Annotated in this window: 60 protein-coding genes (1 of these 60 cut by a window edge); 22 read left to right on the forward strand and 38 right to left on the reverse strand. The window is 55.0% G+C overall.

The annotated features are described in order from the left end of the window. The 3 genes from HRU87_RS06815 to pknB all read left to right on the forward strand — a co-directional run. Positions 1-1,445, forward strand: the 3' portion of a protein-coding gene (locus HRU87_RS06815) for a penicillin-binding transpeptidase domain-containing protein (protein WP_173494149.1). The gene continues 7 nt to the left of window position 1, outside the view; only the last 1,445 of its 1,452 coding nucleotides appear in the window; its start codon lies beyond the left edge, outside the window; it ends in the stop codon at positions 1,443-1,445. After that, a complete protein-coding gene (locus tag HRU87_RS06820) occupies positions 1,442-2,884 on the forward strand; it encodes a serine/threonine-protein kinase (protein WP_173494150.1) in 1,443 nt (480 codons plus the stop codon). The genes HRU87_RS06815 and HRU87_RS06820 overlap by 4 nt, the downstream gene beginning before the upstream one ends. A 74-nt stretch (positions 2,885-2,958) precedes the next feature. Then, entirely contained in the window at positions 2,959-4,746 is a 1,788-nt protein-coding gene (pknB, locus tag HRU87_RS06825) for a Stk1 family PASTA domain-containing Ser/Thr kinase (protein ID WP_173494151.1), read from the forward strand. On the opposite strand, the gene HRU87_RS06830 is transcribed toward pknB, so the two are convergent. Next, positions 4,743-5,378 (reverse strand): anthranilate synthase component II, encoded by a 636-nt coding sequence (locus HRU87_RS06830; protein WP_173494152.1) that lies wholly within the window; start codon positions 5,376-5,378, stop codon positions 4,743-4,745. The genes pknB and HRU87_RS06830 overlap by 4 nt on opposite strands. A gap of 59 nt (positions 5,379-5,437) precedes the next feature. On the opposite strand from HRU87_RS06830, the gene HRU87_RS06835 reads away from it, so the two are divergent. Next, positions 5,438-5,713 carry a cell division protein CrgA gene (locus HRU87_RS06835; protein WP_173494153.1) on the forward strand — a complete coding sequence of 92 codons (276 nt, stop codon included), beginning with the start codon at positions 5,438-5,440 and terminating at the stop codon, positions 5,711-5,713. Here HRU87_RS06835 and HRU87_RS06840 read toward each other — a convergent pair whose 3' ends face one another. Next, the gene (locus HRU87_RS06840) at positions 5,714-6,361 is read right to left on the reverse strand and encodes a rhomboid family intramembrane serine protease (RefSeq protein WP_173494154.1); all 648 of its coding nucleotides are present in this window, start codon (positions 6,359-6,361) and stop codon (positions 5,714-5,716) included. Continuing rightward, on the reverse strand, positions 6,362-6,892 hold the full coding sequence (locus tag HRU87_RS06845; RefSeq protein WP_173494155.1) for a peptidylprolyl isomerase: 531 nt from the start codon (positions 6,890-6,892) through the stop codon (positions 6,362-6,364). Between the two features lie 64 nt (positions 6,893-6,956). Between HRU87_RS06845 and HRU87_RS06850 the strand changes: the two genes are divergently transcribed. The 5 genes from HRU87_RS06850 to HRU87_RS07220 all read left to right on the forward strand — a co-directional run bounded on the left by HRU87_RS06850 (position 6,957) and on the right by HRU87_RS07220 (position 10,457). Further along, positions 6,957-7,772 carry an SDR family oxidoreductase gene (locus HRU87_RS06850; RefSeq protein WP_173494156.1) on the forward strand — a complete coding sequence of 272 codons (816 nt, stop codon included), beginning with the start codon at positions 6,957-6,959 and terminating at the stop codon, positions 7,770-7,772. Continuing rightward, positions 7,754-8,131, forward strand: a complete 378-nt coding sequence (locus tag HRU87_RS06855) for a DoxX family protein (protein ID WP_213086391.1) — start codon at positions 7,754-7,756, stop codon at positions 8,129-8,131. Before HRU87_RS06850 ends, HRU87_RS06855 begins: the two co-directional genes overlap by 19 nt. Before the next feature lie 268 nt (positions 8,132-8,399). Further along, a complete protein-coding gene (locus HRU87_RS07210) occupies positions 8,400-8,852 on the forward strand; it encodes a PTS sugar transporter subunit IIA (protein WP_173494157.1) in 453 nt (150 codons plus the stop codon). After that, a complete protein-coding gene (locus tag HRU87_RS07215; RefSeq protein WP_213086392.1) occupies positions 8,852-9,277 on the forward strand; it encodes a PTS fructose transporter subunit IIB in 426 nt (141 codons plus the stop codon). The genes HRU87_RS07210 and HRU87_RS07215 overlap by 1 nt, the downstream gene beginning before the upstream one ends. Before the next feature lie 58 nt (positions 9,278-9,335). Next, positions 9,336-10,457 (forward strand): PTS fructose transporter subunit IIC, encoded by a 1,122-nt coding sequence (locus HRU87_RS07220; protein WP_343035103.1) that lies wholly within the window; start codon positions 9,336-9,338, stop codon positions 10,455-10,457. Between the two features lie 47 nt (positions 10,458-10,504). Here HRU87_RS07220 and HRU87_RS06870 read toward each other — a convergent pair whose 3' ends face one another. Continuing rightward, entirely contained in the window at positions 10,505-10,765 is a 261-nt protein-coding gene (locus HRU87_RS06870) for a Txe/YoeB family addiction module toxin (protein ID WP_173494158.1), read from the reverse strand. Continuing rightward, entirely contained in the window at positions 10,762-11,031 is a 270-nt protein-coding gene (locus HRU87_RS06875) for a type II toxin-antitoxin system Phd/YefM family antitoxin (protein ID WP_173494159.1), read from the reverse strand. Before HRU87_RS06875 ends, HRU87_RS06870 begins: the two co-directional genes overlap by 4 nt. A gap of 102 nt (positions 11,032-11,133) precedes the next feature. Here HRU87_RS06875 and HRU87_RS06880 point away from each other — a divergent pair, with 102 nt between their 5' ends. Next, entirely contained in the window at positions 11,134-12,360 is a 1,227-nt protein-coding gene (locus HRU87_RS06880) for a glycosyltransferase (RefSeq protein WP_173494160.1), read from the forward strand. Here HRU87_RS06880 and HRU87_RS06885 read toward each other — a convergent pair. Together HRU87_RS06885 and HRU87_RS06890 are read right to left on the reverse strand one after the other, a co-directional pair. Beyond that, positions 12,352-13,629, reverse strand: a complete 1,278-nt coding sequence (locus tag HRU87_RS06885) for an O-antigen ligase family protein (RefSeq protein ID WP_173494161.1) — start codon at positions 13,627-13,629, stop codon at positions 12,352-12,354. The two genes, HRU87_RS06880 and HRU87_RS06885, sit on opposite strands and share 9 nt — an antisense overlap. Positions 13,630-13,756: 127 nt before the next feature. Beyond that, complete coding sequence (locus tag HRU87_RS06890) at positions 13,757-15,877, reverse strand: MMPL family transporter (protein WP_173494162.1); 2,121 nt, start codon at positions 15,875-15,877, stop codon at positions 13,757-13,759. 58 nt (positions 15,878-15,935) lie between these two features. Here HRU87_RS06890 and HRU87_RS06895 point away from each other — a divergent pair, with 58 nt between their 5' ends. Then, positions 15,936-17,060, forward strand: coding sequence for a DUF2834 domain-containing protein (locus tag HRU87_RS06895; protein ID WP_173494163.1), 1,125 nt, complete (start codon positions 15,936-15,938; stop codon positions 17,058-17,060). Here HRU87_RS06895 and HRU87_RS06900 read toward each other — a convergent pair. The 4 genes from HRU87_RS06900 to HRU87_RS06915 form a co-directional block, all read right to left on the reverse strand. Next, positions 16,999-18,405 carry an ATP-dependent DNA helicase gene (locus tag HRU87_RS06900; protein ID WP_173494164.1) on the reverse strand — a complete coding sequence of 469 codons (1,407 nt, stop codon included), beginning with the start codon at positions 18,403-18,405 and terminating at the stop codon, positions 16,999-17,001. The two genes, HRU87_RS06895 and HRU87_RS06900, sit on opposite strands and share 62 nt — an antisense overlap. Continuing rightward, positions 18,402-20,366 (reverse strand): bifunctional copper resistance protein CopD/cytochrome c oxidase assembly protein, encoded by a 1,965-nt coding sequence (locus tag HRU87_RS06905; protein WP_173494165.1) that lies wholly within the window; start codon positions 20,364-20,366, stop codon positions 18,402-18,404. Before HRU87_RS06905 ends, HRU87_RS06900 begins: the two co-directional genes overlap by 4 nt. Beyond that, positions 20,363-20,827, reverse strand: a complete 465-nt coding sequence (locus HRU87_RS06910) for a methyltransferase family protein (RefSeq protein ID WP_173494166.1) — start codon at positions 20,825-20,827, stop codon at positions 20,363-20,365. The genes HRU87_RS06905 and HRU87_RS06910 overlap by 4 nt, the downstream gene beginning before the upstream one ends. Positions 20,828-20,899: 72 nt before the next feature. Beyond that, positions 20,900-21,172 (reverse strand): HU family DNA-binding protein, encoded by a 273-nt coding sequence (locus tag HRU87_RS06915; protein ID WP_173494167.1) that lies wholly within the window; start codon positions 21,170-21,172, stop codon positions 20,900-20,902. Positions 21,173-21,387: 215 nt separating this feature from the next. Between HRU87_RS06915 and HRU87_RS06920 the strand changes: the two genes are divergently transcribed. Together HRU87_RS06920 and HRU87_RS06925 are read left to right on the forward strand one after the other, a co-directional pair. After that, the gene (locus HRU87_RS06920; RefSeq protein WP_173494168.1) at positions 21,388-22,398 is read left to right on the forward strand and encodes a TerC family protein; all 1,011 of its coding nucleotides are present in this window, start codon (positions 21,388-21,390) and stop codon (positions 22,396-22,398) included. Then, on the forward strand, positions 22,395-22,679 hold the full coding sequence (locus HRU87_RS06925; protein ID WP_173494169.1) for a helix-turn-helix transcriptional regulator: 285 nt from the start codon (positions 22,395-22,397) through the stop codon (positions 22,677-22,679). The genes HRU87_RS06920 and HRU87_RS06925 overlap by 4 nt, the downstream gene beginning before the upstream one ends. Before the next feature lie 104 nt (positions 22,680-22,783). Here HRU87_RS06925 and rpsN read toward each other — a convergent pair whose 3' ends face one another. The 10 genes from rpsN to HRU87_RS06975 all read right to left on the reverse strand — a co-directional run bounded on the left by rpsN (position 22,784) and on the right by HRU87_RS06975 (position 30,054). Next, positions 22,784-23,089: a 30S ribosomal protein S14 gene (gene rpsN / locus HRU87_RS06930; RefSeq protein WP_173494170.1), complete on the reverse strand. Its 306-nt coding sequence runs from the start codon at positions 23,087-23,089 to the stop codon at positions 22,784-22,786. A 2-nt stretch (positions 23,090-23,091) separates the two neighbouring features. Further along, positions 23,092-23,259, reverse strand: a complete 168-nt coding sequence (gene rpmG / locus HRU87_RS06935; RefSeq protein ID WP_173494171.1) for a 50S ribosomal protein L33 — start codon at positions 23,257-23,259, stop codon at positions 23,092-23,094. Positions 23,260-23,269: 10 nt separating this feature from the next. Next, positions 23,270-23,506, reverse strand: a complete 237-nt coding sequence (rpmB, locus tag HRU87_RS06940) for a 50S ribosomal protein L28 (RefSeq protein ID WP_173494172.1) — start codon at positions 23,504-23,506, stop codon at positions 23,270-23,272. A gap of 122 nt (positions 23,507-23,628) precedes the next feature. Continuing rightward, positions 23,629-24,021: a Fur family transcriptional regulator gene (locus tag HRU87_RS06945; protein WP_173494173.1), complete on the reverse strand. Its 393-nt coding sequence runs from the start codon at positions 24,019-24,021 to the stop codon at positions 23,629-23,631. Continuing rightward, positions 24,018-24,860, reverse strand: a complete 843-nt coding sequence (locus tag HRU87_RS06950; protein ID WP_173494292.1) for a metal ABC transporter permease — start codon at positions 24,858-24,860, stop codon at positions 24,018-24,020. The genes HRU87_RS06945 and HRU87_RS06950 overlap by 4 nt, the downstream gene beginning before the upstream one ends. Then, positions 24,860-25,651 carry a metal ABC transporter ATP-binding protein gene (locus tag HRU87_RS06955; RefSeq protein WP_246247266.1) on the reverse strand — a complete coding sequence of 264 codons (792 nt, stop codon included), beginning with the start codon at positions 25,649-25,651 and terminating at the stop codon, positions 24,860-24,862. The genes HRU87_RS06950 and HRU87_RS06955 overlap by 1 nt, the downstream gene beginning before the upstream one ends. After that, positions 25,651-26,619: a metal ABC transporter solute-binding protein, Zn/Mn family gene (locus HRU87_RS06960; protein WP_173494174.1), complete on the reverse strand. Its 969-nt coding sequence runs from the start codon at positions 26,617-26,619 to the stop codon at positions 25,651-25,653. The genes HRU87_RS06955 and HRU87_RS06960 overlap by 1 nt, the downstream gene beginning before the upstream one ends. Positions 26,620-26,661: 42 nt before the next feature. Continuing rightward, positions 26,662-27,975 carry a dihydrolipoamide acetyltransferase family protein gene (locus tag HRU87_RS06965; RefSeq protein WP_173494294.1) on the reverse strand — a complete coding sequence of 438 codons (1,314 nt, stop codon included), beginning with the start codon at positions 27,973-27,975 and terminating at the stop codon, positions 26,662-26,664. Between the two features lie 8 nt (positions 27,976-27,983). After that, on the reverse strand, positions 27,984-28,967 hold the full coding sequence (locus HRU87_RS06970) for an alpha-ketoacid dehydrogenase subunit beta (RefSeq protein WP_173494175.1): 984 nt from the start codon (positions 28,965-28,967) through the stop codon (positions 27,984-27,986). Continuing rightward, the gene (locus HRU87_RS06975) at positions 28,960-30,054 is read right to left on the reverse strand and encodes a thiamine pyrophosphate-dependent dehydrogenase E1 component subunit alpha (protein ID WP_173494295.1); all 1,095 of its coding nucleotides are present in this window, start codon (positions 30,052-30,054) and stop codon (positions 28,960-28,962) included. The genes HRU87_RS06970 and HRU87_RS06975 overlap by 8 nt, the downstream gene beginning before the upstream one ends. 62 nt (positions 30,055-30,116) lie before the next feature. Here HRU87_RS06975 and HRU87_RS06980 point away from each other — a divergent pair, with 62 nt between their 5' ends. Beyond that, a complete protein-coding gene (locus HRU87_RS06980; RefSeq protein WP_173494176.1) occupies positions 30,117-30,542 on the forward strand; it encodes a phage holin family protein in 426 nt (141 codons plus the stop codon). 66 nt (positions 30,543-30,608) lie between these two features. Next, entirely contained in the window at positions 30,609-31,994 is a 1,386-nt protein-coding gene (purB, locus tag HRU87_RS06985) for an adenylosuccinate lyase (RefSeq protein WP_173494177.1), read from the forward strand. Here the strand turns inward: purB and HRU87_RS06990 are convergent, their stop codons facing one another. From HRU87_RS06990 to HRU87_RS07025, 8 genes are all read right to left on the reverse strand, one after another. Further along, complete coding sequence (locus tag HRU87_RS06990; protein WP_173494178.1) at positions 31,995-32,207, reverse strand: hypothetical protein; 213 nt, start codon at positions 32,205-32,207, stop codon at positions 31,995-31,997. Positions 32,208-32,216: 9 nt separating this feature from the next. Next, entirely contained in the window at positions 32,217-32,726 is a 510-nt protein-coding gene (locus tag HRU87_RS06995; protein ID WP_173494179.1) for a hypothetical protein, read from the reverse strand. A gap of 4 nt (positions 32,727-32,730) precedes the next feature. Beyond that, positions 32,731-34,074, reverse strand: coding sequence for a replicative DNA helicase (gene dnaB / locus HRU87_RS07000; RefSeq protein ID WP_173494180.1), 1,344 nt, complete (start codon positions 34,072-34,074; stop codon positions 32,731-32,733). A 310-nt stretch (positions 34,075-34,384) separates the two neighbouring features. Beyond that, complete coding sequence (rplI, locus tag HRU87_RS07005; RefSeq protein WP_173494181.1) at positions 34,385-34,837, reverse strand: 50S ribosomal protein L9; 453 nt, start codon at positions 34,835-34,837, stop codon at positions 34,385-34,387. Positions 34,838-34,848: 11 nt separating this feature from the next. Next, complete coding sequence (rpsR, locus tag HRU87_RS07010) at positions 34,849-35,106, reverse strand: 30S ribosomal protein S18 (protein ID WP_173494182.1); 258 nt, start codon at positions 35,104-35,106, stop codon at positions 34,849-34,851. Positions 35,107-35,127: 21 nt separating this feature from the next. After that, positions 35,128-35,610, reverse strand: a complete 483-nt coding sequence (gene ssb / locus HRU87_RS07015) for a single-stranded DNA-binding protein (protein WP_173494183.1) — start codon at positions 35,608-35,610, stop codon at positions 35,128-35,130. Then, positions 35,610-36,005, reverse strand: a complete 396-nt coding sequence (gene rpsF / locus HRU87_RS07020; RefSeq protein ID WP_173494184.1) for a 30S ribosomal protein S6 — start codon at positions 36,003-36,005, stop codon at positions 35,610-35,612. Before rpsF ends, ssb begins: the two co-directional genes overlap by 1 nt. A gap of 93 nt (positions 36,006-36,098) precedes the next feature. Further along, positions 36,099-37,517, reverse strand: coding sequence for a CCA tRNA nucleotidyltransferase (locus tag HRU87_RS07025; protein WP_173494185.1), 1,419 nt, complete (start codon positions 37,515-37,517; stop codon positions 36,099-36,101). A 40-nt stretch (positions 37,518-37,557) separates the two neighbouring features. Here HRU87_RS07025 and HRU87_RS07030 point away from each other — a divergent pair, with 40 nt between their 5' ends. From HRU87_RS07030 to HRU87_RS07060, 7 genes are all read left to right on the forward strand, one after another. Further along, positions 37,558-38,004: an NUDIX hydrolase gene (locus HRU87_RS07030; protein WP_173494186.1), complete on the forward strand. Its 447-nt coding sequence runs from the start codon at positions 37,558-37,560 to the stop codon at positions 38,002-38,004. Beyond that, positions 38,001-38,474: a DUF6049 family protein gene (locus tag HRU87_RS07035; protein WP_173494187.1), complete on the forward strand. Its 474-nt coding sequence runs from the start codon at positions 38,001-38,003 to the stop codon at positions 38,472-38,474. The genes HRU87_RS07030 and HRU87_RS07035 overlap by 4 nt, the downstream gene beginning before the upstream one ends. Then, positions 38,467-40,107 (forward strand): murein biosynthesis integral membrane protein MurJ, encoded by a 1,641-nt coding sequence (murJ, locus tag HRU87_RS07040; RefSeq protein ID WP_173494188.1) that lies wholly within the window; start codon positions 38,467-38,469, stop codon positions 40,105-40,107. The genes HRU87_RS07035 and murJ overlap by 8 nt, the downstream gene beginning before the upstream one ends. A gap of 67 nt (positions 40,108-40,174) precedes the next feature. Then, positions 40,175-41,095: a thioredoxin-disulfide reductase gene (gene trxB / locus HRU87_RS07045; protein WP_173494189.1), complete on the forward strand. Its 921-nt coding sequence runs from the start codon at positions 40,175-40,177 to the stop codon at positions 41,093-41,095. A gap of 10 nt (positions 41,096-41,105) precedes the next feature. Then, the gene (gene trxA, locus HRU87_RS07050; RefSeq protein ID WP_173494190.1) at positions 41,106-41,429 is read left to right on the forward strand and encodes a thioredoxin; all 324 of its coding nucleotides are present in this window, start codon (positions 41,106-41,108) and stop codon (positions 41,427-41,429) included. Positions 41,430-41,496: 67 nt separating this feature from the next. Beyond that, positions 41,497-42,756, forward strand: coding sequence for an aminotransferase-like domain-containing protein (locus tag HRU87_RS07055; protein ID WP_173494191.1), 1,260 nt, complete (start codon positions 41,497-41,499; stop codon positions 42,754-42,756). A gap of 2 nt (positions 42,757-42,758) precedes the next feature. Next, entirely contained in the window at positions 42,759-43,700 is a 942-nt protein-coding gene (locus tag HRU87_RS07060; RefSeq protein WP_246247271.1) for a D-alanine--D-alanine ligase family protein, read from the forward strand. Here HRU87_RS07060 and HRU87_RS07065 read toward each other — a convergent pair. Genes HRU87_RS07065 through rpmH form a run of 9 tightly spaced genes read right to left on the reverse strand, consistent with a single transcriptional unit; the run spans position 43,697 to position 48,509 of the window. Then, positions 43,697-44,617 (reverse strand): ParB/RepB/Spo0J family partition protein, encoded by a 921-nt coding sequence (locus HRU87_RS07065; protein WP_173494192.1) that lies wholly within the window; start codon positions 44,615-44,617, stop codon positions 43,697-43,699. The two genes, HRU87_RS07060 and HRU87_RS07065, sit on opposite strands and share 4 nt — an antisense overlap. Further along, on the reverse strand, positions 44,614-45,459 hold the full coding sequence (locus HRU87_RS07070) for a ParA family protein (RefSeq protein ID WP_173494297.1): 846 nt from the start codon (positions 45,457-45,459) through the stop codon (positions 44,614-44,616). Before HRU87_RS07070 ends, HRU87_RS07065 begins: the two co-directional genes overlap by 4 nt. Before the next feature lie 38 nt (positions 45,460-45,497). Continuing rightward, entirely contained in the window at positions 45,498-45,665 is a 168-nt protein-coding gene (locus tag HRU87_RS07075; protein ID WP_173494193.1) for a hypothetical protein, read from the reverse strand. A 10-nt stretch (positions 45,666-45,675) separates the two neighbouring features. Then, positions 45,676-46,314, reverse strand: coding sequence for a 16S rRNA (guanine(527)-N(7))-methyltransferase RsmG (rsmG, locus tag HRU87_RS07080; protein ID WP_246247276.1), 639 nt, complete (start codon positions 46,312-46,314; stop codon positions 45,676-45,678). Between the two features lie 31 nt (positions 46,315-46,345). Next, entirely contained in the window at positions 46,346-46,813 is a 468-nt protein-coding gene (locus HRU87_RS07085; protein ID WP_173494194.1) for a Jag family protein, read from the reverse strand. Next, positions 46,814-47,731 (reverse strand): membrane protein insertase YidC, encoded by a 918-nt coding sequence (gene yidC, locus HRU87_RS07090; RefSeq protein WP_173494195.1) that lies wholly within the window; start codon positions 47,729-47,731, stop codon positions 46,814-46,816. 2 nt (positions 47,732-47,733) lie between these two features. Beyond that, complete coding sequence (gene yidD, locus HRU87_RS07095) at positions 47,734-48,084, reverse strand: membrane protein insertion efficiency factor YidD (RefSeq protein ID WP_173494196.1); 351 nt, start codon at positions 48,082-48,084, stop codon at positions 47,734-47,736. Next, positions 48,039-48,362, reverse strand: coding sequence for a ribonuclease P protein component (gene rnpA, locus HRU87_RS07240; RefSeq protein WP_173494299.1), 324 nt, complete (start codon positions 48,360-48,362; stop codon positions 48,039-48,041). Before rnpA ends, yidD begins: the two co-directional genes overlap by 46 nt. 9 nt (positions 48,363-48,371) lie before the next feature. Then, positions 48,372-48,509 (reverse strand): 50S ribosomal protein L34, encoded by a 138-nt coding sequence (gene rpmH / locus HRU87_RS07105; protein ID WP_173494197.1) that lies wholly within the window; start codon positions 48,507-48,509, stop codon positions 48,372-48,374. Between the last annotated feature and the right edge of the window lie 206 nt (positions 48,510-48,715).

Genomic DNA, 48,715 nt, shown 5'->3' on the forward strand with positions numbered 1-48,715 from the left:
GGCAGGTCAGAAGGGTTGGACTCGCGCTAACCGTGATGTTTCTCGCGCTGTTTGCCATGGCGAGCTCGATTCAGGTCCTGAGAAGCGCGGATCTCTACAAAGACTCCAGGAATGTTAGAGCGTCATACGAGACGTACAAGACTCAGCGCGGCTCCATTCTGGTCGGCGGCACCTCTGTGGTGGAGAGCGTTCCGGTCAACGACGCCTACCGCTTCAACCGCGAGTACGAGTCTGTGCTCTACAGCCCGGTCATTGGCTACTTCAGCCTGTTTTCGGGAACCGACGGCATTGAGCGCGTTATGAACAGCTACCTGTCCGGGCAATCTTCAGCTCAATTCTTTGAGCAGATCAATGCGCTGCTGGATGGAAAACCGGTTACCGGTGCGGCAGTTGAGCTAACGCTGGACCCAGATATTCAGCGTGCTGCTTGGGATGCTCTGGGTGATCGCAAGGGTGCGGTGGTGGCCATCGAACCTTCGACCGGACGCATTTTGGCCATGGTGTCAAAACCAACATTTGATGCCAACCTGCTAGCCGGCCACCTATACGGTCCGGTAACAGATGCGCTCAAGACCTACTCGGCCGACGAGGACCAGCCGCTGGTAAACCGCGCGATTGCCGGCGACCTCTACCATCCGGGATCAACCTTTAAGTTGGTAGTGGCTGCGGCAGCTCTGGAATCCGGCAGCTACACAGCGACCAGCACCTTTGAAAACCTAGACACCTATCGCTTGCCCGGAACAAACACATTCATTAAGAACTCTTCAGGTTCGACCTGCGGCACCGGTGAGACCGTAACCCTGGAATACGCGCTAATTCGGTCCTGCAACATCCCCTTCGCCATGCTGGCGGTTGAACTTGGCCAGGAGCGCATTCGAGTCCAGGCAGAGTTGATGGGTTTTGGTCAAGAGCTGGAAATTCCAATGGATGTGACACCAAGCATCTACCCGATTGAGCTCGAGGATTCTCAGCTTGCGCTGACCGGCTTTGGTCAGTTTGATGTCAGGGTGAGCCCACTGCAGATGGCCATGGTCTCCTCGGCAATCGCCAACCAGGGGGTTTTGATGAAGCCCCAGCTGATTGATTTGGTGGTTGCCTCAAACCTAAATGTGCTTTCCCAACCCGAGCCCACGGTGCTGTCTGCTCCAATGTCGCGACTAACCGCTGGCTACCTAACTCGCATGATGGTGGACTCGGTCGAGGTTGGCGCAGCCACCCGAGCTGGGATCTCCTCAATAGCGGTTGCTGGAAAAACCGGCACTGCCGAAAACGGACCGACCGACCCCTACACCCTCTGGTTCACAGGATTTGCCCCGGCTGAGGCTCCCGAGGTAGCGGTTGCAGTGGTGGTTGAAGACGGCGGCGGCATTGGCCAAAACGGAACCGGCAATCAAATTGCAGCTCCAATTGCGCGCATGGTTATTGAGGCGGTGCTTGCCAAATGAAACCCTCGGTAGGTCAGCTCTACGGCGAGAGATATCGCCTTCAACTTCGCATCGCGATTGGTGGAATGGGTGAGGTTTGGCAGGCAGAAGACGAGCTAATCCTGCGCCAGGTTGCGATCAAGATTCTCAAAGAGGAATACCTCGGCGACCCCATGTTCTTGGAGCGCTTCAGGACTGAGGCCAAGAGTGCTGCGCTGGTTGAGCACGAGGGCATTGCAAATATCTACGACTACGGCGAGGACACCGGCAGTGCCTACCTGGTCATGGAGCTGGTTCCCGGTGAGTCAATGTCAAGACTTATCGAGCGAGAGAAAAAGCTCTCCGAGGAGCGCGTTCTGGACATTGTTGCCCAGACTTCAAGGGCGCTCGCCGCCGCTCACGCCAGAGGATTGGTTCACCGAGACATCAAGCCCGGCAACCTGCTGATCACTCCCGAGGGCAAGGTAAAAATCACCGACTTTGGTATTGCTCGTGTTGGCGACCAGGTGCCCCTCACCAAGACCGGTCAGGTTATGGGAACTGTTCAGTACCTCGCCCCAGAACAGGCCACCGGCAAGACTTCGACACCCGCCACTGACCTCTACTCCCTGGGGGTGGTTGCCTACGAGGCTTTAGCGGGAAAGCGCCCGTTCACCGGTGAGAATCAAATGGCAATCGCCATGGCCCACATCAACGAGATGCCGCCGGCGCTGCCGGACTCCGTCGATCCACGTGTTCAGAACCTGGTGCTTAGCTGCCTGGCAAAAAAGCCGTCGCAGCGACCTGAGTCTGCTACCTCGCTCGCTATCAGAGCGGAGGCTCTGCTTCGCGAAAAGCGCAAGCCCAGGGCAAGTGCAGTTTTCACAACCCCAGACGGTTACACCGAAAACAGTGCCACCGAGGTGATTCCGACCGACACCGCCCCGCTGCCGCGAGCGCCGATCGTTTGGCCCTGGGTAGCGACCTTGGGTCTGCTGGGAATCACCGCCATCGTGGTGATAGTTGCGATTCTCTCGGAGCCCAACACCGAAGATTTCCCAACCCCATCTAGCACGGTTTCGCCAAGCCAGAGCAGCACTCAAACCCCATCCACGGCGCCGGAGGCGACGGAGTCTGATGAGGTGGTTGCGCAGACAAAGTTGATTCTGCGCTCGGACATAATCGGAGAGAACCTAAGCGAAGTCTCCGCCAGACTGGCCGAATTGGGCATGAACGTGAACGCCATAGCGGGTGAAGAGGTGCCGGCCGGTGACTCAAGAGCCAGAACCGTCTACGCAGTTTCTCCAACCGGAAACATAACGGTCGGCACAACAATCGACGTTACCTACTACGTAGAAAACGTTGAAGATGTGCCAGTGGTCATTCCAGAGCCTGAGGTAACCGATCCGGGCTCAGAATCAGCAACAGTTTCTGAACCGGTAACTGAGACTCCCTCCGAGGAACCAAGTCCGACGGGGTAATCAGATCGTGACCGAGTCCTAAGCGGGATGTTGGTTTCCAAAAACTAAACTATGGCGGGGTAGAAAGAGCTATTTTGACTGAGAACGAAAGACTGATTGCCGGGCGCTACCGGATTGGTCAGTTGGTTGGCCGCGGGGGCATGGCCGAGGTTTACGAGGGTTACGACACTCGACTGGGCCGAACCGTTGCCATCAAGTTGCTCAAGTCGGACCTTGCGAATGATGCAAGCTTTGAGGCCAAGTTCCGCCAGGAGGCTCAAGCCTCCGCTCGCATGGCGCACCCGACCATTGTCAGGGTTTACGACGCGGGCGAGGAAGAGACCACCGATGAAAATGGCAATCCTCGCAAGACCCCTTACATCGTCATGGAATTTGTCAAGGGTCGCCTGCTAAAGGAAATCATCTTCGAGGGCGGAGTTGAGCTCGAAAGATCCATCCGCTATGTCGGCGGCATCCTCACCGCTCTTGAGGTTTCGCACCGCGCCGGAGTTGTCCACCGCGACATCAAGCCAGCCAATGTCATGGTTGGTGACGGCGACAACGTAAAGGTCATGGACTTTGGCATTGCTAGGGCAGTAAGTGACAACTCGGCTACCCAAGCCGCCACCGCCGGCATCATCGGCACCGCGCAGTACTTTTCTCCCGAGCAGGCCAGGGGTGAGGCGGTTGATGCCCGCACCGACCTCTATTCAACAGGCGTAATCCTCTACGAGCTTTTGGCCGGACGGCCACCCTTCAAGGGCGAGAGCGCAGTTTCGGTTGCCTACCAGCACGTTTCTGAGGCCGCTGTCCCACCAAGCCAGTTCAATCCTGCGGTCAGCGCAGAGTTGGATGCGGTTGTAGCTCGGGCCATGGCTAAGGATCGCAACGAGCGTTTCCAGAGCGCCGAGGAATTCCGTGAGCACCTTTTGGCCGCCGCGCAGGGTAAACCGGTTACCAATTCAAACCCCATCCCAATTTCTGCTCCGGTGACAGAGGTCCTAAGCGGCCCCACCAAGCTGATGGAATCCCAGTCCCTAGAGACTGAACTGATTGATGGTTTTGAGACCATGCCTAACGCCACCACCCCAACCATGACCACCAGCAAGGTTGGCGCCGGTGTGCTGTGGGGTCTTGGAACCGGCGTGGTTGTCATCCTGGTTGGTTTGCTGTTCTGGGTGATGAACATTGGTGGAACTTCGCCCACCATTTCACCAAGTGCCGGTGTGGCAGTTCCATCGGTTGAAGGTTCGCTCTACGACGATGCCGCCAACACTCTGGCAGCTCAGAATCTCCTGGTGCTAAGGGTCTACGAAAAGAGTGAAACCGTTCCAGAGGGCGTGGTCATTCGCCAGGAGCCAGCGGCTGGGACTCAGGTGCTAGCCAACACCCCGATCACCCTCTACGTCTCCAGTGGAGCGACCGAAGTAACCGTTCCGAACCTGGTTGGCAGAGCTGAGGCCGATGCCGTTGCACTAATTGAGGGTCAAGGACTAACGGTCGGAAGAATCGATGTGGTTGGCAGTGCGAATGTTCCCGAGGGAACTGTGATTGCATCTGACCCGGTCACCAACTCCAGGCTCCCGCTTGGCTCAGTGGTCAACCTGGTGCTCTCAGATGGCACCGTGATGATTCCGGATGTCAGAAACCTAGATGTCCTAGAGGCAAGAACCATTCTCACCGCTCCAACGATTGGCTACACGGTTTCGGTTGAGATATTCGATGCGGCCAGCTGCAATGGCACCCCGGGAACCACGGTTCTGGACCAGTCCATCGCACCGGGGCAAGCGCCTCAGCTGCAGAACATTGTGCTGTTCGTGGAGTGCGTGCCGACTGAAACGGTAGAGCCAAGCCCTACGCCCACCCCAACTACGACTCCCTAGCGCTCCAGACGGGGACTGAGGTGCTTTGCTTTTTCAAGTGCCTCGGTGTGGCCAAGGGTCGCTAGCCAGTTGGCCAGCATCTGGTAACCACCTTCGGTTAGCACCGACTCAGGGTGAAACTGAACTCCGTAAATCGGCTTGCTTTTGTGCTGCAGGCTCATGATTACGCCGGACTCAGTCTGGCCAGTAATCTGCAGCTCCTCTGGAACAGTGTCCTGAACCACTGCGAGAGAGTGGTATCTGGTTGCACTAAACCCCTGGGGTAGGCCCTTGAAGATCTCGCTGCCCGCGTGATTCACCTTGGAGACTTTGCCGTGCATCAGCTCAGGAGCACTCTTCACCGTTGCACCCATCGCCTCGGCAATTGCTTGGTGCCCGAGGCACACTCCAAAAACCGGATAGTCGGTCTGGAGCGCATACTTCACCGTTGGGATTGAAAGGCCTGCTTCACCCGGAGTTCCAGGTCCGGGGGAGATCAACACGGCATCAAATCTGGAGAGCAGTTCGGGAAGTTCAGCCTCGGTCACGGAATCATTGCGCATCACTTCGGTTTCAGCGCCCAGCTGCTGCAGATAGCCGTTGAGGGTGTAGACGAAGCTGTCGTAGTTATCGAGAACCAGAATCCGGACCATAGTCTCAATAGCCTAACCGCAGTAGGAGAATGACCGCTGATGGTTATAAACTTCTAGCCATGCCTGAATCAAGTTCACGTCGCAAGCCTTCCAAGAAGGAAGCCCCTGTTCGTCCAACCATCGTTGGCGATGAGCAGGAAGAAAACCCAACCTGGTACAAGGTCACAATGTTTGGCTTCATGATCGTCGGGTTGATCTGGATTTTGACTTTCTACATCTCCAGCGCCCGCTTCCCACTGGGTAGCGCAACTCCGATTGACCTGAGCAACTGGAACATTTTGATTGGCTTTGGCATCGCCATGGTGGGGTTTGTTATGACCACCAAGTGGAAGTAACTAGATCCAAGCCTGAATCCGCCAGAGCGTTAGCACGCTCAGCACTGCCAGCACAATAACAACCCCAAGGAACTGCGCTACGCGTTGGTTCGGCCTCCTTGTTGCGGAGTAAACGCTAGCTATCGCAACTCCGGTAACCAAGCCTCCGAGGTGGCCCTCCCACGAGATACCTGAGACAAAAAAGCCCATCGAAAAGTTAATTGCGATGAGCAAAAATATCTGAGTCGGATTGCCACCCAGGGTCCTGATCACCACGAAGAACGCACCCATTAGACCAAACAGAGCGCCCGATGCGCCCACAACTGGGGTTTGCGGATCCGAGAGCCACAGCACTGCGACCGAACCACCCAGGATGCTGACTATGTAGAGGGCAAAAAACCTAAACCGCCCGAGCATTGGTTCAAGCTGCTGCCCAAAAATCCAAATTGCATAGGAGTTCAGCAAGATGTGCCAGGGGCTGGTCCAATCGTGGACAAACCCCGAGGTCAGCATCCGCCAGGGTTCCCAAGGGGTAAAAAGCGGAGCGTAGAAAAACCGATTGGTGAACAGGTATCCAAGCGGTGAGATTTGCCCGAGCCAGATCAGCACGTTGGTAGCCAGCAGAAGCGTGGTTACCGGTGCCCTTCGGGCTCCGAGGCGAAATGCCACTTAGACCTTTTCGATGGTGATGGACTCGATGACCACATCGTCCAGCGGACGGTCACGACCATCGGTTGCCAGCTGGGCAATCTTGTCAACCACCTTGCGGCTGACCTCGTCCACCACATCACCGAATACGGTGTGCTTGCCGTATAGCCAGCCAGTTGGGGCCACGGTGATAAAGAACTGAGATCCATTGGTGCCTGGGCCGGCGTTTGCCATCGCGAGCTTGTATGGCTCCTGGAAGGTGAGCTCTGGGTGAATCTCATCACCGAACTGGTAGCCAGGGCCGCCCATTCCGGTTCCAGTAGGGTCTCCACCTTGAATCATGAAGCCCTCGATGACACGGTGGAAGATCACTCCGCTGTAAAGCGGCTTGCCGGCCTGCACCGCACCGGTGCGAGGGTCTTTCCACTCGATTGAGCCGGTTGCCAGGCCTTCGAAGTTCTCCACGGTCTTTGGAGCGTGCAGGCCAAAAAGGTTGACCTTGATTGCGCCGTGGTTGGTGTGCAGGGTAGCTACTGAGGTGTGAGAAGTCATGCGGACATTCTTTCACAGGTTTGATTTATTTCTGAAGCTCAGCACCTAGTGCTTAGATGGTGGAATGAGCAAAGTCGCCATCATCACTGGAGCGGCCTCCGGCTTCGGCCTGGGTCTTTCTAAAGAGCTAGCTTCCCGAGGCTGGGTGGTCTTCGCAACCGACCGGGATTCAGCTGCGGTTGAGGCCACCAAATCCTTTGGGGCTATCCCAAGGCGGGCCGACGTAACCATTCCCTCAGACCTGAGCGCTGTGGTTCAAGAGGCAATAGCTGATTACGGCAGCGTTGACCTAATGGTGGCAAATGCCGGCTACGGCAACTTCTCCTCGGTTGAAGAGACCACTGCGGAGGAAGTCCGGCGTATTTTCGAGGTCAATTTCTTTGGTGTTGAAAACTCAATCCGAAGCGTGCTTCCCCAGATGCGCAAGCAGCGTTCTGGGCGAATTATCATCACAACCAGCGTCGTGGCACACGTCACACTGGTTGGCCTGGGCTGGTACTCGGCGACCAAGCAAGCCCTCAAAGCAGTTGCGAACGCGTTGCGTCAAGAAACCAAGTGGCTCGGTATTGATGTCTGCACGGTTGAACCCGGAACCTCAAAGACGGGATTCGGGTCGGTAGCATTCGAGCTACTAGACAGTGGCCGGGCTGTGGGTGACTACGACAGGGTCATGACCGGCTTAAATAAATGGCTCGGCGGTCTCTACCGAATCTCACCCGGGCCAGACAAAGTTGTCAAGAAAATGCTCAAGGCAGCTACGTCGCCAAGACCGAGGGCTCACTACCCCGCCAGCTGGGATGTCCGCGCATTCAAGATTGCTTTCTATCTCTTGCCCAAGTCTTGGCTGGATGCGGTGGTGCTATGGCTCGCAAAGCGCTAGGACTTCCGATTGGGAGCTGGGTGGTGGTGGTTTTGTTCACTGCCTCAGGTGTGCTGCACCTTGTGAACCCCGGGGCCTTTTTGTGGCTCATGCCCCCGTGGCTCCCTGAACCCGAACTGCTAGTTGTGCTCTCTGGCGTTGCCGAACTGGTAAGCGCAGTGGGGCTAATTTTGAAAGCTCGTTGGGCCCCGATGCTCACCGTTCTAACCCTGTTGGCGATCTGGCCAGCGAACTGGTGGTTCGCGATAGATAGCCTCAGCAGCGCTCCAGATGTTGCCCTGGCAGCCTGGCTCAGGCTGCCCCTGCAGCTTCCACTGCTCTGGTGGGCTTGGTCTGCACAGAAGTCAATATCGTCCTAGGCGAAGGTGTTGTCCTAGAAACCAAGACCGCAAGCGGTTGTGGTTCGCATCACCCCTCACCACAAAATACGTAGGACCATGTGTAAAACTGACAACTATTTGGGCTATTTTTTGGAGATTTACTCTGCAAATTAGACCTGGGTCTGAGAGAAATCTGTATAGATTTATTATTTAGAGGAGTAACCGCTTTCAGTGAAAGGGGGTCGGCGCAACGGAGCGTTCGTCCAAATAGTTATCTCGGTCGAAATTCATTAGCGCTAGGAAACCAATGTCCCACCCAATCACAACGCCTGAAATCGTCATCGTCGAGATCGACGCACAAACTAAAGAGCAGGCTGTTCGTCAGCTAGCGGAGAAGCTATTGGCCGCAGGTCGCCTAACCGCTTTGGATGCTTACCTTGAGGCTGTTGCAGCGCGCGAAGAGCACTTTCCGACCGGCATCGAAGGTGGTGTTGCGATCCCGCACGCCCAATCTGACCTGGTAACCATCCCTTCGGTTGCCGTGGCAACCACAAGCAAGGGAATCGACTTCGGCGCCGATGACGGTGCTTCTCATCTGATCTTCCTGATTGCAGCGCCTGCTTCAGGAGAAAACACCCACCTGGAGATTCTCGGCTCACTGGCTCGCAAGATCATGCACGAGGAATTCCGGGACCGCCTTCGCGCCGAGTCCGATCCGGCCGAAATCGCTTCAATTGTGACCAAGGAGGTCCAGAAATAATGGCAAAGGTAGTTTGCGTAACATCTTGCATCACCGGCATCGCCCACACTTACATGGCCGCCGAGGCCCTGGAGCAGGCAGGTAAGAAACTGGGTCACGAGGTAATCGTTGAGACCCAGGGTTCGGCAGGTTCCAACCCGCTCAAGCAGGATGTAATCGATTCTGCAGATGCGGTAATTTTTGCCGTTGACCTTGAGGTCAAGGACCGTCAGCGCTTCAATGGCAAGCCTTACATCCAGGTGGGTGTGGCAAAGGCCATGAAGAGCGCAGTAGAACTCGTCGAGCAGGTGTTGCAGTCAGCTGCTGACGGAACCGCAGCCAAGGTTGGTGAGGGTTCACCAGCCAAGGAGGCAGAAGCAAAGACTCCTTCTGAACCTAAAGAAAAGAAGGGTGGCCTCTTCGGAGGCCTATTTGGCAAAAAGTAACAAGGCTCTCTCGCATCCGCGGGAGGGTTACTAGCAATGGAGCTATAGGAGGCCCATAGTGAGTAACGTAAGCACAGGCACCAAGGTTCGTCAGTGGCTGATGACCGGTGTTTCATACATGATTCCATTTGTTGCAGCAGGTGGAATTCTTATCGCCCTCGGATTCCTGCTCGGTGCAATCGGGTTTGGAACTGACGGCATCCACGCATATGACGCAGAGAAGATGCAGATTGCTGGTGACTACGACGTTCTAAACATCGGTTACTGGGCATTCGTTATCTTCTGGTTCGGTAAGGCTGCATTCGCATTCTTCGTTCCAGTTCTAGCTGCCTACATCGCGTATGCAATTGCTGACCGCCCAGGTCTGGTTCCAGGATTCGTTGCCGGTGCTCTTGCTACCGGTCTAGACGGAAACCCACTGGGAACCGGCACCGGCTTCCTCGGCGCAATCCTCGGTGGTTTCATCGCCGGTGGCGTTGCCCTGTGGATCAGCCGCTGGAGCGTTCCAAACTGGATCCGCCCAGTTATGCCAGTTGTGGTTATCCCTCTTCTAGCATCGCTGATCACTGGTCTAGCCATGGTGTTGGTCCTCAAGGCTCCAGTCTCCGCTCTAATCACCGGTCTAACCTCATGGCTGAACGGTCTCTCGGGTGGCGCACTTGCAGTCCTAGGTCTAATCCTTGGTTTGATGATGGCATTCGACATGGGTGGCCCAGTTAACAAGGTTGCCTACACCTTCGCCGTTACCGGTCTTGCAACCGCAGGTGCTGCAGTTTCAGCAACTGAGTTCCAGATCATGGCAATTGTTATGGCTGCTGGTATGACTCCTCCGCTAGGTCTAGCTCTTGCTACCAACCTGCGTAAGAAGGCATTCAGCGAGTCCGAGCAGGAGAACGGCAAGGCAGCTTGGCTTTTGGGTGCGTCCTTCATCTCTGAGGGTGCGATTCCATTCGCTGCTGCTGACCCAGTTCGCGTTATCCCATCGATCATGATCGGTTCCGGTCTAACCGGTGCACTGGTTGCCCTATTCGGCAACGAGCTACGCGCACCTCACGGTGGAATCTTCGTGTTCCCACTGGTTAGCGACTGGTTCACCTACGTGCTAGCAATCGCAATCGGTACCGTTGTCACCGCCCTACTGGTCCTCGTGGCTAAGGGTCTAGGCAACAAGGCTGCATAACTAGAACCAAAGTAGCCAAGGCCCCGGGAAACCGGGGCCTTGTGCTCTTAATAGTGAAATCGGCAGGACTGCACGATAACCAAATCATCCTGCAGAACGTAAACTAATCGATGTTCCAGCGTTATCCGCCGAGACCAGACCTCCTGGGAAAAGCCTTTGAGTTGCTCTGGTTTGCCGCTGCCTGCTCGGGGTGTGCGGAGGACTTCCTCCAGCAGCCGGTTTATTCGGTTGGCAACTTTTTTATCCTGGGCCACCCAAAACAGGTATTCATCCCATGCCCCTGGATCGAAGGCAAGTTTTGGCTTCACTCACCAACCAGCGTCTTTAGCTCCTCCAAACTCACCTGTCGGAATTCACCCTTAGACGTTCTATCAAGCGATTCCAGTAGTCGCTTGGCGTTAGCGGGCGAGGCAAAGAGGTGATGGAACTCTCTGAGAGAGTTAAGTTCCAACGCGTTGACCAGCTCAACCGCACCACCTTTGGTGGTGATGGTAATACCTGACGTCTCGTCTGCTAAAACATCTCGGACATGCTGATACAGGTTCTGCCTAAAGGCCGTCAAATTGGTCATCATGAGGAGTCCTTACGTACGTATATACGTACGCATCATAAACCAAATAAAAGTAGTTGACAACGGTCGAACCGCGGGCTGTGGACAACCGGTAAGGCTTATCCGTTGCTAGCATTCCTAGGGGCAAACAGCAAAGGTGACTTCTTGCACATAGCGATCTTCATAGATCTCCACCCAATGAGCCTTGGCGGCATGCAAACCTCGGTCAGGCTGCAACGCAAATACCTAACCAGGGCTGGCGTCAGTTCTACTGTTTTTGCCCCTAAGTCAGCCAACGCCCTCCCGGATGACGACACCGTGGTTTTGCCCTCCCGCAGGCTCAGCCCCAACGGCGAATACTCAGCCGTGTGGGACATGGAGGAAGCTCTCGAGGTAGCGCGAGAGGTATTTAGTCGTGAGAAATTTGATCTCATCCACCTGCAGGGAGACTTTGCCGCAGCAGCCCTTGCTCTAGCCCTGAGCCGGGAATACAACATCCCGCTGATTCACCACGCCCACACCAACATCGACGTTGTGCTGGAGCGAATCGTTGGGAAGCAGCTAAACGCCAGACTTTTCAACTACGCCGCCTCCAAGTACTGCGAGATTGCCGGCATGCCAAAACATAAAGCAAAAAACGGCTGGGAATACATGGCCCTCACCTATCCCCATGCCGATTTGGTGCTTGCCCCGAGCCACCACTTTGCCAAAACCATTGAGGGGCACGGGATTGCCAAGAATGTCGGTGTGCTGCTAAACGGAGTCGACGATGACTCAATTGCAAATATCGCAAGAAAAACCCCGGTTCCCAACGCTCCCGTCAGGTTCATCTGGGCGGGTAGGTTTCTCAGGGAAAAACGACTGCTGCAAACCCTCAGAGCTTTCAAGCGCGCCAATCTTGATGCCGAGCTCATCATCTACGGAACCGGTCCCCTGGAAGCCCCAGCGAAGTCCCTGGCTAGAACCCTGCGTCTTGGTCACAAAGTCTCGTTTGTGGGTCGAGTTGAGCGTGAGGAAATGATGCAGGCCTTCGCAGACTCAGACATCGTGCTGCAAACCTCAATTGGTTTCGAAACCCAGGGTCTCACGGTCTTTGAAGCCGCAGCCTTTGGAACGCCGGCGCTATGCTGCGATGAACGAGTTGCCTCGGAACTCAAGGCTGGTCACTACTGGGTCGCAAAGGAACCAACTATCGCCGCCCTGGCGCAGGCCATGGTCATAGCTCACGGCGATGTGCAAAGTGGAAATAACCGCCGTTCGGACCACCTCGATAACTCATGGCTCCTGCAATCCAGACTGACTGCAAAAACCATCGAGATCTATCAGGAGCAAATCCAGCGCAAACTAGCGTGAGCGCAGCCAGCTACCCGGAATTCTTAGTAGCTTGAGGCGCTTTGGGGTTCGCCCCAGCGGCTCGAGCTCAGCAAATGGCTCGCGTGATTTGGTCGTTAGGAGCACCAGCAAGACCCAGCCGATTTCTATCAGCAACCTCGACTCAGTGAGCGACTGCGCAACAATAACGAGGTAGGCGAAGAGCGGGTAGAGGTAGAGCGGATTGGTGTGACGAACCGCTACTGCCCAGAGCCGGATGAACCCCTGGAGCAAAAGCCAAACCATGAGCATCAAACCGAACACCCCAAGCTGCAGCCAAACATCCAGGAATGCGTTGTGTGCCTGATACATCGGCACCGAATTAATTACGATCAAACCCTCGTAGGGCTCCACCCCGGGAATCCAGTAACTGATCCAACCCCAACCCTCGAGCGGTTTCTCGAAGATGAGATTCAATACCTCACCCCAGATATAGAAACGACCTGAGGCATCGGCGGATCTTCCAAGTAGGTCAAATAGTTCAACCCGATAAATCAGAGCCAGCACAACCCCCAGGGCCAGGGCCCAAAGGCTTCTGCCGTAGATAAGGTGTCTGGTCGCCTTTGGCCTACCCTCAGCGAAAATTGCGATTAGGGCGGCAAAGCTCACCAAACCTATTGCCAGAGTCATGCCGGCGCTCTTGGCGAGCGCCGCCATCAGGATGGCGAGTGCCAGTGAAGCAAGCGGCAGCGATCTTTTGGAATTGGTAACTATGTATTCGACCAGAAATAGCAAAATGCCCAGCACTGCTGTGAAGGCCAGAAGGTTTGCGTTGCCGGTAATGCCCTGGATTCGGTCACCATCGAACAACTGCCCCTGAGACCAGTAGTAGGAGGATGCCGGCGGCTCATCGCCCTCGTAGTTTGGGAAAAACGGCTTTATAGGTCCGCTAACCCCCGCTAAAACCTCAAACAGCAGGGAGCTCACCAAAATGAACCGGATGGTGTTGGCAAAAATATTCAGTAACTGCCGCCAACCAAACTGATTGGCGAGAAACAGCGCAAACAATGTGGTTCCGAGCTGCAAACCCACTCCAAGCCAGGTGAAGTTTCGATAGTTACTCCAAATAGCACTGAGCACCATCAAGCCCAGAAGCAGTGCCAGGGGCAGCGGAACCCGAAGTATGGTCTTCCAGGGCTTGGTGAGGGCAAGCCCGATTACCGATGCCAAAACACCTATTACAACCAGCAATCCCCAACCGGTCCAGCCAACCGAATATCGCACGGCATCCCCCGCCATAACGGTGAACAATCCGGGATACGCCAACCATATCCCAGCGCGATAGCGCTTGGATTTACCGTCGAATGGGATTCGAATCGGCTGGGTGATGGGAATGGTGGAAGTGATTTTTACCTCTTAGAACCCCAACAGAATACCGCTAGTGGCTGAGACCAGCTTTTTCATAGAGGTTCCGAAGCCATTTGGGCGCCCACCAGTTTGCACTGCCAAACAACCTCATTAGTGCTGGCACCAGCAGTGCCCTGACTATGGTGGCATCCAGCAGGATCGCAATCGCAATTCCAAGGCCCAGCATCTTCATGATTGAGACCCCGGAAGAGGCGAAGGCCCCGAAGGTGACTGCCAAAATGAACGCTGCCGCGGTGATGATTCTTCCTGAGCGCTGCAGCCCGTAGGCAACCGAGTTCACCGTGTTTGCGCCGGCGTCATGCTGCTCCTTGATGCGAGAGAGCAAAAACAGCTCGTAATCCATCGATAGCCCAAACGCGACAACGCCAATCATCACAACCGATGATGTGTCTATGGTGCCGGTGACCGAATACTCACCGATGAACTCCTGCAGGTAGCCGTTTTGGAAAATCCAAGACACCAGTCCCAGGGTTGCGCCCAGCGAAAGTATGTTGAGGACAATTGCCTTGATCGGGAGCAAGATGCTGCCGGTGAACAAAAACAGCAGCACCAGAGTGCTCACAAATATCCACACCGTCGCAACCGGCAGTGCGTTTTCAATTCCCTGCTGGCTATCGGTGTAGTAGGCGGCCGACCCCCCAACCAAAACCCGATCTAAATCTGACTCTAGGGACCGAATCTCAACAATCTGGTCGTAGCCCGCTGGAGATCTGGGCTCAATGTCGCTAATTACAGCAAGTCTGGTCCATTCCGTCTGTTCCTCCTGCGGCACCACTGAGACTCGAACTACATCCGGAAGTAGTTCCAGCTCCGCTACGTAATCGGCAATAGCGGTCGAATCGCCCTGCACCAAAATCTCGATCGGGCTAGATTCTCGTCCCGCAAAGCGATCTCGCAGCAGGTTTGAGGCAACCTGGGCTGGGGAATCCTTGGGAAGCACGCGATCATCCACCTGCCCAAATGAAACCTGCGATGAGAGGGAGAAAAGTGAAGCTAAAAACAGCAGTGCCACAAACAACACCGGCAGTGGCCTGCGCATGGTGAACCTGGCAATCTTCTCCCAGCCGCCACGCTCCTTGGGTGCAAGGTCGCCCCTACCGACCTTGAGACTGTTGACCCTGTCGCCCAGCAGGTTGAGAGTGGCTGGGAGCGCGACGATAGCTCCAATAACTGCAATCGAGACCACAGCGAAACCCGCAAGGGCAAAGGACTGCAGGAAGTACTGCGGGAAAAAGGCCATGGAGAGCATCACAACTGCAACCGTGAGACCGGAGAACACAACTGTCTTGCCGGCGGAGGCAACGGTGTTGGCGACTGCCTCCGGAACCGGATTGCCCGCAGCCCGCTCCTCTCGGTATCGGTTTACCACCAGCAGGCTGTAGTCGATGCCCAGCCCAAGGCCCAGGCCGGTGACCAGATTTAGCGCAAAGATAGAAACGTCTGTGATGCCGCTGGCAACCCAGATCACAAAGAACGATCCGACAATCGCCAGACCACCAACCATCAGCGGCAAAGACGCTGCGGTCACGGAGCCAAACACCAAAATTAACAGCAGCAAGACAATTGGGACCGCAATGGTTTCGGCCCGAATCAGATCGGACTCAATTGTGTTGTTGATGGCTTTTGTAACGGCGCGGAACCCCGCGAAGTGAATCTGAGCACCCTGAAAGTCCCCGGTGTATTGATCAACCAGCTGGGTAACAATCTCAGATTGATTGGCGTCGTTCTCTAGGTCAACCAAAACGTAGATAAGTTTGCCGTCCTCTGAAACCAGGCTCGGTGGCATACCCAGCGTGTAGTAGTTGAGCACCTGCTTAACGCCATCAACTTCAGCAAATTCATCACTTAGCTCTTGGACCAGATCGAAGTGGACCGGAACTTGATTAGGGCCAATCTCACTGGCCTCGGATGGTAAATCCACCAGGACGATTACCTCTGCGGGATCCTCACCAAATTCGTTCTGCAGGATCTCGGTAACCAGGGCGGAATCAGAGTTTGGATTGTCATACCCGCCACCCTTGAGGTTGCCGAACGCTTGAAAGCCCCAGATGCTAGAGAGCAGAATCAACCCAACAAAGCTAAAAAGGTAGAGCTTGGAGTGGCGAACGATGGATGAGCCAAGACGGTGCATTGAAATCTTTCAGTTTCCTACCACTATAGATTTCCGCACTTCGTGAAATGATTCCTAAATGCTGAATAAACATCGCAAGACCTCAATCGCCTACTTCGTCATCGCAAGTCTCGGTCTGATCAGCGCCTGGGTGCTAAACGGCATCACCGTGATGACCGGACAGGATTACGTCGGGGCCTGGTTTGGAACCGCAGTGGACTGGGTACTCTCCTCAGACCTTTTGATTGTCGCGGTGGCTGCAGCGATCTTCATGATCTACGAGGGTCGTCGCCTGGGGATGAAGCACGTTTGGGCATACATCGCCCTCAGTTCAATAACCGCGATGGCCTTCACTTTCCCCCTGTTCCTAGGCATGCGTGAGCGAGCGATCCTGAAGCGAGAACTAGCTGGGGGTCGACTGGATAGTTTTGAATTTGATGGGCACCGGGTGAGGGTTTGGGTTCCGGGGGATTTATCTGAAACAACCCCCGTGCTGGTCATGCACGATGGCAAAAACCTTTTTGACCTGGGTGAAACCTTCGCTGGTCACACCTGGGAGGTGATTCCGGCAATTCGGGATGGACTAAGGGCTAAGGCGCCGCTGGTCATCGGAGTTTGGGGATTGAGCGATGAAACCCGCCTGCGCGAACTCTCCCCGGAAAAAATAGTTCGCGAGGATGTTGATCACTTCTGGAAGAACGTGCCGGCTGACTACCAAACCACCGGGCGTGAGCCATTTGGAGATTCCTACGTGTCACTAATCTCCGACGCCATCCTCCCCTTCATGCTTGAGCGCTACGGCATTCAACATTCCATCAAGCGCACCGCAGTGATGGGTTCGAGCATGGGAGGGCTGATGTCGCTCTACATTCTCGGTGAGCGCCCAGAGGTCTTTGGCACTGCTATTTGCTTCTCTACCCACTGGCCCTTTGGCGAAAAACGAATGGTTGAGGGTCTAGTTGGCCGACTGCCAGAAAGTGGCCACCGCGTCTGGACTGACACGGGAACAATCGAACTAGACCAGAACTACCCGCCGTTTCACGCCCTCGCAGTTGAAAAACTGAAAGAGCGCGGCTACACCGAGCCCAAGAATCTAGTTGCAGCAATCTACCCAAACACCGGTCACCATGAGAGTTACTGGTCTAGAAGGGTGGCAGATGCTCTGAACTGGTGGCTTGAGGCACCTGGGAGAGATCAGGTTTAGCAATTGTGGCTCCGGCCATGAATCGAACCACGTCTTTATCCACCATTACATCTGCGTGATTAATGGCCCTGGTTAGGTATAGGCCATCCAGTGACCTAACCCTGGAGAGCGCGACATAGGTTTGACCCGGTGAGAACGCGCCCCGACCCATGTCAATCTGAACCTCGTCGTAGGTTTGTCCCTGAGATTTGTGAATGGTTACCGCCCAGGCCAGGCGAAGTGGGATCTGCTTGAACTCAGCGAGGGTAATTGGCACTAGCACCTCACGCACTTTGCCGGAGTTTTCATCGAACTCCTCCTCGACCTCGTAGCGCACCTTTTCCCAGGTCGCAGGTCCAACCTCAAACTGTTCGCCATCAACATCCACCAGCACCAAGCCTGACTTGGGTAGATCAACAACGTGCCCGATAGTTCCGTTTACCCACCTTCGAACCGTTCCGCCCGTCGGAGACTTTTGCATCGAGCCATCGTCATTTTTGATGAACATTACTTGGGCGCCAACTTTGAGCTCCAGAGTTGCTTCCGCCGGTAGGGTTCTGCCGAAGATCTTTTCGGCATCTGCGGTGTAACTGGCCTTGAAGAGCTTGGGCTCTGCTCCAATCAGCGACATCCGCCATGCGTTTACCTGATTAACGGTCTGGTTGATTGTTGCTAGCTTGATGACATCCGGGTGATTAGGGGTTCGGTTTCCCGCCTGGTTTATGACATCAAGCATTTCACTTGTCACCGAACCGTCTCGGATGGCGTTGAGGATCTCCTTGAAGTTGGCATCCGACTGCCTAAATATCTCACTGAGCTCAAAGCGCTCCAGTTCTGCCTCGCGCCAGGCATGAGCATCAAAAAACCAGCCCGAACGGTAGTTCTCGGCCATATAAGCGCGTTCGGTTGGATCCTGCGGAGGCACCGGAGCAAGTTGGTATGGGTCTCCAAACATGACAAGTTGTGCTCCGCCGAAGGGAATTGAACGCTTTCCCCGAGCGATGCGCAGGGCTCGGTCCATGGCGTCCATCATGTCTGCCGAGACCATCGAGACCTCATCGACAACCAGCATGTCCAGGGCCTTCAAGACCTCTCGGGTTCGACGAGACAGGTGCTTGGCGATGTCCACCTCGCCCAAGACTCCGAAGGGGAATGTGAAAAGCGAGTGGATGGTGACGCCGCCGACATTTAGGGCCGCTACCCCGGTTGGCGCACAAACCGCAAATGACTTGGCGGAGTTTGCGGTTAGGTGAGAGAGCAGGGTCGACTTTCCGGTTCCTGCCCTTCCGGTCACGAAAACGTGGGCCGAGGTTTGTTCGATGTAGTCAAACAGCGCCTGCTGCTCCTGGGACAGCTGAATTATCATCGGCTTCGTTCCCTGCGCTGGTTGAGGTTTTCTAGCATTTTGTTGTAGGCCTCGATGTCTTCGTTGCCGCTGCGATCGGATGCTCGATCCAAGCGCTTGCGCTCCCGATCATCGGTGCGAGACCACTGGTAAACCACAATCAGTGTGATCACCAGGGTTGGCAATTCACCAACTCCCCAGGCAAATGCTCCGCCGATGGCCTGATCCTCCAGGGGGGTTGGACCCCAAGTTCTTCCCATGGATCCAAACCAGTCCGCCAGCAGCAAACTCTTCTCGTTCATCAAACCAAGACCAAAGAAGGCGTGGAAGGCCATGGTTCCGATCAGAAGCATCAGCTTCACGGGGAAGGGTGGTTTGTGAGGCTGGGGATCAACACCGATTAGCGACTGAACGAACAGGTAGCCGGTGATCAAAAAGTGCACAATCATCCACTGGTGACCAAGGTGCTGCTCGGTCGCCCAGCGAAACAGCGGGGTGTAGTAAAACATCACGAGCGAGAGGGCGAAGTTCAAGCCAGCGAAAAGCGGGTGAGAGATAAACCAGGCGTAAGGGGTGTGGACAGCCCAAAGTACCCACTCGCGTAAACCCCTGGAGCCATCAGTCCTGGCAGCCTGGGCTCTTGCCAAAAGCGTCACCGGGGCACCCGGCACCAGCAACACCGGCACCATCATGCTCAGAATCATGTGGCCGACCATGTGAACCGAGAAGAGGTAGTCCTGGTAGGCGTTTGGTGCTCCGCTTGTCACATAAGCCAGCACCAGCATTCCGGCAATCCAAGACGCCGTGCGGCCATTTGACCACTTGTCCCCCCTGGCCCGAAGAATTCGAACACCATTCAGATATAGCGCTATCGCCAAGATAGAGACTGTTAGCCAAAGTGGGTCAACATCCCAAACGCTCACCCAGCTCAACTCGGTTAGTTCCGGGGGCAGCGGGTCTCCGGTGAGGATTTGAGCTGGGGTTGGCGCGGTAAATTGCGCTGGATTCTGCGGGGGTGCGGTTCTAGCCAGGGCGGTGGCAAGCCCGGCCGCTACACCCATAATCGCAACCTCAACCACTAGTACTGAAGCGAAACCGATTGGCTTGTGCTCGATCTTGGAGATTAGGTTGATGCGATGCCAGGCGCCAAAACCACCCAGCACCAGCAGGACTGCAGCCTTAGCAATCAAGAGCAGCCCGTAACCACTGAGCAAGTCCTCAGGTGCATACAGCCGGATGAATCCCGAAGTTAGACCTGAGATTGCAACCAAAATAAAGGCAAACAGCGCAAGGGTGGAGTAGCGGCTAACCAGGGCCTTCCGGCGATCCGGATCATCAAAGTAAACCGCAAAGAGCGCAACTAGACCGCCAACCCAAACCGAGATTCCGACCAGGTGCATCAGCATCGAGTTAACCGCGACCGCGTGACCGATGTCACTTGACGCGTGGCCAGACTCTGCAAGCGGGTAGAGCCCGGCCATTCCAATTGCAGCGTTGACAGCGGTCATCCGGCCTGCGCCAAACATGATGGTCAGAAGGCTCAGCAGGAAAGCAAAACCGACGTTGAAGGCCAGGAGCATTCCCAGTTCAATCTCGGTGGCAAATAGCCACAGCCCCGAGGAAAACTCTGGCCCGTAGCTCAGTGGGACACCTGCTGCCGATAGGTAGGTCATCACAAAGTAAATAGAACCCGAAAGCAACCACAGCGAACTTGCCCAGCTTGCCACCGGCTGCAGCCTGCGCTGCTCTTCTGGATTTCCGGCAAACGCCGAAAGCGCCAGCGTCCCGATGGCAATGCCCATTGAGAGATTCATCACCAGCTTCACCAGCGGGGTTCCCCAGCGAACCACCGGCCCGGGATCAGAGAACTGCATCGGGGCAGCACCGCCAAAAAGTGCCAGTGCAACCAGGGTTGCAATCATGGAGGTCAGTGCAAGAGCGGCAATTGCCAGCAGAAAAAATCTGGCTTTGGTTCCGGTCACTTAGTTAGCCTCGGGAAAAACCTTGGGGTTCGAGCCATGTAGGCCTCGTAGTCGGGGTAGCGCTTTTTCAGCAGCTCCTCCTCGAACTGGGCCTTGATTCTCAGAAGCAAATACAAAAACGCCAAGATCACAACCTGGGGCCAGTAACCGGCATCCAGCACCACGCCAAACCCAAGCATCAGAAGTCCAAAGTAGATCGGGTGCCGCACCCTGGAGTAAAGACCAGTGGTTACCAATTCTCCATCCGCCTTGGGGATTGGTGATGCGGTCAAAGACTTCCCAAGCCCAGTAAAGCTCAACAGCAGCACCAGTGCGCCGACCCCCATGAAAATTAGCCCAAGGGTGGAAAACACGCCTGTGAGCTCAAAATACGGCTCGCTCATCCTCGGGGAAGTGAAGAGTAGTGCGATCAGTAAAAACTGAACCGCAACGTAGGAATAAGCCCGAGATTTATCGTTCACCCATCAACCCTAAAGCCAGAAAGACGAAAGCGACGCTGGTTTCCCAGCGTCGCTTCCTAAGGTTTTTGCTAATTACTTAACTGCAGCCTTTAGCTTGCTACCTGCAGATACCTTGACGGTGTTTGCAGCTGCAATCTGGATGGTTGCGCCGGTCTGAGGGTTGCGACCGGAGCGTGCTGCGCGGTGGCCCTTCTCTACGGATAGGTAACCAGGAATGGTGACCTTGTCACCCTTCTTGATTGCTGCACCGATGGTGTCAAACATTGCGTCGATAACGCGGCCTACGGCTGCCTGAGACTCACCAGTGTGCTTTGCAACTGCTGCTACGAGCTCGCTCTTGTTCATAATGTCCTCCTGGACTTCTTGTGGACAGGATTGTCGGATTCAACCTATAGCCCTAAACCCCGCGTGATTGCTAATAACTCGGCGTGTTGCGAGGAGTTCGTGTCCCCTTAATCCTTGATCTGGCGCGGTTTTTCCAGATATCGCACCTCGAGTGGACATTTATTTGATGTATTATGGAAATAAATTTCATGTAATTTATTTCTAGTTAGGACACCGTGGACGTTTCTCTGACGCTTTGGCTGGCAACCCTAGGCCTGATTCTTCTCATGCTTGCGATTGACCTTTTCGCGCACCGGCACGCCAGTGTGATCTCAATCAAGGAGGCTGCGCTTTGGTCAACCCTGTGGGTTTCCCTGGGAGTTGCCTTTGGCATCTACCTTTGGTTGGACTTTGGCCCCGAGATTGGGCAGCAGTACTTCTCGGGCTTTGTAATCGAGAAATCCTTGGCTGTAGATAACGTCTTTATCTGGGCCTTGATCTTTGCGGCATTCAGTGTTCCGAGGGAATACCAGCACCGGGTTTTGTTCCTGGGCGTAATTGGCGCCCTGGTATTTCGCGGAATCTTCATCGCTGCCGGAGCAGCACTGATTAAGAGCTTTGGCTGGGTGCTATACCTATTTGCCGCATTCTTGATTTACACCGGTGTAAAGATGCTGCTTGAACGAGATAAGCATTTCAACCCCGCAGAATCCAAGTTCCTAAAACTGTTTCAAAAAATCGTTCCCACCACTGACCGCTACTACGGACAACGACTTTTTGTTCGCAAGGCTGGAGTTCTTATGGCAACGCCGCTGCTCGCAGTCTTGGCGCTGGTTGAATTCACCGACATCATTTTTGCCGTTGACTCGATCCCTGCGATTTTCGCGGTTACCGAGGAACCCTTCATCGTCTTCGCCGCTAATGCCTTTGCTCTGCTTGGGCTCAGGGCAATGTATTTCTTACTCTCCGATCTAATTCACCGATTTGTCTATCTCAAAGTCGGTCTGTCCTTCATTTTGGTTTGGGTTGGCATCAAACTCGCGCTTCACGATGTGGTAAAGATCCCGACCCTGTTATCGCTCAGCCTCATCATTGCAATAATCTCCATAGCGATTATTGCCTCACTCATCAAAACCAAGGGCCAGGCCGCCCACCCGGCGGAAGTAGAACCGAAGTTTGCTTTCGGGAGCGCCACTGAGGAAGAAATCGCGCAGCTGGATGAGCAGAACGGTAGGAAAAGTAAATGAGCGACAAGTGGACGTTTCTATCCCACCACGCCCACGTCTTGATTGCGCTCAGCGATGACCCAGAGCTCACGATGGACGAACTCGCAAGAATCTCTGGCATCACCACCAGATCAGTTGTGAATGTGCTCAATGACTTAGTGGATGCTGGCTACCTGACGAAGGAGCGACTGGGTCGCAAGAACCACTACAACATCAACCTCGAAGCTCCATTGCGCCATCAAACCAGCGCAAATCGCAAAGTTGGTGACCTGATCCGAGCCCTGGGTCAGTTCTCTCACTAGGACAGAGCTAATACGTCCGGTTTAGCCACTTAGATAATTTCTAGCTGGCCCAGCTAACAAAAAACGCCCCGGAAACTTCTCCGAGGCGTTCTTTTGAATTTTTGTTACCAGCTGGACTTGGTCACACCTGGTAGTTCACCCTTGTGTGCCATGTCGCGGAAGCGAACACGGCTGATGCCGAACTTCGAGAGCACACCGCGTGGGCGGCCATCGATTAGGTCACGGCTGCGAACGCGCACTGGGCTAGCGTCCTTTGGAAGCTTCTGCAGACCCAGGCGGGCCTCTTCGCGCTGCTCGGCAGTCGAAGTTGGGTCAACCAGGGCCTTCTTGTAGGCGGCACGCTTCTCTGCGTAGCGCTCGACGATTACCTTGCGCTGCTCGTTCTTAGCAATCTTTGACTTCTTAGCCATTTTTAGCGCTCCTCGCGGAATTCAACGTGCTTGCGCACTACTGGGTCGTACTTCTTCAGCACGATGCGGTCTGGGTCGTTGCGACGGTTCTTTTTGGTCACGTAGGTGAAACCAGTGCCGGCGGTTGACTTCAGCTTGATGATTGGACGGATGTCCTTATCCTTGGCCATCTATGTCTTCCTAGATCTTCTCGCCGCGAGCCTGAAGCTCTGCGATTACGGACTCGATGCCACGGGTGTCAATTACCTTGATACCGCGTGCTGAAACGTTCAGGGTCACCTTGCGACCGAGGGAAGCTACGAAGTAGGTCTTCTTCTGAATGTTCGGGTCAAAACGACGCTTGGTCTTGTTCTGAGCGTGCGAAACCTTGTGACCGAACTGCGGACCGGTCTGTGTGACCTGGCAGTAGGCTGCCATTTCTCCTCCTAGGGGCGCGTTTACCCTAAAACATCTTTTGGGGATTGTTGGGGCCAAGGCCCGAGCAACCCCCCAAGTTTAGGAGAGGTCTAGGCAATAAAGCAAGTCCCAGTTCAGAAAAATCAATCTGACACGCCACAGTTCACACAGATTCCATAGAGCTCAATGGTGTGGCTTACCTGCGTGAAGCCCTCTTTGCCCGCCAGCGCCTCGGCAGCAGCCTCAAATCCGGGAAGCTCAAACTCCACCGCTACCCCGCAACGCCTGCAAATTAGGTGGTGGTGATGCTCGGTGGTGCAGCTTCGATACTTGGTCTCGGAGTCCGCTGAACTCAATGCATCGGCCTCACCCTGCTGGGCTAGGTCTGCAAGCGCTCGATAAACCGTGGTCAAGCCAATCTTCTGACCCTGAAGCAATAGCTGCTGGTAGAGCTCTTGAGCTGAGACAAACCCCGGAGTAGCTTCCAATGCCTCACGAACCGCCGTCTTTTGCCAGGTGGAACGCTTTTGAATCATGCGATCACCGCCCTGGTGCGCAGCGCCGCTATAGCCCTTGCCGTCAGGTAAATCACAAAGGAAATGGTCGTGACAAATGGGCTGATTGGCAGCGAGCTGCCCAGGGCGAGGAGAATCCCGCCCAGCATAGAAACCAAAGCAAACAGCACGCTCAGCACCGGAACCCACACCTGGCTGCTGCTCAACCTAAGAGCCGCTGCGGCCGGTGTGACCAAAATTGCCAAAACCAGTAGCGCCCCAACCACCTGAACCGCAGCTGCCACCGCAAGTCCAAGCAGCACCATAAACAAAATGCCCAGCCCGCGAACCGAGACCCCTCTGGCTGCGGCAACCTCGGGATCCAGTGAGGCAAAACTCAATGGCCGCCAAATAACCATAAGGCTGACTGTGACAACCAGCGCGATCGCCGCCATGGCGGCAAGTTTCGGGTCATCAACAGCAACAATCTGCCCGGTTAGCAGGCCGAATTTGTTTGCTGCTCGGCCGGGATAGAGGGCGAGGGCGAGGATGCCTAAACCAAGGCCGAAGGGCATCAACACCGCAACTATGGAATTTCTGTCCTTAGCTCGATCACCCATCACAGCCAGAATCAATGCGGCTAGAAGCGACCCAAAAACCGAACCGAACACCACATCAAACCCGATCAGGAGCGCGATTGCCGCCCCGGCAAAGGAAAGTTCGGCGATGCCGTGAACGGCAAAGGACAACTCACGATTCATCACAAAAACGCCAACCAACCCACCGATTAGTGCCAAGAGTGCTCCCGCCCAGAGCGAATTAGCCACCAGCGGGATAAGCCGGTCGTAATCGGAGAAATCAAATACATCGGTGAGGTTCATCAGCGCCACTGCTCGTCTTCGTGGTGATCGTGATCGTGAGCACCCAGAACGACAACCCTGCCCTGATTCCTAACCACATCAATCTCGGTTCCGTAAAGCTCCGAGAGGACCTCGGAGCGCAAAACCTCATCTGGGGTGCCAATCGCGAATGATCCCTGCGCCAAATAGAGCACTCGGTCCACGTAGTCGATGATCGGGTTCACGTCGTGAGTCACAAACAACACGGCGGTGTTGTTTTTTTCGCTCTGCTCGTGAATCAGCTGACTGACTTCCTGCTGGTGGTGCAGGTCGAGGGCGCTCAGGGGCTCATCGGCGAGAATCAGCTTGGGCTTTGATATCACGGCTTGAGCCACCCGGACCCGCTGCATCTCTCCCCCCGAGAGGCCACCCACCGGCTTTTCCGCGAGGTGAGCGGCGTCAACCGACTCCAGGGCGCTGAGCACCCTGGCCCTTGCAGTGCTGGAAGGCAAGGGAATTCCAAAACGATGGCCATCCAGGCCAAAGCGAACGGCGTCGCTGACCCTCAGCGGCAAGCCCGCATCAATTGCTCGGTGCTGCGGAACGTAGCCAATCTTGGTGTTACCTCTCCGAGAGGAGCTGCCGTCAAATGTGATTGAACCAGCCGAAAGCTCTTGCTGACCGAGGATGCTCTTCAGGAGCATGGATTTGCCCGAGCCATTGGCTCCGATCACCGCGATGAATTCTCCCGGTTCGACCTCAAAACTCAGGTTTTGCCAAATTATCCGCTCGCCAAAGGCGAGCGAGGCACCCCTGATGCTCAGCAAACTCACTAGTAGACAGCCTCTTGAAGCTGGTCCAAGACCTGGTTCATCCAGTCCAGGTAGTCCATGTCTGGCGAGGGAATCAGCTCACTCAGTTGAACCACTGGGATACCGTTTTTCTCGGCGAGCTCAGTCAGCTGCTCAGAAACCTGATCGCTGACCTGCAGGTTCGTAACCAGCAGTGAAACCAATCCGTTTTCGATCAGGGAGCGGGTCTCGGCGAGCGCCGCAGGTGGAACTTCGCTCTCCTCCTCAATGGCGTCAGCTAGAGCCTCTGGGGTTAGGTTTCTAAACCCAGAGTGCTCAAGCAGTAGGTTTCCGACCCCCTCGGTCGCAATAACGCCCTGGTCCAAGGCATGGTCGCGAAGTGCCTCACTGCGAATCGTTAGGTTGTCCAGCTCCGACATGAAGAAGTCGTAGTTTTGATTCAGGTCATCAAAGGCTTCTGGCCTAAGCTCCCCAATCGCGGAGACAAAGCCCTCGGAGAACTCAGCAACGGCCTCAAAGTCATACCAAACGTGTTCGTTTTCATGCTCGTGAGCGTGCTGGGAGGGCTCCTCTCCCGTGCTGAGCTCCGAGTAAGCCGGTTGGACAAACTTCACCTCGTCTGAGGCATTGATGAGAGCCTTGATAAATTCGTCGTACCCGCCACCGTTGATCACAATCAACTCTGCGTCATTGACTGCCAACTGGTCTCTGGCACTGGCCTCATAGGAATGTGGGTCCTGCAGTGGATCACTGATAATGACAGTGACCTCGACCCAGTCTCCGCCCAGTTGCTTGGCGATATCGCCCCAGACGCTGGTGGTCGCGAGAACCTTCACGACGCCGGTGGCGCCCTCACGGGTGACCGAGGGGGAAGAGTTTGGGGAGGCAGATTCAGTTGGTTTTGGACCAAAAAGGATCGGACCAACCACAAAAGCAGCCAAGAGACCAACCACTAAGGCCGCTATGCCGCCCAATAACCATTTCTTCATGGTTCAAGACTAACGCTTATTGAAAATGATTGTCAATTGCAATTAGTCAAGCAGCAGTGCCGGCTCCTCGATGACGCTAGCCACATCCTGCACAAACCTTGATGCCACATCGCCATCAACTACTCGGTGGTCAAAAGTGGCCCCAATGGTCGTGATCTGGCGCACAACAATCTCATCGTCGACCACCCAGGGCTTCTTCCGAATCGAGCCGAGCGCAACTATGCCAACTTCACCTGGGTTCAAAATCGGAGTTCCGGTGTCAACTCCGAACACACCGATGTTGGTGATGGTGATGGTTCCATCGCGCATATCCTCGGGGGTTGTCTTTCCCTCTCGAGCGGTGGCTGCAAGCTGCTCAATCGCTTGAGCCAGCTCAATCATGCTCATTGCATCCGCATCCTTGATGTTTGGAACAATCAATCCCCTGGGGGTAGCGGCGGCAATTCCGAGGTTCACAAAGTTGTGGACGATGATTTCCTCGTCGGTCCAGGTTGAATTAACCATTCGGTTGCGCCGAACCGCCCAGATCATGGCCTTGGCCATGATCAGAAGCGGAGTGACCTTGATGCCTGCAAAGTCAACCGAGTTCTTCAATCGTTTGACGTATTCCATGGTTCTGGTTGCATCAACATCTACAAAAATGCTGACGTGAGGGGCAGTGAATGCGCTTTTGACCATTGCGCTGGCAATCGCCTTACGCACTCCCTTGACTGGAATTCGCTCTTCACGCTCAGATGGGACATCTGGTGTGGTGAGGTTTTTGAAGACCGATGCCTGTGAGGCTGAGCCGATTACGTCATCACGAGTAATTTCCCCGTGAACACCGGTTCCCGCGACCATCCCGAGGTCAACCCCGAGTTCTTTGGCCAATTTTCGAATCGGGGGTTTGGCCATGATGTTTTCACTCGAGGCGATAGCCCTGACCATGGAGACCGGGATAGCTGTGGTCACCGGGGCGACCGATGCAATGGCGCGCTTTCGGCGAGACTTGGCGTCCCCGGCATCACCGTAGCCAACCAGGGTTGGAAGTTTGTATTCGGCACCGGTGTCGGGCTCTTGGACCACTGGACCAGCAGGAGCATCCGGCTCACTGAGGGTGGGAATCGGGCTGGCACCGGCAACCCGGACTGCAATGATTGGGTTGCCAACCTCAACCGTGTCACCCTCGGCAAACAGCAGTTCAGTAACTTCACCGGCGAACGGGCATGGCAACTCAACGATTGACTTTGCGGTCTCAATTTCGCAGATGGTTTGGTTCACGCTGACCTGGTCCCCGGGGGCGACCTTCCAGGAGACAATCTCAGCCTCGGTTAGACCCTCGCCGACATCTGGCAGGGGAAACTTCGCGATAGTCAACATTCCTCCTAGTAAGCCAGTGAGCGATCGACTGCCTCGAGAATGCGGTCGGCATCCGGCAGGTAGGCCTCCTCCAGCTTGGCAGCTGGGTAAGGTGTGTCAAATCCTCCCACGCGAATCACCGGTGCTTCAAGCGAGTAGAAGCAGTGCTCAGCGATTCTGGCTGAGATTTCACTCGAGAGGCTGACGTTGGTTGGTGCCTCGTGGACAATCACCACGCGTCCGGTCTTATTCGCTGAGGCAAACAAGGTTGGGTAATCAATCGGGGACAACGATCTGAGGTCAATCACCTCAATGCTCACGCCCTCTTCGGCCCCAATTTCAGCTGCCTGAAGGGCTGTGGTGACCATGGGGCCGTAGGCCAAGAGCGTCACCTGGGTGCCCTCGCGCATTAGTCGGGCGGAGTGCAGCGGCATTGCCGGGGTGTCCAGGTTGACCGGACCCTTCTGCCAGTAGCGGCGCTTGGGTTCAAAGACGATTACTGGATCCGGGCTCTTGATTGCCTGCTGAATCATCCAGTAGGCATCGTTTGGGTTTGAGGGCGAGACGATCCTGAGGCCTGCGGTGTGAGCGAAGTAAGCTTCAGGGCTCTCTGAGTGGTGCTCAACCGCGCCGATACCGCCACCGAATGGAATTCGAATCACCACCGGCATCTGAAGGAATCCCTCGGAGCGGTAGGTCAGCTTAGCCAGCTGGCTGGTGATCTGGTTGAAGGCCGGGTAAACAAAGCCATCGAACTGAATCTCTGCCACCGGGCGGTACCCGCGCATCGCAAGACCAATGGCGGTTCCAACGATCCCGGATTCTGCAATCGGTGAGTTGAAGACTCGTTGGTCGCCAAATTCTGTGTGCAGTCCCTCGGTAACTCGGAACACTCCGCCCAGCTGGGCAACATCCTCACCGAAAACCAAAACCTTGGGATCTTCCTGCATTGCCTTTTGCAACCCTGCGTTCAAGGCCTTAGCGATGGCAAGGTCCTTGTAGCTACTCATGCTGACCCATCGCTTCCTCATAGGCCTTGAGCCAGGCCTTCTGGTTTTCGATGTCCGGGTGAGTGTCGGTGTAGACGTGGTCGAAGATGTTTTCAAGTGGCGGAATGCCCAGGGCAAATGTCTGCGCGCGAATCTCAGCGGCTAATTCATCACCCGCCAGTTTCACCTCTTCGAAGAATGAGTCCTGAACCCCCTGACGGCGCAGGAACTTCTCGAAGCGCTCAATCGGATCACGGGCTTTCCAGTACTCAACTTCCGCATCTTCACGGTATTTGCTCGGATCATCGCTTGTGGTGTGGGCGCCAACGCGGTAGGTCAAAGCCTCAATCAGATAGGGTCCCTGCCCAGCCCTGGCTTGATCCATGTGCAATTTGGTTGCCGCGTAGCAGGCCAAAACATCGTTGCCGTCGACCCGCATGCCCTGAACTCCGAACCCGGAGCCGCGCAGGTAAAGCGGGACCCTGGTCTGCTTCGATACCGGTGAAGAGATCGCCCACTGATTGTTCTGAATGAAAAATACGATTGGGGCGTCATTGATGGCCGCAAAGAGTAGGGACTCCGAGACGTCACCCTCGGCGGTAGCACCATCACCAAAGTATGAGATGACGGCCAGGTCCTTATCTTTATCCCCGGTTCCCACCAAACCGTCAAACTTAACGCCCATCGCATAGCCAACCGCGTGCAGCACCTGGGCTCCCAGCACGATTGAGTAGAGGTGATATCGGGTCTCCTCGGGGTTCCAACCGCCGTGGTTCACCCCGCGCATCATCTTCAAAATCGACATCAGCTCAACGCCGTGAGTGATTGCCACCCCGTGCTCGCGATAGGAGGGAAAGATGTGGTCATTTGGACCAACGGCATAACCCGAACCAATCTGAGCGCCCTCTTGGCCGATGGCTGGAACCCAGAGCCCTAGTTGCCCCTGGCGCTGCAGTGCGATGGCCTCAATGTCAAAGCGACGAATGCGTGCCATGTCTCGGTAAAAGGTTTTGAGCTGATCTTCACCCAGCGAATCGATGATGGCGCCGTACTGGGCATACTCCTTGGGGACACCGTAGGTCCCATCCGGCGCGAGCAACTGAAGCATCGGCGCGGAAGAGTCTTGGGTCACGAAAGCTAATTTAGCCCGTCACGGTGGAGAATGGAGCCATGTTGCGTTTTCTAGTGAGCACAATCGTTAATGCCGTTGGTCTTTGGGTGGCGACCCTGGTCATCCCTCAGGTTTCCCTCACCCCCTACGGCGGTAATGGCCTTTGGGAAACCATCGGATCTTTCCTGGTGATTGGTGCCATCTTCGGTCTGGTGAATGCCATCATCGCCCCGGTTATCAAGGTCTTGGCTTTTCCGCTCTACATCATCACCTTTGGGCTGATTGCCTTTGTTATCAATGGAGCTCTACTGCTGATGGTTGCCTGGCTCTCAAGCCTGCTGGGTGCAAATGTCTTTAGCATCGAGGGCTTCACCCAGGAAGGTTTGAGCATCGCATCCCTTGGCTGGGCAATCCTGGCCGCCATCGTGATGTCAATTGCCAGCTTCCTAACCCGCAGTGTGCTGAGAATCCTGAGAATTAAGTAGTTCGCACTTTCTCGCAGTTTGGTAAGCCCAAGGGGTTTTCTCACCTAAATGGGGCAAAATGTGCTCGTGAGCAATCTTTCTGCACAGCCCCTAAGCCCCCTTGACGGTCGCTACCGCGCTCAGGTGAAAGACCTAGGCAACTACCTTTCCGAGGCCGGTCTGAACCGAGCCAGGATTCAAGTGGAAATCGAGTGGTTGATCTGGCTCGCAGATAAAGACCTGCTGAACACCTCAAGCAAGGTGTCTGACGAAGAAAAAACTGCACTGCGGTCTCTGGCAACAAACTTCTCAGACCAGGATGTTGAGGAGCTTGCCAAAATCGAAGCCACCACCAGGCACGACGTCAAAGCAGTTGAATACTTCATCAGGACTGCGCTTGAGCGTCTGGGCAGAAATGACCTCAGCGAGCTGGTCCACTTTGCCTGCACCTCCGAAGACATCAACAACCTCTCTTACGCACTGACCGTAAGCGAGGCGGTCTCTAGCGTTTGGTTGCCCAGGGCCCGAGACCTTTCCAACAAGTTGAGCAGGATTGCCGGAGAGCTCAAAGATGTCCCGATGCTTTCCAGGACTCACGGCCAACCCGCCACCCCGACCACCATGGGCAAGGAAATTGCAGTTTTCGCCCACCGAATCAATCGACAGCTGTCCAGAATCGAAAATCAGAAATACCTGGGCAAGTTCTCCGGAGCAACCGGGACCTTCGCCGCTCACATCGCGGCAGCCCCCGAGGTGGATTGGGCTAACGAATCCAAGAGCTTTGTTGAGCACCTTGGCCTTGAGTGGAATCCGCTCACCACACAAATTGAGTCCCACGACTGGCAGGCCGAGCTCTACCAGGCCATTTCCCACGCCAACCGTATACTTCACAACCTTGCGACGGACATCTGGACCTACATCTCGCTGAACTACTTCAAGCAGATTCCAGTTGCCGGGGCAACCGGTTCATCAACCATGCCCCACAAGGTGAACCCGATTCGCTTCGAGAACGCCGAAGCAAACCTGGAACTATCCTGCGCCATCCTGGATTCGCTCTCCCAAACCCTTGTCACCTCAAGGCTGCAGCGCGATTTGACCGACTCCAGTGCTCAGCGCAACATTGGGGTTGGTTTTGGACACTCGCTCCTGGCGCTAGACAACCTGATTCGCGGGCTGGACGAGCTAGCTATCAACGAGGCGGTAATGCTGGGCGACCTCATGGAAAACTGGGAGGTGCTCGGTGAAGCCATTCAGACGGCTATACGGGCCGACGTGGCTCGCGGGCTATCCCAAATCTCCGATCCTTATGCCCTTTTGAAGGAGCTCACTCGGGGCAAGCGGATCTCTGAAGAGGACCTTCTGGTGTTCATCAAAGGCCTGGACATACCCGATGCCACCAAGGAGCGCTTGATGGCACTTAAGCCAGATCGCTACACCGGCATTGCATCCAAGTTGACGCAATTCCTCAGCTAGTTATCGAAGCTTTGGTTTGTTTGGGTCCTGATCATCGTGCTTAACCATCAAGTCAATGGTTGCAACAATCACGATCGAGACGATAAAGGTGATGAGCGCCCAAATCATCGTGGTCTCAGGAATTCTGGTTCCGTAGTAAACAATCGCAGCTGAAAATGCAGCTGCGATGAGGGAAAAGACCAGGTAGCTCTTTAGATTTGCAAAACGCTTCACCCTCAAAGCCTACTTCGACTTCGGAGTTGCGGCCGCGATACCCAGGTGAACACCATCAAGCGCTAGATAGGCGCCAAAGAATCCAACCGCGCTAACGATATCCAGGTCAACCGCCAGGAATAGCGCTCCAAGTAGCAGTGCGAAGATGGCGCTTATCAAAAAATCTCTTCCGAGAAGGTCCGAGAATCCCCAGCGCCGAGCCTGGTAGAGGGCGAAAGCTCCGTAGATAAGTCCCCAGGCAGCCACCAAAGCCTTGAACGCCGCCTGCTGACCGTCTGAGGTACTAATCGCCAAAAGAGCAAAAACCCCAACCAAAGTGGCGAGCGTTGCGGTCGGCAACTCCTGCAAACCAGCTGCCTTGCCCTGAATCAATACCGTTGCAGCCAAGCCAATACCGAGAATTAGCCCGTATACCCCGAGGGTAATCAGCCCAATTTCAGCGCTGTGAGACTGGCTAAAAGTGATAAAAATTCCCAGAGCAAAGCTAACTGCCGCTCTGATGGACTGTTGAATTCGCACGGGCCTAGCTTGGCATATTTACAAAGCGTGAGTACTGCCCGTGGAACGCAACGGTAACCGTCCCCGTTGGGCCATTTCGTTGCTTGGCAAGGATGAGGTCGGCTTCTCCCGCTCTGGGGTGATCCTTTTCGTAGATGCCCTCACGGTGCAATAGGACTACCACGTCAGCATCCTGCTCCAGAGATCCCGATTCACGCAGGTGTGAAAGCTCAGGACGCTTGTCTTTGGCCTGCTCCGCCTGGCGGTTGAGCTGCGAGAGCGCAACCACCGGGATGTTTAGCTCCTTGGCCAAAAGCTTCAGGGCTCTAGAGAATTCTGAAACCTCCTGCTGGCGAGACTCGACCTTCTTTCCGCTGGACATCAGCTGGATGTAGTCAATTACCACCATCTTGAGATCAACCTGCTGAGCCAGGCGGCGGCACTTGGCCCTGATCTCAACCAGGGACATGTTTGGACTGTCGTCAATGTAGAGCGGCGCATCGTTGATACGACCGCGAACGGCTGCCAACTTGGTCCAGTCTGCGTCGGTCACTGTTCCCTTGCGCATGGACTGCAGGTAGATGGAGGATTCCGCGCTCATCAGGCGCATGGCAATCTCGGCGCGACCCATTTCAAGGGAGAAAAAGATTGTTGCCTTGTTGTGCTTTACGGAGGCATTGCGCGCTAGGTCGAGGGCGAAAGTTGACTTACCCACCGCTGGTCGAGCCGCCACGATGACTAGCTGTCCGGGGTGAAGGCCGTGGGTGTAGGCATCTAGGTCGCTGAAGCCCGTTGGGACTCCGGTCAATTCACCGCCGCGCTTTTGCGCCCCCTCAATCTCGTGAATTGCAGCCTCGATTGAGTCGCTCAGGGGAACGTAATCCTCTTTCGAGGACATGCTCGAAACCCTGTAAATCTCTGACTGGGCCTGGTTAACCAGGTCTTCCACCTCACCTTGGCTGTCGTAACCTGACTGAGCAATTCGGGTTCCGGCCTCGATCAGCCTGCGAAGAATGGCCTTGTCGGCCACGATCTTGGCGTAGTAACTGGCATTGGCTGCGGTTGGAACGTAGCTGGTTAGGGAGTGCAGGTAATCCGCTCCACCGGCTTTTAGAAGATTTCCCTGCTTATTGAGCTCATCACTGACGGCGATGACATCGGTTGGTTCGCCCTTGCCAAAGAGCGAGAGGATGGCATTGAAGATTAGCTCGTGCTTGGGAGCGTAGAAGTCGACACCCGATACTGCCTCAAAAACCTCAGCGACGGCCTCTTGACTGAGCAACATGCCACCCAAGGTGGACTGCTCAGCGTCTAAATTGTGGGGTGCGACCCTAGGATCTGCCGCAGGCACTGGTGCCAACATCGTCATAAAAACCTCCAGTAACAGCTTGCGACCTGTATAGCTTGGGCTACCGACAATTAACTTTCAAACCGGTCTGTGGATAACTGTGGATAACTCTGTGGAAACACGCCGATGTTGCATGTGAATAACTGTGGAAACTCTGTGGATAACTGTGGATAACTTCTTGGTAGGCCAGTAAATAAGCGGGTTGTAGCTGTGGAGGAATTAAAGTGGAAAACTCTAAACCTCAACCTGAGGGTTGTGGATAACCTGGCGCATTTTCTGCAAAAAATGCAAAACGGCCCGGGGTTACCGGGCCGTTTCGTTAAGGTTCTCGTTACTTTGCAGCAACTACCTGCAGCTTGAGCTGAGCAACTAGGTCACCGGTCACGCGAACGGTTGCCTCGTACTCACCCAAGGTACGGATCTGGGAGGAAAGCTCAATCTTGCGCTTGTCAACACCGGTGATGCCGAGGGCTACGACAGCCTCAGCAATGTCGGTGGTCTTGACTGCGCCGAACAGACGGCCGTTGGTTCCAGCCTTGACCGCAATGCGGATCGGCTTCTCCTCAAGCTTGGCCTTTACAGCCTTTGCGTCTTCCTCGGAAGCGATTTCGCGAGCCTGACGGGCTGCACGAATTGAGGTGACCTGCTTTTCGCCACCCTTGGACCAGACCACAGCAAGGCCGTTTGGGATCAGGAAGTTACGTGCGTAACCGTCCTTGACCTCAACGACATCGCCTGCGGAACCCAGTCCGGAGACCTCATTGGTCAGAATTAGCTTCGACATGGGGGTGCTCCTTAGCGTCCTGCACCGGAGTATGGCAACAGGGCCATCTCTCGGGCGTTCTTGATAGCCGTAGCAATCTTGCGCTGGTCCTGCACCGATGCTCCGGTGATGCGACGAGCGCGGATCTTGCCGCGGTCTGAGATGAACTTGCGTAGTGTGGCGACGTCCTTGTAATCAATGACCTCGATCTTGATGGTCTTGACCGGGGCAAGCTTCGCGAACTTTGAGTTCATGCGAGCCTTGCGGCGGTCAGCTCCTTTTCCTGCCATTTATTTCTCCTTGAATTCTTTCTAAAACGGTGCTTCGTCAACAGCTTGGGTGGCTGGGTTTGCCCAGGCGTCAGCGGTTGAAGCTGAAGCCTTAGCCTCGCCCCAAGGGGACTCGACCTGAGCTGGGCCACCTTCGCGGGAGCGACGGGTGATGGATGCGGTTGCATAGCGCAGAGATGGACCGATTTCATCGATCTCGAGCTCGAGCGATGCACGAGCCTCTCCCTGGGCGCTCTGGTAAGCAGAAGGTGCCTTTAGGCGACCTGTTACCACCACTCGAGTTCCCTTGGTTAGGGACTGAGCGACGTTCTCTGCTGCCTCACGCCATGCGGTGCAACGAACCCATACGGTTTCGCCGTCTACCCACTCGTTGGTTGAGCGGTTGAGGGTGCGGGGGGTTGAGCCAACGCGGACAGAAACAACTGCCACGCCGCCCTGGGTGTAGCGAAGCTCCGGGTCGTCGGCAAGATTGCCCACGATGGTAACGCTAACCTCGCCCGCCACTAGTTGCTCCTAGGACCCGATGGACGCTTGCCGCCTGAGCGAGGGCCGCGTGGTGCACGTGCAGGCTTGTCCTCAGGAACGAACTCGATTGGGTTGATGCTGAAAACAGCCTCTTCTAGGCGAAGAACCTTGGTTCGCAGCACTGCCTCGTTTAGGCGCAGCTGGCGGTCAAACTCAGTTACCGCAGCTGGGCTGGAGGTCACGTTGACGACAACGTAGACACCCTCGGAGTGCTTCTGAATCTGGTATGTCATTCGACGACGACCCCAAATGTCAACCTTGTCCACGGTGCCACCATTGTTGGTGATCGCCGGTAGGAACTTGTCGATAGTTGGGGCGACAGTGCGGTCGTCAAGTTGAGGGTCCAAAATGACCATCACCTCGTAGTTATGCATAGTTCACCCACCTCCTTCGGTCTAGAGCGGCCATGGTCTTTCCATGGCAGGAGGGTATATTGCATTGAAGTTGCGCTAGGCAACCTTGGAAGTTTATCTGGCTTGCCACCATTGAAGCAAGCGCTTTTTTGCCTCTTCAAAGCCGATCTCACCCTCATCAAGCCTGATTTCGAGCAGGAAGTTATAGGCCTCTCCAACCTCTCTGCCGGGTTTGATGTCCAAAATCTCCATGATTTGCTGCCCATCCAGCTCGGGCCGCATCGCATCAAGTTGCTCTTGCTCAGCAAGAACAGCAATGCGCTGCTCCAAGTCGTCATAGGCGTGGGCCAGGCGCTCAGCCTTTCGGCGGTTTCTGGTTGTTACATCTGCCCTGGTTAGAGCGTGCAGTCTTACTAGCTGGTCTTCCGCGTCTCTGACGTAGCGGCGAACTGCGCTGTCGCTCCACTGCTGGTCTGAGTAACCAAAGAACCGCAGGTGAAGTTCAATGAGTTTTGCCACGGCCTTGATGGTGTCGTTGTCAAAGCGCAGCTCCGTAAGGCGCTTCTTTGCAAGCTTTGCCCCCACCACATCGTGGTGGTAGAACGAGACAGCACCCCCGGGTTCGAGTCTTCTGGTCGCTGGTTTCCCGATGTCGTGCAGCAGGGCTGCCAGGCGAAGCACCAAATCAGGGTTGAGGCCGTAGTCCTTCTCGTAGTCAATTGCCTGCATCACCACGGTGAGGGTGTGTTGGTAGACATCCTTGTGGTGGTGGTGCTCGTCTAATTCGAGCCGCAACGCAGGTAGCTCGGGAAGGACGCGCTGGGCTATTCCACTGTCGACCAGAGCCTCAAGGCCGGGGCGGGGGTCTGAGGAAAGCAAGAGTTTGGTCAATTCGTCGCGCACTCGCTCATTGGAGATGATTTCGATGCGGTCTGCCATCTGAGCCATTGCCTCAAAGGTTTCCGGCTCAATTTCGAAGCCCAACTGCGAGGCGAACCTTGCCGCCCGCATCATTCTCAAGGGGTCGTCGGAGAATGAAATCTCTGGTTTGGAAGGTGTTTTCAAAGTTTGACCCAGAAGATCTCGCAGACCCTGGTGTGGGTCAACGAAAGTTCTGGAGGGTAGGCGCAGCGCCATCGAATTCACGGTGAAGTCTCGCCGAACCAGGTCGTCCTCGAGGTTGTCGCCAAAGCTAACGGTTGGCTTTCTGGAAACCGGATCGTAACTGTCCGCTCGGTAGGTGGTGATCTCCACCTTCTCCTCCCCGATCTGGGCGGCGATGGTGCCAAATTCGCGACCGATATCCCAGGTGGCGGAGGCCAGGGGCTTAACGATTTTTAGGATTTGATCGGGGTTGGCGCTAGTGGTGAAATCCAGATCTGGCGCAACTCTGCCGAGAATTGCATCGCGCACTGGGCCACCGACCAGCGATAGTTCAAAACCAGCAGCCTCAAAGGCTGCGCCGAGGCGATCCAGCAGCTGGTTCTGGGTATTCTGCTGGAGATTGGCCATCGCCTGGGCAACGCTTTGCATGGGCACTAGCTTGCCACAGCTCACAAAGTAGAGTTGGGACATGAGAATCGCTCGCCCCTACTCAGTGACCGAGGTGTCGGCCGGGGGCTTGATCGTAAACGCGGAAAACCCAAGGTTGGTCGCTCTGATCTCTCATCGAAACCGCGGTGGCGGGATGGACTGGTGCATCCCCAAGGGTCACGTGGAACTTGGAGAAAACTATCTGCAGACTGCAATCCGCGAGGTTCGGGAAGAGACCGGACTCCACGGCGAGGTTCTAGAAAAAATCGGTGAAATCAGCTACAGCTTCAAAATCGGACCCAAACGCATTCGCAAGACAGTCCACCACTACCTTCTAAAGCAGGTTTCGGGGGAGCTGAGCTTTCAAGGAGACCCAACCGGCGAGGTGCTGGACGTGAAATGGTTTGAGATTGAGAAGCTTGAAGAGGTGTTAGCACACGAAAACGAGCGCAAAATTGCCGAGCGAGCACTGGAGATTCTGAGTTGAAACGTTTATTAGCTCTGGTGCTCACCATGCTTGCTCTGGTGTCACCGGCCCAAGCCGAAACTTCCGAGCTCTACATTGTCCCCGGCAGCGAAATCAACCTGGTTGCTCGAGATGGCCGCATCCCGGTCACCATAAAAAATGACTCACTCGAAACCCAGACCGTGACCCTGAATGGGGCCAGCACCACCTTCCGACTCGAAATCCTCAGCACAACCGAAGTCACCATCCCGGCAGGCAGCAGCCAGCTAGCAGAGATTCCGGTTCGAGCGCTTGCAAACGGTCCAGTAGAGCTGAAGGTATGGCTGGAGCAAGACGGCAGGGAGATTGGCGAGAGCGAGCTGCTGCAGGTAAACGTAAATTACGACGTTGAGCTGTTTTTACTCGTGAGCTTTGGTTTTTTAATGTTTGCCCTGATCGTGGTTGGTATTTTCCGCACCGTACTGAAGTTCCGCCGGAGAGCCAGTGACTGAGCGCAGCGTTGCTCGAAGCTCCATGATTATGGCCTCGGGCACCATTGTTTCGAGGATCTTGGGCTTCGCCAGAGCGGTTTTACTCGCCGCGGCACTTGGGGTTACCACGGACGCCGCCGACGCCTTTGGCGTTGCGAATCAGCTTCCCAACAACGTCTACGCCATCATCGTGGGCGGGGTCCTGAACGCGGTTTTAGTTCCCCAGTTGGTTCGAGCCAGGGCAATGTCGGACGGTGGAAAAGGCTATGTCGACCGCTTTGTGACTTTGGCAATTACGGTGTTCTTCCTGGTTACCGTTGCCTTCACCCTGGCCGCTCCCCTGCTGGTTCAGCTTTACACCTCGGGATGGGACTCTGATCAGCTCGCGTTGGCGACGGCCTTTGCCTACTGGTGCATACCCCAATTGTTCTTTTACGGCCTGTACTCGATTCTCGGCGAGGTTCTGAATTCAAGAAGTGAGTTCGGTCCATTCATGTGGGCACCGGTGCTAAACAATGTGGTTTCAATTGCCGGTTTGGGCTTCTTTGTGCTGATCTTTGGGGCCGACCCCACAGGCTCCAGATCAGTTTCCGGTTGGGGGGCGGACCAGGTGGCCCTGCTGGCAGGCAGCGCAACCGCTGGAGTCGCAGCCCAGGCACTGATTCTGCTGCTGAGCTGGCGAAAGATTGGGCTCAAGCTAAATCTGAACTTCCGCTGGCGCGGTTTTGGTCTAAGGCCCGGCCTGAAGGCGGCCTCGTGGTCACTAGCCATGGTTCTGGTAACTCAAATTGGTGGTCTGGTGCAGACTGCCGTTGCCTCAACAGCGGTGGCCGGAAGAGATTCGGGGCTCGCGGTGGCATCCGTTGCCGCCGCCTCGATTGCCTGGCTAATTTTCATGCTGCCGCACTCGGTAGTCACTGTCTCCGTTGCCACCGCCTATTTCACTCGCATGGCGCAGCATGCTGCGGCTGACCGAATGCCTGAGTTCAAAACAGACCTGACCACGGGCCTCAGGGTCATCGCCCTGGTCAGCGTTATCTCAAGCGCGACACTGATGGTCTTGGCCTACCCCATGGCTAGGGTCTTTGTTGGCGAATACCAGGCGACCATCGCACTGGGAAATGTGATCATCGCGCTCATGGTTGGTCTGGTGCCGTTCAGCTTTGTCTACATGATGCAGCGAGCATTCTTCGCTCTTGAAGACACCAAAACACCTTTTATTTTCACGAGCATTCAAATTGCGATTCACATCGCCGGGTCACTCACCTTGGGTGTGGTGGCAGATAAGCAGTGGTTGGTTGTCGCCCTCTCGCTTCTTACCGCGACGACCGTGCTGATCCAAGGTGCGATTGCTTATTCGCTGCTCCGCAAGAGGATTGGCTCAATGGGGGAATCTGGCGTTCTAAAGTCACTGTTCGGTTTCTTGCTGGCGGCGCTGCCCTCAACTGGCGTTGGTCTCGGAGTTCTTTGGTTGCTTGGTGGGGTGGGTCCAGGGGATTTCCCGGTTGACAAGGTCTTTAGCGCGGTCTTGAGCGCCATTGCGGTTGGTGGGGCGATGGTATTCACATATGTTTTGCTGCTGTGGTTGTTCAGAGTTTCCGAATTACGCGAGGTTCAGCGGCAGTTGAAGGCTAGGTTAACTAGTCGTCGCTGAGAGTAATTAGGCGATAAATTGGAATAAATAGATGCTTATCTATGTTTTTGAGGCAAAGAGGAGTGCAATGCGCGAGGTCATCATTATCGGTTCGGGGCCTGCGGGCTACACGGCAGCAATCTACGCTGCACGCGCTCAGCTCAACCCCCTGATGATCGCCTCAAGTGTTGAGCCCGGTGGCGAACTAATGAAAACCACCGAGGTTGAAAACTTTCCGGGCTTCCCTGAGGGACTTATGGGTCCGGACCTAATGGCCAACTTCCAGGCACAAGCGGAGCGTTTCGGGACCGAAATTCTGTTTGATGATGTCGTTGAGGTTGACCTCAAGGGTGACGTCAAGATTGTCAAAACCGGTTCCGGCGAAACCTTCGAGGCGAAGACTGTAATCATTTCCACCGGAGCCGCCTACCGTGAGCTAGGTCTTCCAAAGGAAAAAGAGCTCAGTGGTCACGGGGTTTCATGGTGCGCCACCTGCGACGGTTTCTTCTTCCGCGAAAAGACCATCGCCGTCGTGGGTGGTGGAGACTCCGCTATGGAAGAGGCCAACTTCCTCACGAAATTCGCTTCCAAGGTCTACGTAATCCACCGTCGCGAGAGCCTAAAAGCGTCAAAGATCATGCAGCAGCGCGCCTTTGACAACCCAAAGATTGAATTCATTTGGAACTCGGCCGTCGCAGAGCTTCAAGGTGAGGGGTCACTGACCGGAGTGGTCTTGGAGGACACCGTCACAGGTGCGAAATCCGAACTGGCGCTAGATGGCCTTTTCATAGCTATTGGAAATGACCCGAGGGTTTGGTTGGTTGAGAACCAGGTAGAGCTAACTGAAGAGCGTTTTATCAAGGTTGAGGGTCGCAGTTCAAGGACCTCTCTCCCAGGCGTCTTCGCCGCCGGGGATGTCATTGACCCCACCTACCGTCAGGCCATCACCGCTGCCGGTTCCGGCTGTGTCGCAGCGCTGGATGCCGAGCACTACCTAGCAAGTCACTAAGGAGTTTCACGTGAAACCAGTTGATGCAACCACCGCCTCGTTTGAGCAAGAGGTATTGAAGTCTGACAAGCCCGTAATCGTTGATTTTTGGGCCGAGTGGTGTGGTCCATGCCGCATGATCGCCCCCGTCCTCGAGGAAATGGCCGCTGAATACCACGACAAGCTGAAAATCGTCAAAGTCAACGTTGACCTCGAGGGTCAGTTGGCGATGGACTACAAAGTCACCGGCATCCCTCTGCTGGGCGTCTTCCACAACGGCCAAATGGTGAAGCAACTTGTCGGAGCCAGGCCAAAAGCTGCGATTGTGGCCGAACTGAGCGAATACCTCGCCTAAACAAACGCAGCACTAGCCCAATTGGGTATAGGGAAACTAAGCTAATCGCTAAAACCCGGGAGCTGAGATGGCTGAATTGCGCACAGGAAGTGTTACCAACTTCGATGCATGGAAACATGCTTACGCTGCGCGCGCGGCAAATCTCTCAGTTTCAGAAGTTCGAGCGCTATTTTCCGTGGTCTCCAGACCCGAGGTTGTATCGCTGGCAGGCGGAATGCCGGATGTCTCTGCTCTCAACGGCGAGCTTATCGAGCAGGCTTTCCAGTCTCTGATGGCGAACCGTCGTAATTATGCACTTCAGTATGGCGGCGGACAGGGGGATGTCCGACTGCGGGAGCAGATCCAGGAGATCATGGCCTTAGACGGCGTTCACGGCTCAGTTGAGGATCTGATGATCACCACCGGAAGTCAGCACGCACTGGAGCTTCTGGCCGACCTCTTCCTCGATCAAGGCGATGTGGTTTTGGTTGAGGCCCCCAGCTACGTCGGCGCAGTGGGCATTTTCCGGCACAAAGAGGCTCACATCGAGCACGTTTTCACTGACAACGAGGGGATTTCCCCTGAGGCTCTTGCTGAAGCGGCTGACCGCCTCATCGAGCAGGGCAAAAAGGTCAAACTTCTGTACCTGGTACCTAACTTCGCTAACCCATCTGGGGTGACCCTAACGGCTGAGCGTCGTCAGCAGGTTCTTGAGGTGTGCCGTGAGCGCGGAATCCTAATCATTGAGGACAACCCCTACGGACTGCTCTATTTCGACCAGAAGCCGCCTCAGGCCATGAGGGCGATGGACGATGAGGGCGTGGTTTACCTGGGTAGCTTCTCAAAGATCCTCTCCCCTGGTCTCCGAGTTGGTTACGTCCTGGCGCCCCCAGCCATCAGGGAGAAGCTGGTGCTGGCTAATGAGTCTGCGATTCTTTCGCCTGCAACATTCGCGCAAATGCTGATCAGTGAGTACCTGTCGATTACTGACTGGCAGGGCCAAATCGAAACTTATCGCCAGCTTTACAAAACAAAGCGGGACGCAGCAATTGAGGCTCTAGGCCAGTATTTACCTAGGGTTGAGACTACTCACCCAGCCGGTGGGTTCTTCTTGTGGCTGACTCTTCCTGAGGGCCTCAACAGCAAAGAGATGCTGCCGCTAGCGGTAAATGAGCTTGTGGCATACACCCCTGGAACAGCTTTCTACGGCGATGGCCGAGGTGCAAACAACATTCGAGTCTGCTTCTCCCACCCAACGGCCGAGAACGTAAAGGTTGGTATCAAGCGACTTTCAAACGTTGTAAACCTTCAGTTGGACTTGCTAGACACATTCGGCAGCAGGGTTTAGCAGTGAAACCTCACGTGCTAATCCTCGCCGGAGGAATCTCTCACGAGCGAGATGTCTCACTGAAATCAGGTCGCCGAGTTGCAGATGCGCTGACAGATGCCGGCGCGCAGGTCGAAATTCGTGAGCCGGACGATGAGCTCATTGGCCATCTGATGGCATCGCGTCCAGATGTCGTATGGTCCACTCTCCACGGGTCTGTGGGGGAGGATGGCTCGCTTCAAGACCTACTCAGGCTTGCCCATATCCCTTTTGTTGGCTCTGATTCGGACGGGGCGAAACTCGCGTGGAACAAACCAGCTGCAAAAGTGATCATGAAGCGCCATGGGGTACAGACTCCAGATTCAATTACCCTCCCCAAATCAACCTTTAGAGAGCTGAACGCCGAGGCAGTTTTGGCTCTAGTTGCGGCCGAGCTTGCTTTCCCACTGGTGGTCAAGCCGGCCATGAGCGGTTCCGCTCAAGGAGTCAGCAAAGTTGAAAATGCTCAGCAGTTCGCCAAGGCTATGGTTGACGCTTTCGTTTATTGCGACCATGCGCTAATCGAAAAGTTTGTGGCTGGCACCGAACTTGCAATTTCTGTCATTGACCTCGGTTTCGGCGCCCGGGCACTACCAGCCGTTGAGGTTGAGCCGTTCAGTGGACAATTTGGGTACCAAGAGCGCTACGTGCCCGGTGAAACTAACTACTATGTCCCAGCAAGGTTGAGGCCGACAGAATTGGAGAGGGCTGCGGAGCTCGCTCTACTGGCCCACAGCGCTCTTAGGCTCAGGCACCTGAGTCGGGTTGACATAATTGTTGACCACGAAGGGACCCCGTGGTTCCTTGAAGCCAACGTGACGCCGGGAATGACGGAGACTTCTCTCTTTCCGCAGGCGATTTTGGCCGAGGGTGAGACTCTGTCAGAGGCTTACCTGTCGATAGCAACCGCCGCCATTAGGTCCTAGTTCTTAGCGTCAAACTCACTTATGATTCGGCGCAAATCCGCAACATTGCCGAATTCGATCACTAATTGGCCTTTTTTGCGTCCAAGCTGAATCTTGACAACAGTGTTTAGCTTTTCGGCGAGCGAATCGGCGAGCTCTTTGAGCATGTCGGTCTTGCCGCCAGGCACAATCTTGCCTCTGTTCGGCTTTACCTTGACCCCTGAAACAGCCTCTTCCAAACTACGAACGGATAGTCCCTCACGAATCACTCGTTCAGCCAGAGCAATCATGGTTTGGTCGTCAGGAGCGCCCAACAGGGCCCGGGCGTGACCGGCGGAGATAACTCCAGAGGCAACCTTGGTTTGGACGACCAGAGGCAGGCGAAGCAATCTCAATGTATTGGTGATCTGTGGCCTAGATCTGCCGAGGCGATCTGCCAACTCCTCCTGCGTTGAACCGAAATCTTCAAGCATTTGCTTGTAGGCGGACGCTTCTTCTAGTGGGTTCAGGTTGGAGCGGTGCAGGTTCTCAAGCAGGGCGTCGCGAAGCATGTTCTCATCCGCGGTTTCCCTCACAATCGCTGGGATCTTTGCCAAACCGGCCTCTTTAGAGGCCCGAAGGCGTCGCTCTCCCATGATTAGTTCGTAGCCCGCACCCTTCGGGCGAACCACGATTGGCTGGAGCACACCAAACTGCCTAATCGAGTGAACCAACTCCCCAAAAGCCTCGGGTTCAAATACGGAACGAGGCTGTTGAGGGTTGGGGACGATGTCTGCCGGGTTCAGCTCTACAAATCTTGCCCCAGGAACCTCCACCAGGGGCTGGGCCGAGGTCGATGTGAAGAACACATCTACCGCATCCCTATCGCCCCCGGGAATCAGAGATCCGATGCCTCTGCCGAGTCCGCCCTTGCGCTCTGGTTTCTTCTGGTCGGTCATATTCCTGTTCCCCTTTGAGAAAGTTCTATTGCGGCTTCCTGGTAGGCCAGGGAACCGGTATTGCGCGGATCGTAGCTAATTGCCGTTTGCCCGAAGCTTGGAGCCTCTGAAAGTCTTACGGATCGAGGGATGGTGGCGTTGAGAGTCTCTTTTGGGAAGTACTTCCTCACCTCAGCTGCGACATCACTGCTGAGGTTCGTTCTGTTGTCAAACATCGTCAACAAAATTCCGCCGATTGCCAACTCAGGGTTCAGCGCCAGTTTGATGCGCTCAATGTTGGCCATCAGTTGGGTCACACCCTCCAGGGCGTAATACTCGCACTGAATTGGGACTAAAACCTCAGTGGCAGCCACCAGGGCATTTACGGTTAGAAGCCCAAGAGAAGGCGGGGAGTCGATAAAAACATAATGGATTGGGGTCTCAGATTCCCCCAGGAAGTCTCTTAGGGCGGTAGAGAGTATTCTTTCCCGATTTGGGACAGAAACCATGTCTATTTCGGCTCCAGCAAGGTTGATGGTGGCTGGCAAGCAGAGCAGGTTTTGATGTTCGGGGCTCTGTTTTACTGCCTGAATCATCGGTACACCATCAACCAGGACCTCATAGCTGCCAACAACCGCGTTGTGATGCTCTACGCCGAGGGCAGTTGATGCGTTTCCTTGCGGGTCTAGGTCGATTACGAGGACACCCATCCCTTTTCTGGCAAGGGCGGCCGCAAGATTCACAGCGGTTGTGGTCTTACCAACTCCACCTTTTTGGTTCGAAATGGTGATGATCCTTGTGGACAAAGGGGGGTCGAGGGTAATTTCGGCTACCCGTTTGGCCCGCTCGTTGTTTAGCGTCATCTCTCGAAGCAGGGGTGTGTTTTGAATTGGTTCCACGGTTACTCACCCTTCGATGTTTCACGTGAAACATGTGCGATGTCATCCACCGGTAAACCCTGCCAACCAATTGGCGTTGGTGAGACTTCCTCGCGATTATTCGGATAACCCAATCCTGGGGTTACTGTGGCCGGTGTCACCGCGGTTAGCTCTGCTTCTTGATCTGGCATGGTCCTCCAATCATTGCAGAATAATGCGAACGACCGTCGCGGTCTCTGAGGTTATCCCCAGACCCAGCGTGATGATCTCAGGTTCACCAAATCCCAAACGCTGCAACCTGGGTCGGGCCTCTGATATCTCCTCCGGGGCGCGACTTCCCTTGAGGGCGAGAATGGTTCGATGCTGCGAGCCCCTGGTGAGAGGGGTCAGGAGTTTGAGCAATTTATCTAACGCAGCCACTGCCCTGGCGGTGACTATGTCGAAGTCGGTCCTTTGAACCTCCTCGGCCCTTGCACGAATGACGTCTACATTCCTCAGCCCCAAATCATCAACGACTGTCTGCAGCCAGGTCGCGCGCCGCTCCATAGGTTCTATAAGGGTGAAATGTGATTTTGGTTTTGCGATTGCCATCGGAATGCCGGGCAAACCGGCCCCCGAACCAACGTCTGCCACCAGCGACTCATTTGGTACCAATTCCACAAGAAGTGCACTGTTGATGACGTGACGGCTCCAGATCCTTGGAAGCTCTCGCGGGCCCAGTAGCCCGAATGTCTCTGAATCCTGCGCTAAGCGAGCAGTGTAGGCGCGGGCCTTGTCAATCTGATCACCGAAGACAAGCGCAGCCTCACCAGGCTCCTGCTCAAATTCCAAGTTGATCAACGGACCTTACCCCCATGTTTCACGTGAAACATTACGGCTTTGATACGACGATGTGGCGTTCCTTGCCCTGACCTTCAGACTCGGAAACAAACCCTGCTTCACCAACCATGTCGTGGACCAGCTTGCGGTCGTATGAACTCATCGGCTTCAAATGCTGAGGTTTGTCTGTTTCTTCAAGCTTCGCGATGGTTCTTTCAACCAGCACCTTGAGCTGCTGGTTCTTTGCCTCGCGGGATCCTGCGACGTCGAGAATTAGACGGGATAGTTGCCCGGTTTTCGCCTGCACTGCAAGTCTCGTAAGCTCCTGAAGCGCCTCAACGGTCGATGGGTCAGAAATCTTGCCTAGGTTGGAATCGCCCTCACTTGTCACTGAGATGTAGACGCGGTCTTGCCTGAATTCAATCTCCAAGTCGCCATCTAGGTCAGCGGTATCAAGGAATTCTTCAATGAAATCCGCTGCGATTTCGCCTTCTTGTTCCAGCTCTTGTTCTCTGCTCATTTACTTCTTCTTTTTCTTCGCACGATTTTTACTAACCGGCTGCTGGCGCTGCTTAGGCTCCTCAGCTGCCGACTCTTGGGTCGGTTCCTCAAGTTTTAGCTTGCCCTTCTTGGCAAGACGGGCCTGGCGCTCCTTGAATGCAGGGCTGCCAGGGGTTGGCATGTTCCTAATGACCACGAATTGCTGGCCCATGGTCCAGAAGTTGGAGACCAACCAGTAGGTCATGACACCCAGTGGGAAGGTCAAACCGGAGAAAAGAAAGACCAATGGCAACACGTACAGCAGAATCTTCTGGGTCTGCATGAACTGGCTGTTCTGAACATCAGGGTTTTGGTTCTTGGCCATGATCTGCTTTTGGGTGATGAACTGAGATGCACTCATCAGCACAATCATGATTCCGGCAAGCACCTTGACGTTTAGCTCGTCACTACCAAAAAAGGTGTCAGAAAGTTGTGCGCCAAAAATCTCGGCGGAGGAGAACGAGGTTGCTCCAGCAGCGTCCAGCAATCCAACACCAGACTTACCGTTTCCCGCGTCGTTCAACACAAAAAACAACCCGGTAAAGATTGGCATTTGGAGTAATAGTGGCAGACAGCTGGAAAGAGGGTTGGAGCCGGTGCGCTTATAGAGCTCCATTTGCTCTTTAGCCATGCGCTCTCTGGAGTCTCGGTCTGTCTTGCCCTTGTATTTATCCTGGAGCTTCTTGAGCTCGGGTTGAACCAGCATCATGTTGCGCTGGCTCTTGATCTGCTTTACAAAGATTGGAATAAGCGCAGCGCGCACCACGAGCACGAGACCCACAACAGCGAGAACCCAAGAAACACCAGATGCCGACTCAAGTCCCATAAGGGTGAATAGGTTGTGAAAACCGACGAGCACAAGCTCAATCGCCCACTTAATCGGCCAAAGCAGATCCACCGCTACCTCTTCTTTTCATCAGGATTCAGACTCACAAATCCTAGCTTGCGAACGACAATTGGGGACTTCGAGATCTTGACCTCATCGACGCCTCCCTGAGACCAGGGATTGCAGCGCAGTATCCGCCAAACCGTCATTGGCACCCCCTTGAGAACCCCATGCTGCTGAAGCGCATGAAGCCCATAGCCTGAGCAACTGGGGTAATACCTGCATACGTCTCCATAAAGCGGAGAAATGAGCTTCCTCCACACCAGGATGAAGGCGATCAAAAAGTTTCTTGGGAAAGTCCTCAAAAAATACAGCGCTTTCAACTTGATACTCGCTTTAGAGCCTGATCCAGAAAATCGCTCCACTCTTCGGGGCTGGCGGTAAACGCCGCTTGCCGCATTCTGAAAACCCCTTTGATCTTCAGTTCCGTGGAGAGTTTTGGCCGAAGAGCATTCAATAATCTTCGCTTGATGCGATTTCGAACGACCGAATTCCCCAATACGCGGCCAGTTATTACGGCAAACTGAGAAGTCTCACTTGGTAAGTAGTGAAGGGTAAACAACGGGCTAGAAAACCGTTGGCCGGATTTTACGACCTCGCGAATTTCGCCTCCGGAACGAAGGCGTAGAGCCCGCGGAAGCAGGTTAGAACCTTAGGCGCTTAGCTCTTCGCGGCCCTTGCGGCGACGGGCTGCCAGGATGGCACGACCTGCACGGGTACGCATGCGAGCACGGAAGCCGTGGGTCTTTGCACGACGACGGTTGTTCGGCTGAAAGGTGCGCTTGCTCACTTCAAATCTCCCTGGTTTATTCGGACACGTGGTCCAAGACAACTTCAGTACTTTACGGCATGGGTCCAGATTGAGTCAAGCAGATATCCGAAATATGGACCATAAGATTCGGCTCCCACGGGAAATATAAAATCTTTGAAACGACACGCCGATGCGATTTGATTTTCGACCCCGAACTTGGGTTGAATGTTGCAAACACAACTGGG

Source organism: Aquiluna borgnonia, assembly GCF_013283855.1.
Taxonomy (GTDB): domain Bacteria; phylum Actinomycetota; class Actinomycetes; order Actinomycetales; family Microbacteriaceae; genus Aquiluna; species Aquiluna borgnonia.

Bases quoted from the DNA above. Each gene is read 5' to 3' on its own strand.
- HRU87_RS06845 (WP_173494155.1), bottom strand. From the start codon at position 6,892: ATGACTTCTCACACCTCAGTAGCTACCCTGCACACCAACCACGGCGCA.
- rpsF (WP_173494184.1), bottom strand. From the start codon at position 36,005: ATGCATAACTACGAGGTGATGGTCATTTTGGACCCTCAACTTGACGAC.
- HRU87_RS06980 (WP_173494176.1), top strand. From the start codon at position 30,117: ATGTTGCGTTTTCTAGTGAGCACAATCGTTAATGCCGTTGGTCTTTGG.
- HRU87_RS06915 (WP_173494167.1), bottom strand. From the start codon at position 21,172: ATGAACAAGAGCGAGCTCGTAGCAGCAGTTGCAAAGCACACTGGTGAG.
- rpsN (WP_173494170.1), bottom strand. From the start codon at position 23,089: ATGGCTAAGAAGTCAAAGATTGCTAAGAACGAGCAGCGCAAGGTAATC.
- HRU87_RS06900 (WP_173494164.1), bottom strand. From the start codon at position 18,405: ATGATAATTCAGCTGTCCCAGGAGCAGCAGGCGCTGTTTGACTACATC.
- HRU87_RS07030 (WP_173494186.1), top strand. From the start codon at position 37,558: ATGAGAATCGCTCGCCCCTACTCAGTGACCGAGGTGTCGGCCGGGGGC.
- trxB (WP_173494189.1), top strand. From the start codon at position 40,175: ATGCGCGAGGTCATCATTATCGGTTCGGGGCCTGCGGGCTACACGGCA.
- HRU87_RS06820 (WP_173494150.1), top strand. From the start codon at position 1,442: ATGAAACCCTCGGTAGGTCAGCTCTACGGCGAGAGATATCGCCTTCAA.
- HRU87_RS06830 (WP_173494152.1), bottom strand. From the start codon at position 5,378: ATGGTCCGGATTCTGGTTCTCGATAACTACGACAGCTTCGTCTACACC.
- HRU87_RS07075 (WP_173494193.1), bottom strand. From the start codon at position 45,665: ATGCCAGATCAAGAAGCAGAGCTAACCGCGGTGACACCGGCCACAGTA.
- HRU87_RS06945 (WP_173494173.1), bottom strand. From the start codon at position 24,021: ATGATTCAAAAGCGTTCCACCTGGCAAAAGACGGCGGTTCGTGAGGCA.
- HRU87_RS06895 (WP_173494163.1), top strand. From the start codon at position 15,936: ATGCTGAATAAACATCGCAAGACCTCAATCGCCTACTTCGTCATCGCA.
- HRU87_RS06950 (WP_173494292.1), bottom strand. From the start codon at position 24,860: ATGAACCTCACCGATGTATTTGATTTCTCCGATTACGACCGGCTTATC.
- HRU87_RS06855 (WP_213086391.1), top strand. From the start codon at position 7,754: ATGGCTCGCAAAGCGCTAGGACTTCCGATTGGGAGCTGGGTGGTGGTG.
- HRU87_RS06925 (WP_173494169.1), top strand. From the start codon at position 22,395: ATGAGCGACAAGTGGACGTTTCTATCCCACCACGCCCACGTCTTGATT.
- rpmB (WP_173494172.1), bottom strand. From the start codon at position 23,506: ATGGCAGCCTACTGCCAGGTCACACAGACCGGTCCGCAGTTCGGTCAC.
- HRU87_RS06970 (WP_173494175.1), bottom strand. From the start codon at position 28,967: ATGAGTAGCTACAAGGACCTTGCCATCGCTAAGGCCTTGAACGCAGGG.
- HRU87_RS07215 (WP_213086392.1), top strand. From the start codon at position 8,852: ATGGCAAAGGTAGTTTGCGTAACATCTTGCATCACCGGCATCGCCCAC.
- HRU87_RS07070 (WP_173494297.1), bottom strand. From the start codon at position 45,459: ATGACGCTAAACAACGAGCGGGCCAAACGGGTAGCCGAAATTACCCTC.
- rpmG (WP_173494171.1), bottom strand. From the start codon at position 23,259: ATGGCCAAGGATAAGGACATCCGTCCAATCATCAAGCTGAAGTCAACC.
- HRU87_RS06850 (WP_173494156.1), top strand. From the start codon at position 6,957: ATGAGCAAAGTCGCCATCATCACTGGAGCGGCCTCCGGCTTCGGCCTG.
- HRU87_RS06835 (WP_173494153.1), top strand. From the start codon at position 5,438: ATGCCTGAATCAAGTTCACGTCGCAAGCCTTCCAAGAAGGAAGCCCCT.
- HRU87_RS06890 (WP_173494162.1), bottom strand. From the start codon at position 15,877: ATGCACCGTCTTGGCTCATCCATCGTTCGCCACTCCAAGCTCTACCTT.
- HRU87_RS06875 (WP_173494159.1), bottom strand. From the start codon at position 11,031: ATGATGACCAATTTGACGGCCTTTAGGCAGAACCTGTATCAGCATGTC.
- rpsR (WP_173494182.1), bottom strand. From the start codon at position 35,106: ATGGCAGGAAAAGGAGCTGACCGCCGCAAGGCTCGCATGAACTCAAAG.
- HRU87_RS07210 (WP_173494157.1), top strand. From the start codon at position 8,400: ATGTCCCACCCAATCACAACGCCTGAAATCGTCATCGTCGAGATCGAC.
- rplI (WP_173494181.1), bottom strand. From the start codon at position 34,837: ATGTCGAAGCTAATTCTGACCAATGAGGTCTCCGGACTGGGTTCCGCA.
- HRU87_RS07055 (WP_173494191.1), top strand. From the start codon at position 41,497: ATGGCTGAATTGCGCACAGGAAGTGTTACCAACTTCGATGCATGGAAA.
- dnaB (WP_173494180.1), bottom strand. From the start codon at position 34,074: ATGACGATGTTGGCACCAGTGCCTGCGGCAGATCCTAGGGTCGCACCC.
- HRU87_RS07065 (WP_173494192.1), bottom strand. From the start codon at position 44,617: ATGACCGACCAGAAGAAACCAGAGCGCAAGGGCGGACTCGGCAGAGGC.
- HRU87_RS06975 (WP_173494295.1), bottom strand. From the start codon at position 30,054: ATGCTTCAGTTGCTCGCGCCGGATGGGACCTACGGTGTCCCCAAGGAG.
- HRU87_RS07085 (WP_173494194.1), bottom strand. From the start codon at position 46,813: ATGAGCAGAGAACAAGAGCTGGAACAAGAAGGCGAAATCGCAGCGGAT.
- HRU87_RS07025 (WP_173494185.1), bottom strand. From the start codon at position 37,517: ATGCAAAGCGTTGCCCAGGCGATGGCCAATCTCCAGCAGAATACCCAG.
- HRU87_RS06960 (WP_173494174.1), bottom strand. From the start codon at position 26,619: ATGAAGAAATGGTTATTGGGCGGCATAGCGGCCTTAGTGGTTGGTCTC.